The organism is Exiguobacterium sp. GL_137 (assembly GCF_057834585.1).
This window is the reverse complement of sequence record NZ_CM174406.1, coordinates 1,187,654-1,243,313: the sequence shown is the minus strand read 5'-3', so window position 1 is coordinate 1,243,313 and position 55,660 is coordinate 1,187,654. Positions and strand designations below refer to the sequence as shown.

The following is a 55,660-nucleotide window of genomic DNA, read 5'->3' as shown; positions in this document are numbered from 1 at the left end:
ACAACTGGCGTTGCACGAGACGTTGGAAATCCATGAAATTATGACGATGAAGCAATCCTGTCTTGTCAAATCTTATGCACTTAGCCCGCTCGTCAAAGATAAAAAGTTAAAAAAACTGATTGAACAGGACATCAAAGAATCAGAACGTGCACTAAAAGAGCTACAATCTTTATTCCATTGATTCCACCAGACGAACGACCGGAGGTGCTTTTTGTGACCATTCAAAAACAGATGAACCGTGCCAGCAAGAAAAGAGACGAACTGATCGCCATCGACCACCTCGTCAGTGCCAAATCACTCGTCCGCGCCTATGCCGTGGCCGTTACGGAAGCTGCTTCTCCCGATGTCAGAAAAATCCTGACGAAGCAGTTGAATCATGCCATTCAGACACATGCTGATATTGCGACTTACATGATTGAAAATGATATGTACCTGGCATACGATTTAAAAAAGCAGTTGAAGCATGATGAAGAAAAGATGAACCTGATTCAGGAATTGGTTCAGAGCAAGTAAACATTTCCCTCTCTTCGGTCGAGAAGAGAGGGTTTCGTAACTTCCGCCTATTATGGGAAGCGAAAGGGATTAAAAGACTGATCGGAGGACGCCGTTATGCTATCCGTTAAAAACATTACAGTCAAGCAACTTGGTCAAGATTTACATCTTTCGTGGCAAGCGGATTCTCCCGTTCAGCTTCTCCGTGACGGTGAGATCCTCAGTGATGGCGCGGCACACGAATTCATCGATACGACGCTTGCTCCCCTCTCTCCCGTGCAATATGAACTGCGGACCAATCACGTCCGTATCACAATCGATACAGCCGTTGTCGCCGATGAGGGAACATTGTTTTGGAATCAAAAATCCACCGTCATCATCCGTTCAGACCAGGAATTACTTTTGGTATGGGGGGCTATCCCGGATGTCGAATCCTACAGTATCTTCCGAGATGGAAAACGCTTGGGCGATACGGATGATCATACGTGGTACGAAGCATCATCGCAAGACGAGTCTGCCCGTTACGAAATCCGTGCCCTCCGACCATCGTCTCGTCAGAATGTACCACTCTCCTCCGTCATGGAGGGAGCGTTAAAACTTTTGAATCATTTAAAACACGAACCAGATCGGGAACGGGAGTTTGAATCGTTTATTCTTTATATCCTTCTCCATCCGTTTGTATCTGAGCCCCTTGCACCGAATAAAGAACCCGAAGCCGTCCGCGCACGACTGCGAATCATGACGTTTATTGCTCCACCGATTTTAAAAAATCCGAATCTGCTTTCTCCTCATATTTATTTTGAGGGCGATGACCGGACCTTTGATCCCCATGCGACGGAATACCGGACGTTGACTGAGATTGCCATGACAGGCTTACAGGATGTTCCTCATGTTCACCTTGCTAAGCAGGCCAATCCGACACGTTCTCTGACCTCGACGGGACGCCTAAGGAGTGAAGACGTAGCATCGACACGGAAGGTTTATCTGGAAGATATTGAAAAGGACCGAGACTTTCTCCAGTTTACGACCCGGCATTCAGTCGGCAATCCGTTGGTGATCGCTCCCGACATCAACTATACGGTCCATACCGCGTATGGTCACGGAAGATGGCGGTTGTGCGGAACTCATCTTCGTTCCCCTCACCATGAAATTTATCTGCAAACAGAATCCTGTGCTTTTCAGCCGATTCATCAAACACATGACCTCGGTCTCAGTTTTTTAGCTGACCCTTTACCGAGTTGCCATTGGCTGTTCATGGAGGCCAGATGATATTCATTACCTCATCAAAAAAGCCAGACGATGAACATCGTCTGGCTTTTTTGATGAAACATATGCCGAACCCGTATCAGTCATGGAATCGGGCGCGTGTTTCTTTAGAAGGAAGCATACATTGTTGCTTTTCTCCGAACCATTCATGCCGGTGTTTCGCGACAATATCATACACAAAATCTCTTCCGACACGCGGTAAGAAGCGGAAAAACGAAGCGAATGGCCATGCGCCGTTTAAGTGTCTGGTAATCCGTAGCGCTGCATCCGATTTGATATAAGGAACTCCCTGCTCGATAACCACAACACTGTTTAAATCAGATGGTAAACGATGTTTTTGAATGAGTTCCTGTCCAGTCGCGCCCTGCAATGAAGCAAAATCATAGTACCCTTGATCCCGTTTCAGGATAAACTGCACACTGGCATCACACAAATTGCATTCCCCATCAAATAAAATGATTGGCTTCACGTTTGTGTCCTCCCTCTATCAATGATTTCCTTTTTTCTAGTTTAGCTCAAATCCATAAAGCAAACCTGTATTTCGCTTCTTATTGCTATCGATGATCAATCCATACCATTTTTATACATGTTTTAGAGACGATCAATCCTGTCTCATCCATCGCGTATCTAGGCTCTGAACGAATGCTTTTAAATCATCCTGCGTCCGGATAAGAGTCTGACAGGTCACCTGCTCATTCTGAATCAATTTGATTCGAACAGGCGGTTCGTTGATCAAGCTGAACGCAAAAAGCAAGGTCGAATGTTTTTGTGTATAGACGGCAACCGCCAGCAATTCCTCATGTAGTCGTTCTCTCACTTCTTCACTTGTATGCATATGTAAGAGATGGATGGTTTCATTAAGAAGGGACGATTTCATACGTTCTGACACGTCCAAATACCGGACTTCAAGGTGAACTTCATGATTTCTTCCCCGCCGCGTCGTAAGGAAAAACGGAGGGTGAATTAATTTTTGAATAAAACGAATGATGCGTTCAATGCTTATCTCAGACATCAAAAACCTCTTTTCTAACCTCGATACCAAATGTTCGAAGATTTTTCTTTTGTTGCGCCAAGATCCAGCCAAAACATTAAACATATAAGAATATCGTATGTTTAATTCCAAAGAAACCTGATTTGCTTAGCCTTTTTTAGTTTAACATATTTCGTCTTTTCAGACCGAATCCGAAGCCATAAAAAAAACGAAAAGCGGTCCACTTTTTCTTTTGATAAAAAGAAGACCGTGCTTATTCGTTTCATCCAATCTGCACTTTTGTTAAATCTTCTAATGTGTACGCTTGCAAAGCATTTGAAAATAATAAAAAAGCATTATCAAAAGCTTGCCGCGTATTTCGAAGCGATTCTTTCTCGTGTGTTGGCAATACTTCTTTCAAATACGAAACTTCTTCAAATAAAGCCACCACTTGACCCAGCGTGATTTCATTCGGTGCTTTGGCTAACTTAAATCCCCCATTCCGTCCCTGATAAGACGTAATTAACCCGAACTTACTCAATGAATGGACAATTTTCATCAAATGATTTTTGGAAATGGCGTAATGATCCGCTACTTCTTGGATTTGAACAAGCCGGTTGGGATTCAAAGTGGCATAGAGCAGAACGCGAATTGCATAATCCGTCGACCGTGTCATTTTCATTCTTTTCACCTTCTTGAGTTCTTGCCGTTCTAATCAAACAATTACATGAGATTATGTTTATGTTGTTAGCGTGCACTTGCACATAATATAATCAAATATAAAATATTTTCTTGGATTTTACAATCGAATTGAGGGTTTCCGGTTCTACCTTTTTTATCCGAATGCATTTATGTGCTTCCTCCATCAAAAAAAGACATTGCGTTTTCGCAATGTCTTTTCGTAATAATCAGTCCCGTGCTGCCAAACGGTACAGCAGATCAAGCAACTCGATGTAGAGCCAGATGATCGTGACGATTAATCCGAACGCGGCCACCCACTCCATCGATTTCGGCGCACGGGCCTGGACTTGTTGCGAGATGAAATCAAAGTCCATCACGAGCGACAGTGAGGCGACGATGACGATGACAAACTGAATGCCGATCGCAAGCGGCGAACTGCCGGTCATGAACGGCAGATCGACACCAAACAACGCGAGCAACAAGTTGACGCCGTACAAGACGAGGATTGAAAGAATCGCTGCCGTGACAGCTGAGCGGAACCGTTGCGTGACTTTGATCATGCCGGTCGTATAGACGAACCACATCGCAAACGAGACGACGAATGTCGCGAGGACCGCCTTACCGACGAGTCCCGGGTACATACTTTCGAACATCAACGAAATCGCTCCGACGGCGACCCCTTCGACGATTGCATAGACCGGTGAGAGCACGGGTGCCGTTCGTGGTTTAAACGTGATGATCAGCGCGAGAATCAATCCGAAGACGACTCCGCCGATCAAAGCCGGTACTAAAAATTGCGGATTCGCGGCTAAGAAGAACCATGTTCCACCGGCTGCTGCCGTGACAAGGGCGAGCAACAGGAAAATCTTACTCATCGTCCCTGCCTTCGTCATCGGCCGTTCACCGGCACGCGCCGTCTCAAAACCGCGGCGTAAGGCCGGATTCACTTTAAAACGTGTTGCCATCTTGCGTTCACTCCTTCTACTTTTCTATTTCTTACTACGGTTGTTTCCCGGAAAAGTTTCAGCTTAACCAACTATTTAAGGCATTCAGCTGCAGCATGACGACCGGGATCGATGCTTTCGCTGAGACAAGGTGCGACGTCGCCTGTCCGACTTTACCTGTCGTGACGAACGGTTCGTCCATAATCCCTTCGCCAATCGGTCCAAAAGGATCACTGTCGATGATCCGGTGCTGATAACGAATGAAGATTTCTTCATCTCCTTGAAGCATCTTACATCCCGATTCCTCGAGCGGCCGGTCGACTCCGTATTCGGCGTAATGCCAGACGGTCGTCGAATCCCACGGTGAACCGAGATGCAGAATCTGTCCGTCCGCTTCGATGAACTTTTCAAGCGGTGAACCAGGACCAAATCCATTTTCAATCGTATGTCCGGCAACGAATTCCGATGCCTCGTTTCCCCACGCCGTGACTGACCACATCGGGTGGGCACTGCGTTTGACGCCCGGGAACGTCCGGAACAGTTCCGGTACCTTGCCGATACTCCGGGTTGGTGTCTTCGCCGGGTCGTATGCCGGCATTTGCTGACGGATTGTCTCCCACCAGTCTTCCGGAACGGCAGGACGGCTCCAGTTTTTCGGATCCGAATTATCCGTACTCTGTGCCGCCATCATGATCAGACCGTCCGGCGTGATGACTTCCTGCAACGCTTCGATCAGCGCTTGTGCTCCGCCGGGAATCCAGCCGATCTGTTTCATCGCGCTGTGGACGAACACTTTCATACCCGGCGTCACACCGAGTTGTTTCAAATCGGTGATCAGTTTTGATTTCGTGACCATTTGTCTTGTTTCCATTTCGCACCCCTCACTCGACGACAAGACGAATCGTCGATCCTGTTTTGCCTTGCGTCACTTCAATTTTCGCATCGACCCGTGACTTCAGTTCCTGAACGTGACTGATGATTCCGACCATCCGGCCGCTTGCCTGAATCGAAAGCAGTGTCTCGATCGCCTGCTCGAGCGATTCCGGATCAAGCGTACCGAATCCTTCATCGATGAACATCGTCTCAAGCGACACGCCGCCGCTCGCTTCCTGCACGACTTCCGACAGACCGAGTGCCAAGGCGAGTGAGGCCTTAAAGCTTTCCCCGCCGGACAACGTCTTGACGTGCCGGGTCTGCGACGTATAGGCATCAAAAACGTTTAAATCAAGACCGTATTTCTTCAAGCCTTTTCCGGCTTCCGTCTTCCGTTCGAGCAGGAAGCGTCCGGACGTCATCCCGTGCAAGTGACGGTTCGCCGCCTGCAGGATTTCGTCAAAGTAGGCGGTCTGGACATACGTTTCAAACGTCATCCGTTGCGCGTTCTCTCCGACACCGACCCGGGCCAGCTCACCGAGGATACCGTACCGTGCATCCTCCGCTTCGATTTGTTGCTGAAGACTCGACCAGGCATCGACCAGTTGTTTGATGTGCAACTGTTCTTTCTCAACGCCAATCCGGTAATCCGTCGCTGTCGCCAGTTCCGCTTCCGCTTGTCTGACGAGCGGACGAAGAGCCGTCAGATCCGGACGATCCTGTTGCTGAATCAGTTGTCGGATCCGCCCAAGACCACTTTCGACATCCTGCCGTTTTCGCCGGTCGGCTTCGAGTCGTTCCGCTAACCCTTCCATCATCTGTCGTGTCAGACGGGCCTGCTCGAATTGTTCGACTGTCTCGAAGCGTTCTTCCTGTAAACTCCGTTCAAACACGCGTTTGACTTCCGTCTGCTTGGATGTATGTGTCGCCAATTCTTCTTCGATATGCTCGAGGCGTCCACTTCGTGCCGCGACTTCTTGATCGAGCCGTTGTTTTTGATTCTGACTTGCTGTCCGTGCCGCTTCAAACTCCGCCAATCGTTTTGTCAGTGTCTGCTGTTCAGTTTCCAACTCACGACGTGACGGCTCATCCGGATTTCGGTTCAGCATGCCTTCAAGCCGAGCGAGCTCAAGCAACAGTTTCGACTGCTGATTCGTCTCCTCTTCGATTTGCCGGTCCGCCTGTTCCAATGCCGTCTCGATTGTCCGGAGCTGTTGATCCAGTTGCTGTAATCGATTTTCTTGCCCTTTCAAGTCGTTGATTTCAGAACGAATTGCGGTCACATCAGTCGGAACCGGTTGTCCGTCTGCAAGTGTCGCGAGTTCCTGTTCGAGTTGCCGTTTCCGTTCTGCGACTGTCCGGTACGTCGCCTGTAACTCCTGGTGCGCCGATTGTGCGGTTAAGTAGGCCTGATGCAACGCTTCGAGATCGAGCGCTTCCGTTTTGACAGCAAGTTGCGGATGCGTTGCACTACCGCAGACCGGACATGCTTCCCCGTCATGCAGATGTGCCGCAAGTTCCGCTGCCAGTTGACGGCGTTCATTCTGCCGGCCAGCCGTGTACGTTTTTTCAGCCTGTTCTTTCTCCGCTTTCACGCGTGTCCCCTGCTCGATCAACCGGAGCCGATCGGCTTCATTCCGTTGCCACTCTAAGTGTTTCTGTTCCATGGATTGCAGGACGAAGCGGCGTTCCTGTAAGGACAGACGGGTGCTCGAATCGTCGATCATCATCGAAATCTCTGCCTGCAGCTGTGTCCGGTCACTGCGCTGACGGGTCCGTTGTTCACGTAATGCGTCCGGATTCAGCTTAGCAACGGCACGCCGTAAGTCTTCTTGTTGACGCACCAATTGTTCTTGATCCTTCAGCCGTTGCAGCTCTTCCGTGATTTGCTCCAGGCGCCGTGACGCCTCGCGTATTTCCGGTTCCTGCATCGTCAATCGTTCGACGGTCCGGTTGACCTGGTCGAGTTGCTGTTGCAGGTGCTTGAGTTCGGACAGGACGGTTTGTTTCGTCCCGGTCAATTGCCGGACCGATTGTTCCTCCGACTGAAACATTTCGTACACCCCTTGGATGGCTGCTGCCCGGGAAGCCGCGTCATATTGTTTTTTCTGGCGTATTGTTTCCGGCAACGTCAAGGCGAGCTGTTTTTCGAGATGTAACAATTGATCGTACTCGGTAAATGTCTGCTCGAGGTGCTCCGCCTGCCGCAGCCGCTCCGTCAACTGTTCGACCGTTTGACGTCCTGTCTGTTCCACCGTTTTCGCCTGTTCAATTTTTTCATCAAGTGCTACAAGCAATGTATCTGTCTGGTGACGGATTGTCGTTTCCGTCGCTTCCGACCAGTTGAGGTCGAGCGGTAATTCTTCGAGCTTCGCAAGCTGCTTCGTTTTCGTTTCTTTGATCGCCGCAGCAAGATCCAGCGCTTTCCGGTGCAGCCGTTGCTGAAACTCCCCATAATGTTCCGTCTTGAACAACTGCTTGAGGATCTGCAGCTTATCTTTTGACTCCGCCATTAACAGTTCCCGGAACTTATTTTGCGGAAGCAATAAGATTTGCGAAAACTGTTTGTGATCGAGTTGTAACAGTTCCTGCACCTGTTGGCGGATTTCCGGGATTTTCAGCGCAAGCGGCTTCCAGGCCGTCCCGTCATGCCGGGCGAGTTCCGCCTCATGGCCGTAATCCGTCTTATTGACCGGATGCGGCTGACTCGGTTGCCGGATAATTCGGTAGCGTTCGCCTTTTAACAGAAATTCGAGTTCAACTTCCGTCTTGTCTTCCGGTTTCGCGAAATGACTGCGCAAATCGCTCATTTCCCGTTCCCCGCCTGACGTCTCGCCATATAAAGCAAACGTCAGCGCATCAAAAATCGTCGTTTTCCCGGCACCGGTATTCCCCGAGATGACGAACATCGTCCGACCGCCGAGCGCGCGAAAATCAATTGTCTGTTCGTCGGCAAACGGTCCGAAAGCACGTAAGGTTAATCGTTCTGGACGCATGCAGCTTCCTCCTCTAAGACGGCCTGCATTGCATCCGTCGGTTGTTTTTCCCGGACTGCTTCATAAAACTCCTGGAACAGATCCGTCAGCGTCGCCGCCTGGACCTGATCGCGTGATGCCTGGACCGCCCGGGTACTTTCGCGGGTGAAGCCGGTCCGCTCGAGATGGAGGATGTTCGGGTACAGTTTCTTCAGTTTCCCCATCGGATCAATCAAGGCTTCGGCATCCGTCAGGTTGATTTTAATGTAATCGTCCGTCGCTTGTGTTTCGACGAAGACCGGATCCGTCAGTTCGGCAAGACTGCCTGTCAGTTCACGCAAATCGCGCTTGGCCGTCAACGGTTCGAAGCGACGGTCAAACGTCCCGTTTTCGTTCAGTGTCAAAATATCGACGCCTTTGACATGACTGGCTTCCGAAAACGAATATTTCAATAACGAACCGCTGTACCGGATTGTCTCCGACTTGATCGCAAGTGGATTATGCAAATGTCCGAGCGCCGTATAGGTGAACGGAGCAAACGCACTGGCGCTGACCTGTCCCGCTGTCCCGACCGACAATTGGCGTTCGGAATCGGTCTCAAGCCCGCCGATGACAAAGGCATGCCCAACGAGGACACTTGGTCCATCGATGTCCAGCGTTCCGATGATTTTTCGCATCGCGTCATCATGCGTCCGGATTGTTTCATCCTGATAGACATAGCGGACGGTCGCCGGATCTGCGAACGGCACCGGATAAAAACGGACGCCGTTGATCTGAACCGGTTCGATCGCCTCCGTCAATTTACCTGCCAGGTGAAGACCCGCCCGTTGTAATAACGGTGTACCGAAACTCAGCCGTTCCGCTGAATCATGGTTGCCGCTGATCGCGACGACCGGAATCTTCCGTTCCAAAACAATGTCGGCTAACACCGTATCAAGCAGTTCGACCGCTTCCGTCGGCGGGACGGCACGGTCATACAGATCACCGGCAATGATGACCGCGTCCGGCTGTTCCCGGTCAAGCAATTGTAGAAATTCCTGGAGAACAGCCCGCTGATTGTCGAGCATCGATTCGCCATGAACGATTTTTCCTAAATGCCAATCGGCAGTATGAATCCATTTCATCTCTCATCACGCTCACTTTTCCTCTATAATATCCTTATTTTAGCATGACTTGAATGGTTCTGACGATGATCTGACCGATTCCAAACCAAGTAAAACCCATTGCTTGACCGATAGTCTCCCGGTCAAGCAATGGGTTTTATGATGCATCATGTTTTAAAGGTCAGTCCACGTTCACCAAGCAACTGTTTTAACTTCGGTATCGAAGAAGGTCCGATTCCGTGCCACTGCAGAATATCATGTTCATGATACATCGCTAACAATTCCAATGATGTCACGCCGTGTTCACTCAGGGCCCGTTGTGCCGGCTTTGCGAGAAGCTCAAAAGGATTCGCCTCAGGTTTGTCTGAATTCATTATAGCTTCCTCCTGACAATAGACAAAAACCGCCTTCCTGTTTAGCTGGAAGGCGGTTTTTCGGACGGCTTATTTGTCATCTTCAGTGGGTGTGGCGCTTTTGACGAAATCGTTTGACCGACGTGAAGATAGACACGGACCCTCCGATGATTGCCCCGACGACAATCCCGGTCGTAAATTTTCCTCCGGGATTTTTCGCAGAACCTGGTTCAATTGCTGTTATATGTTCTTCCTGCTTCTGCTCGAATAACTGTTGGAGAGGGGAGGATGTAGGCTCGACTTCGACAATCCGGTCAACTTCCTGTTGACGGTCTTCCCGGCGTTCGACGCTGCAAGGTGACAGATAGAACGGATTCAGGTTCGTCCGATACCGGTCTGGATTCCAATTCGCTTGCTGAACGGCTTCAGCTGCATGGTCTGTCCGCTTCGTCTGATCCAATGACTGGATCGATTGATCGAATTCTTGTTTCATCGTAATCACTCCTCTTCACATTCAATTTCACCAAAAATCTCCGACTTACGTCTGAAGTCTTATTTACCTCTTTTTTAAACATCTAAAACATGTATTCAAAAAAATGTTTTATTTTTTTGTGAACGTCCCTTCGAAATAGGTCTCGTAAATCTGTTTCGCTTGCACAAGATCCGCTTCGCCGTGAAGCAGGATCCGCCCATCGGCAAAGGCGGTAATCCGATGTTGTTCCGTCTCGAACATCAACAGATACGGATTGCGTAGACAGCTGATCCCACGGCCACTCATCTCCTGTTCAAGCCGGATTAAATCACGGGTCCCTTCCCCGCGGATTTGAACGGTATCCCGGCCGCATAATGTCACGAAGTGAAGTGGCTGAGCATTGAGGTACGGATAGACGGGGTTATCGCCGCAGGACGGACAAGAAGATTGTTTTAAGGACACAACATTGATTTGGCTCTGTTGATTGTTCCAGACATCAAATGACAGCACCGTCTGCCGTAATGCAGCTTCCGCTCCGGTCAAGTATTTTAATGCTTCCGTCACTTGATGCGCCGCAACCAGCTGGACGACCGGACTGATGACGCCTGACGTATCACATGTCTCCTGCTGTTTCGGCAAATGATTGAGCAAACAATGCAGACAAGGGGTCTGTCCCGGACGAATCGTATAGGTCATGCCATAACTGCCGACACATGCACCGTAAATCCAAGGAATCCGAAATTTTGCCGCAACATCATTGATCAGCATCCGGACAACGAAGTTATCGGTCCCATCCACAAGCAAATCTGCTTGTCCGACAATCCGTGTAATATTCATTGCCGTCACATCTTCGACAATCGCCTCGATCGTCACCGTCGAATTGACGGCACCGAGCCGGCGTTTCGCCGCAACCGCCTTTGGCAAATGGTTCCTGACATCCTGTTCCGTATAGAGTTGTTGCCGTTGTAAATTGCTCCACTCGACGTAATCCCGGTCGATCAGAGTCACTCGTCCGATTCCTGCCCGGACAAGCTGTTCCGCACTCGCTGTCCCGAGTGCACCGAGACCGATGATGACGACGTGCCGCTGTCCCAGTTGATCCTGCCCCTCCTGTCCGATTGGACGAAAGCGGATTTGTCGGCTATACCGGTCCATCATGGGCGACTGATCCCGGTCGTCGGACTGCTCGCCGTCGCATACCGTTTTTTCTCAATCCGTCCTGCTTCAAAGCCGAGTCGTCCCGCTTCAACCGCAAGCTTCATTGCACGTGCCATCTTGACCGGGTCTTTCGCATGCGCGACGGCTGAATTCAACAGGACACCATCAGCTCCGAGCTCCATCGCGTACGCCGCGTCAGCCGGTGAACCGATGCCGGCGTCGACGATGACCGGTACTGACATTTGTTCGATGATGAAGCTGAGCGCGAGCGGATTTAAGATGCCCTGTCCGGAACCGATTGGTGATGCTGCCGGCATAATCGCATGACAGCCGAGTTCTTCGAGCCGACGGGCAAGCAACAAATCGTCTGATGTATACGGCAAGACGATGAAGCCATCCTTGATTAATTCCTCTGCTGCTCGTAATGTTTCAATCGGATCCGGCAGCAGTGTCTTGTCACAACCGATTACCTCGACCTTGACCATATCGCACATCCCTGAGGCCCGGGCAAGGCGGGCAAGGCGGACCGCTTCCTCCGCCGTCTTCGCACCCGCAGTGTTCGGCAAGAGATCATAGCAGCTTAAGTCAAGCGCTGCGAGCGGATCGTTCTGTTCCTTTGCAAAGACGTCGAGACGCCGGACGGAAAACGTTAAAATGTTTGTTTCCGATGCTTCGACCGCTTGCTGTTGCTTCTCATTATCCGGATATTTTCCTGTCCCCAGTAACAATCGTGATGCAAATGTTTTTCCGCCAATTTCTAACATGTTATCCGCCTCCTACAAAATGAACGATTTCAATGACATCTCCGGACGTAACGTCCGTATCCGGATAGCTCGACCGGTCGATGATTTGATGATTCTGTTCGATGATGACGACCTGTCCCTGAATCTCCAGTTTTTCTAACAAGTCGTGTAACGTCTTGATTTCCTCTGTCAAAGCATAGTTTTTCCCATTCAATCGGATAGTCATCTGCTTTCCTCCTGTCGTCGGCTGTTAAAACCATCCAGTGTCACTCTTGGCGTTTGCCCCATGAGACAATCGGCTAACACATTGGCCGTCGCAGGGGCCAGTAAGATGCCATGCCGGTGATGGCCTGACGCGACGAACAACCCATCGATTCCGTCCACTGCTCCGAGATACGGCAGACCGTCCCCGGTTTGCGGTCGAACACCGGACCAAGCTTCCACGAACACGGCCTCTGTAAGCGGCGGATAGAGCTTTACTGCTGCATTCAATAACAAACGAATACTGTTCAGACTGACGGTCGTTGATTCATCACCAACCCGTTCCGTCGCCCCGATGATGATCCGTCCGTCTGCTTTCGGGACTAAATAGACCGCATCACCAAACAGCGTCCGATTGAGTTGTCCGGTCGTCAGCCGGACAGACAGACACTCGCCCTTGACCGGAAGTGTGTTAATCGTCACTCCGACCGTCTGTAACAATTCTTCCGATCCGCGACCACCGGCGACAATAATTTGTCTGCCCGCCCGTAGCCCCCGGTTCGTCTCGGCGCCGGTCACCGTTTGTCCGTCCCGTACGAGACGTGCTACGATCGTTGCCTCTTCGATTACCCCGCCCCGTCGTTCGATGGCACTGCGTAATGCTTGTGCAAGCAACCGCGGATCAACCTGTCCGACCGAATCAAACGTCCGCCAGTGATGCGCCTGTTGCATACGAAACGGTTGTTCCAGATACCCGCTTCCGAGACCGGTCTCGTCAAACAATTGTTGCACGAATTCCGGATACAGCGTCCGGCTCAGCCGGGCCAGTTCATGTAACGGTGCCAGCAATTCTTCATCTGTCGCGAGCATTCCCGCTGCTGCTTGCGTCGCTCCCTGACCGACAGTTGACTGTTCAAGCAAATGAACGGTTTTCCCGCGCTGCAGGAGCTCATAGCCGAGCGTCAAACCAATGATGCCGGCTCCAATGATTAAAACATCCGGGCGTGTCATCGTTGCATCACCGCCCGGAACCGGTTGGCTGCTTCGACCGGAGACGCCTGACCGAGAATGCCCGACAAGACGGCCCCGCCTGCGCAGCCGGTCGCCAGGATATCCGGCAGATTGTCCGGTGTAATGCCACCAATTGCAATGACAGGAATCGATGTCCAGTCGACAACTTGTTTCAAGGCGTCGAGTCCCCGGGGCGGTACACCCGGTTTTGATCCCGTCTCAAAAATATGGCCGTACAGGACGTAATCAGCACCGGCTTGTTCCGCCGCTATCGCTTCCGTTAACGAGTGAACCGATTGACCGATCACCAGTTCCGGAAAACGGTGACGGACGAGGTCGACCGGAATGCTGCGTGTTGTCAGCTGAACTCCGGTGCCGGTGACGACTGCCACGTCCAGCCGGTCATGGACAATTAATTGCTCTGTCTTTACGCCTCGTCGCACGAGTGTTTCGATGCACACGACCAGTTCCTTCGCTGACCATAACGGCTCCCGCAGATGAATCCGGTCGACGGATAGTGCGAGTTTCGGCAACAGCTGTTCGAGTATGTCCGGATGCCGCTTGCCGGTTGTCATCAGATGTAACTGGCTCATCATTTCCCCCTTTCCACACGAAAAAGGACTACCCCATGAACTGATGGAGTGGTCCTACAAAAAAGGGCGACAGTCGTCGCATCCTCTATGAATGATCGGAATCCACTTCCCTCCGCTAGTACGAACTAGATCAGGTTCAAAGGGTCCGGATACTTCCGTCTCAGTCTGCTGCGAGACTCCCCTAGTGTAGATATTGATTTGTGTGGTACGCCTGTAGTTTACCACGGGTAGTCCGATTTGTTCTACCCTTGATTAGTGTCGCATGTCCGATTCGACCGCTTTGACCTGCTCAATCAAGCGTTGGTATTCGTCGACACGTTTCGTTTGCGACAAGTCATACGTTTGTTTTAAGTGTAAGACCCGCATGACCTTCTGATCCAGATCTGCTCTCGACAATTTACCTTGTTTAATCCGTGCCATGATTTCCTTATGAACGGACGCGTACGCACCGGGTGAGGAAAACATCGCCATATCCGCACCATTTTCGAGGGCAAGACTTGCCGCCTGGGCAAGTCCGTACCGTTCTGTGATGGCTCCCATGACCAAATCGTCCGTGATGATGACACCGTCAAACTTCAGCTCATCCCGTAACATCCCGGTCATGACGGGTTTCGACAACGAAGACGGACGGGTTTTGTCGAGTGCCGGAAACAGGATATGCGCGACCATGACCATCTCGGCCCCTTCCTGAATCGCCCGTTTGAACGGGACCAGCTCCGTCTGCTCGAGTTCCGCTTTCGTCGCATCGACCCGCGGCAGACCGACATGTGAGTCGACGGTTGTATCCCCGTGACCCGGAAAATGTTTGACGACCGGAACGACGTCTTCTTCCTTCATGCCCTGCATCAATGGCACACCAAGCCGGGCGACTTGTTGCGGATCCGCACTGAGCGCCCGGTCGCCAATGATTGGATTCGTCGGATTACTGTTGACATCAAGGACCGGTGCGAAATCCATATTAAAGCCGTAAAAACGGGAAATCGACCCAAGTGTCTGTCCGACTTCCTTCATCAATGCCGGATCATTTTTATGACCAAACGACAGGCTCGGTGATAATTTGAGCTGTGCGTCCGGGACCCGGCTGACCCGTCCGCCTTCCTCGTCAAAGCCAAGGAACGCTTTTGAATCAGCGGTTTGCGCCTTGGCAATCGCTGTTGTGAAGGTTTTCAGTTGATCGGTTGAGGTGATATTGCCACCAAGCAGCAGGACACCACCGAGCGCATGGTCCTGCAATAATTGACGGTCCGCTTGTGTCAAAGCCATTCCCGTTACGCCAATGTACAGCAATTGATCGACTTTTTCCGCCGTCGACATGTTCGAAACGGTTTGCTTGAGTTGTTTCTCTGCCCGTTCAGCAGCAGAAGGTCGATCCGGCTGCGGCGGCTTTGTTTTCTTTGCCGGCTTCGGTTGCGGGTCAGCGGGTTGTACGGGCTCGTCAGCACAACCGGCAAGGAGGACGCTTGCCAACAGAACAGGGACCATCCGTTTCAAATCGGTTCCTCGTTCCGGACGCCGTTGATCGAGTAATAAACTTCAATCTCCGCGTTCAGCGATTGCGAGACCGAGCAGTATTTGTCTTTTGATAAGGCAATCGCCCGGCGGACTTTATCGTCCGGTAAATCACCTTCGAGCCGGTAATGAATCGAGATCGTCGTGAAACGCCGGGGATGATCATCCGCCCGTTCGCCTTCGATATCCATTTCAAATGACGTCAGCGTCAAGCGCATCTTTTCTAAAATCGAGACGATATCGATGCCGGTACAGCCGGCAACGGCATGAAGCAAGAGCTCCGTCGGCCGTGGTGCCTGATTGTCCCCGCCGTTTTCCGGAGCTGCATCCATCGCTAAGTGATGTCCGGATTCGGTCTCCCCGCTGAAGCCCATCTTTTGATTCCAAGTGACTGTTGCTTGCATCAAGATCACGTCCTTTTCTGATTTAGGTGATGTTTCCTACTCTGTTAGTATACCCGAATCAATGACAAGTGAAATTGACTGTCTATTCACAATAATGCTTCTTTTTCCGGGTCAGGTAAATCCGGTTTCCGCCCTTCTTAAATCATGCTATTCTGATAAACGATAGTTTTTTTGCGCACAGGCGCCAGAAGTGGGGAATTGTATATGTCATCATCATCGACTCGTTTGAGTCAAGCCGACTGGCTGTTAATCGCGACGTTATCCATGTTGACTTTTGTCCTTGGAACAAGCGAATTCGTCATCGTCGGTATTTTATCTGAAATTGCGGACGGTCTGAACATCACAATTGCAAAAGCCGGCACGCTTGTCTCCGCCTTTGCGATCGCCTTCGCCATCGGAACACCGATTACGATGTCCTTGACCGGACACCTTGAGCGGCGGAAGTTAATGCTCAGTCTGATTTTTGTCTGGATTATTCTGAATATCTGCAGCGGGATCGCACCGAATTATGAACTGTTGCTGTTGTCTCGGGTCGTGACGGCTGTTCTGACGGGTGTCCTGATTTCACTGGTGATGGTCGTCGCAAGCGATAGTGTACCGATCGCAAAACGCGGCGTCGCCGTCTCGTTCATCTTTGGCGGATTTACGATGGCAAACGTTCTCGGTGTGCCGATCGGTACATTCATCGGACAACATGCCGGTTACGCCGCCTCGTTTTGGCTGACAAGCAGTCTTGGTGTCATCGCCCTGCTTGCTGTCTTGAAAGTCGTTCCGGTCCAGCAATCGGAATCGTCCGGCTCGATCCGCGAACAGCTCAGTTTACTTGCCAATCCACGGATCATGATCGCCTTTTTCATTCCGTCGTTCGGATTTGGTGCGACATACGTCGTCTATACGTATCTCGTCCCCGTGCTTGAGTTGGAACTGAAATTGCCGTCGGCCTGGATCAGTCCGATTTTACTCGCCTACGGTGTCGTCTCAATCTTCAGTAATATACTGGCCGGAAAAATCGCCAGCCGGAATCCGATCGGGCGTCTCCGGTTCGTCTTCATCGTCCAGGCAATCGTACTCGCTGCCCTGTACGTGACGACAGCGTCCGTTTCGCTTGGACTGATCAATATTGCTTTGATGTCATTGATGTCGATTTTATTGACGACTTCTACACAAATTTATCTGATCGATTTAGCGGAAAAGTTTAATCCGGAAGCGAAAGGACTTGCCGCTTCCCTGATGCCGGTCGCAAGCAACGTCGGGATTGCCTTCGGTTCAGCACTCGGCGGACTCGTGTATGCGAACGGTCCGATCATGAACATCGCCCTTGTCGGTGGTGCCGTCGCTATACTCGCAGCTGCGTTGACGGCTGTCAGTCATCGCCTCGATCAGCGGGCGTAACAGTTAAAAGACTTCTGTTCCAATAATGCCTTTAACTGAGGTAAACGGAACGGAAGTCTTTTTATGTGGAATCTGGAACTTAGAGCCGATGTTTGCTCAGACTGAACCTTACAAGACTGTTAGGTGAACGTATCCAATTTGTTGCTTAATCTGTCAATCGGCATGGTACGGTAAAGATAGTTTTTCATCCCACTTACGAAAAAGGAGATTTTACTATGAAATCGTATTATGCCCTTCCATTAACAGCCCTCTTACTGACAGCGACGGTCAGTCCGGTCACAACATTTGCTGCAACACCTACTAAAGTCGAGACAGCGAAACCATTATCAGAAAAAGCACTTGCAAAAAAGAAAGCGGCTATTACGAAACTCGCGACGTCTTTGATCGGAACACCATATAAAGAAGGCGGGACGACAACAAAAGGCTTTGACGCATCCGGCTTCACACAATACGTTTATCAAAAAAGCGGTCTGACACTCGAGCGGACAATTGCGAAACAAGCCGCTATGCCGCTCAAAACCGTCATACTCAAAAAAGCCGTTCCGGGTGATTTGTTGTTCGTCCAGGCGAAAAAGGCGAAAGCACCGAACTTCGTCGGAATCTACACCGGGAAAAACAAGTTCGTTGCCGTGACGACGAAAAAGATTGAATCGCAGGACCTGACATGGAGTTACTACACGAAACAGGACATCATCATCAAATCGTATCAATGAAACACAAAAACGCAATTTGGAACTCCTTGAGAGTTTCAGATTGCGTTTTTGCTATAGAACGTAAGAGGCCATCAATCAATTCAAGACAAGTGTATTTAATGACGTTTCTTTACGTTTTAATTTGTCTTTGATGTTTCCTTCATACAAGACACGGTTTGATACCGCATCGACGACAAGAACATTGATAACGCCGTTACCGGTTCGATTCGCTGTGTAAATCAAATCATCTTTCAGCTCGGTATACTCACCTAACCCAGACTCGTCTGTCACTAATGGGATACCTATCTCATATTTTTTCAATTTCTTCGATGCTAAATCATAAATTGTCCATTTTAATTTTTTTGGTTCACGTTCAAGCATGATCAGTTTCGTTCCATCCGTACTTAGTTCAGTTTCTCCCTTACCGAACGATTTTAACCCCTTTAAACGCTGAGATTTTTTACCGTCGTTAAGGTATAATATCTCCTTTTCCCCGTCTGTTCCTTCGACGATTTCTGTCGTATAATACAAAATTGTCTCATTGTGGATACCTAAAATACTTATCTCACCTTTAGAAGTAACAGGTAAATTGATTTTTTGAATCGTATCGCTTTTTAAGTCAATTTTGTATAACAACGTTTCCGAATAGTTTTGAATGTCTTGTGCACGGACGTATAAACTGTTTCCAATCCGTTTTTCTGGATTGAGTTGGGTTTCACCTAACTTCCGAGCTTCAGCAGGTGCCGGAAAGATTTTTTTGACAACACGCTGTTTGCCTTTCTCCCAATACTGCAATTCCCATTTATTATTGTCTGGCGTACCCATCGCATATATGGTTCCTTCCTGTTCGAACGTAAGGACGTAATCAGAACGGATGAAACGTCGGAAGTCTGCCGGTGCACCATTCTCATTATACGGACTTTCAAACAAGCCGCTGAGCAGATTATCCTTCGTTTTTTCGACATGACCGTCCAGTCCAACGTTGTAATCCACCTTTTTTAACCCTTCATCATAAAGTTCCGCTTGAACAGACTGGACAGCTGGTTGTTTCGGATCGCCTTTGACCGTCTCAACGGTAAAGTCGGATTCATCGATCGATTGAATAAATATGGTGTAGACTCCTATCGTCAGGAAACTGACAACCGCCAGTATAAGTACAAAGTTAAATTTTCGCATGACGTCCTCCTCAGACCGAAATTTTCCATTTTAATAGGCGTAAACTTTTCCAAATCATATAGACAAAGTAGAGAACAAAGATTGCCATCATAATTGCTGATATTTCTTGCGATAAAAAGATATCCAGCTTTTCAATCACATACATGCTGCCTACCGTAACCAGGAGAAGAAAAGCGACTTCAAGAATGATAAAAATCAATCCTTTCGCTTTTCGGTAAGACCGTTCCAGTAGAACGAGCATGAATAAGAAACTGACAACAAATAGTGATACAAGTACAATGAACAATAAATCTACTACGTTCATCGTATACAGCTGTTTTAATGCCATCGGGATATCAAAAGATGATGCACGGTAAGCGTCTTTGATCAGCCAGTTGAAAATGACATAACTGAGCTGGATGACCACCCATTGTAATCCGATGAAACTGATGATGACGAGAGCCAGTGATGTCCATTTGGCAAAAAAGATTTTGGCACGACCGCCCGGTAACAATAGTAAGCGGTATATGTACTTGGATTCACCGAACCAATCCCGGTACCAAATTTGTATGGCATACAAAATGACGAGAACGATTCCAATCATAATGATATAGCCGAAATAAGCACTGGCCTGTTCAAACGATAACTTTCCAATTGAACGCAGGGCTTCCGATTCTGTCACTTTCGCGTATCTCATGTATTCCTGCACCTGGTTTTCTTTGTAGATGACCCGTCCGACGACGGTCAGGATTTCGATACTCGCCATCGCGAGGATGGCGGAGACAATGATTTTCCAACTTCGTTTTAATTCTTCGTTCGTTAACATCAAGTACTGTTTCATCGCTGATAAACCTCCCGCATCCGGTCCTGGACCGATTTTCCGTATACTTCGCGCATCTCTTCCGTATCATGTTCATCAATGATCCGGCCGTCCTGTAAAAAGACGACCCGGTCAATCAAATGTTCGATTTCAATGATTTCGTGTGTCGTCATCAGGATGCCGCGTCCTTCCATGTAATGACTCGAAAAGATCCAGGCAATCTGTTCTTTCGTAAATAAATCAATTCCGGCGAACGGTTCGTCAAGCAACAGGTACGGACGGTCGAGTGCAAAACCAAGCACTAAACTGAACTTCGCCTGATTGCCTTTTGACAATTCTAAAATCTTGTCGGTCGTCAATAGCTTGAACAAGCCCATCAATTCTTCCGCGACCTTCGGATTCCAGTCCGGATAATAGTCACTCATATAAAGCAGGGCATCACCAATCGTCATATAACCGGGCATCGTCTGCATGTCCGGCACGAAGGCAATTTTTTCGCGCGAGACTTCGCCGTCAACGAGAATGGTACCGGCATCGACCGGGACAAGACCCATGATGGCTTTTAAAATTGTTGATTTCCCCTCGCCATTTAATCCAATCAGGCAGGTGATGCTGTCAGGACGCACTGAAAAGGACACGCCTTCTAGAATCGGTTTCTTCCGACCATATCGTTTTTTTAAGCCATGGACTTCAAGCATCGATCTTCCTCCGTTCCGTTGATTGATAGACCGTTTCGACTTTCGTGACGACTTCGCCGAGCGGTATCTGAATCGCCTGGACGGCCTCAATGAATTGAGCGACCGCTTCATCAAGCATCTCCGTTCGGACTTTTTTGACTATTTCCTGATCCATCGTGATTTTACTTGGGACGTTCCGTTCTGTCGTGATCAAGTGTTGTTCCTCCATTTCCTTATATGCTTTTTGTGCTGTATTTGGATTGATTCCAAGCTGCGCAGCGATTTCACGGCGTGATGGAATTTCCTGCCCACACTTCAATTCTTCCGTAGCGATTTGTTCCTTGAACCAACGGACGACTTGAAGATATACCGGACTTCTTTGGTCAAATTGCATCAGGTCCTTGACCTCCCTTTCCCGTTCATTGTATTAAAACAGTAATACACTATCTTTCTGTATCATACGCGTAGTACAGTTGACTGTCAATCCATTTCCAAAAAATACTTTCCCCCTAATTCATAGGGATAGAATTAGATGGCAGATATAGTGCCTGTAACTTTTTTTGCTGCTTCATTTACTTAAAACATTTGCATTTTGAAAATATTTTAAGTCCACGATTAAATTTCTCATATCAATACTCTTTTGAAGGTTGCGCAAACAGAAAGAGAGAAAGTGCGCTTTGATCGGCACCTTCTCTCTTTTTCTATCCTCACACCATTTCATTCAGTATATTTTTCAAATAATCCATGTTTCAACGACACTAACGTCTTCTTTAAAACGGTTAATGGTATGATTTAAAAAATTTTTATTCGCACTTGTTGGGCATCCTGAACAAACGTTTAATATACTGTTGAGTTTTTTAGAATTTCCACCAATGAAGTAGTGAGACATGTATTTTTTATCTTCTGAAGCAATGATCACCACTGTTGCAAAATCTAATACATCTTCCACATTTTTATCTATTATTAGTTTGTCCGAGGAACATGCTGTTTCAAATTCATAACTGCTAAACGATGCTATGCTGCCGTTTAATACATCTAATACCGATTTTCTGTAGATGCAATACACACCGAAAATCGTATCATAAGAAGGTATGAACGGATCCTCCATCACCCTCGCAATTTTTTTGTCGCTTTTATCGACAGAAATGGCATGAAAACGACTTACCATCATTTTGTCTATAAACTCTATTCTTTTCGGAACAAATTCTTGTAGAGAATATTTATCCAAAGCTGTTTTCATCCTTTCTTGTGGTTTATAAAATCAACACATAGACCCTGAACCTAGAAAATCATAATAAAATACCGCACTCCGAAGGGAGGCGGCATGACAAATCTCATTTTTGGAATTCTAAAATGGTTTGTTGAACTGGAATACCTGACATCGGAACAGTTCGCTCAACGAACAGATAGCGTTTCCCGTTGACTAAAAAGCGGCGATTTCCCAGGTATTCAACAAGCTTCCCGTCCTGTTTCAACTTCGCTTCGATCGCGTGAACGTGGTCTTCAAGTGCATAAAACCGGTCGTCGAATGTCATCGTGATGTTTTTGGTGCGAAATCCGAGTAAGTAACTGAAGAAAAACCAAAACCCTGCCCCTACCGCTACCAGTGCTAAAAGAAATTGCATGTTCCTTCCCCCCTTTTCCGTATACTTTTTATACGTGTAACATTATGTAAGGGTTCCCATTAAAATGCATATTTTTACTTTTCCAACAAAAAAAACTGATTCCGGTCTATTTCCGGAATCAGTGGAATCGGTTCAGTAAGGGTTCGGATCTTCTTGCGGCGTATCCGGAATTTCCGTCGGTTCCGGGAATGTGTCCGGTTCCGGTTGACGAATCGGGTCTTCCTGCGGTGTCTCCGGTATTTCTGACGGAGGTGTTGTCGGAATCTCATCCGGCTGTTGATTCGGTTCGTGTTCCGGCACTTCGTTCGGATTTTTCTTCATGATGATTTCCTCCTTAAGATGTAATGTAATCGCCACCATTGATATGAATCGTTTGCCCGGTGACATAACTCGAGTCACGTGATGCCAGATACACATAGGCCGGTGCATTTTCAGACGGTTGTCCGCGGCGTTTCATGAGCGTATCTTCCCCGTGTGATTCGACTTTTTCTTTTGAGAACGTCGCCGGAATGAGCGGCGTCCAGATTGGCCCCGGTGCGACAGCATTGACACGAATTCCTTTTTCAATCAGGTTCGATGCCAGCGAACGAGTTAATGACGTAATTGCTCCCTTCGTCGCCGAGTAATCGATCAATGATGGTGCGCCACGGTATGCCGTGACAGAAGACGTATTGATGATGGAGTCTTCCTTGTTCAAGTGTGGTAAGGCGGCTTGCGTCAAATAAAACATCGAGAAGAGATTCGTCTCGAACGTTTCTTTTAGTTGTTCCGGTGTGATTGCCAAGAAATCGTCCTGCGGGAACTGTTTCCCGGCATTGTTGACGAGGATGTTCAACTGGCCAAACGTTTCGATGACTTTATCGATGATTGGTTGAGCATTCTCCGGCTGACTGACGTCTTTCGCAAACGCCAATGCTTTGACACCATACCCTTCAATCAATTGTTTCGTTTTTTCCGCATCCTGTCCTTCATTTAAGTACACGATAGCGACATTTGCGCCCTCTTTGGCGTAGGCAATCGCGACGGCACGCCCAATGCCGCTGTCTCCGCCTGTCACCAACGCCACTTTACCTTTCAACTTACCGGATCCGACATATTCCGGATCATCGTACACCGGTTCCGGATTCATCTCGGATTCAATCCCCGGTTGCTGATCCTGAGTTTGTCCCCGTGCCTGTTGATGCATCTGCTCCAACTCTTCTTCACGCATATAACCCAACCCCTTTTTCAATAAATGACTACCTTCATTAATATTCCCTTGCCATGTATCAATAAACGTCTAACGAAAAAAAACGATGAAAATCATCGTTTTTTTAAATTCGTTTCTTCTATATAGGAATGCACCAAAACCACCCATTACACGTCGTTTGAAAATAAGGGTGCCCACTCACCGGACTGAATCATCATCGTCAGTTTTTCAGGATACAATTTTACGCTTTGCAATTGATCAATCGGAACGTAACGATAGACTAACTCTTATCCCTCTACTCCGAAAAAATCTTCCGAAGTGACCGTCATGTCATCTGATACGTTCACTTCATAATAAAAACCGACTTCATGGAATGATACTTCATCATATGTAAAAAAGTTTTCCTGGACGGCTAAAAACCTCGTAGCCTCAGCTTTTAGCCCCAACTCTTCTTTGATTTCGCGGATGACCGCCTCTGCTCCTGATTCCATCAAACGTATCCGTCCGCCCGGCAATGCCCAAAAATCATCCCGGACATTTCTGTGAATCAACAGATGACCTTCTTTGACGATCACTGCTGCGGCCCGGTGATTAAACCGTTGCTGTCCCACGGTAAATTTAATATCCATCTTGTGATCTTCCTCCTTTTTGTTATCGACCCATACTTTTTCACAGTTTCCCACAATCAGAATTATGTCAAAAAACCGATAACCTGTAATAAAATTTTCGCTGGTATGACAGCATTTCAGAATTATTTAAAACGATATATTACAATACATATTAATTTCCTATATTTAAGCAATCAAACTGAAATGTTATTTTCAAAACGACCGATGCTATACTCGGTTTATCAAATTTACTACTTCGACGCAGTATTCATATACAGCCTTATACTTTAAGCAAGACAGCAACGATCTGTCACCAATCATCGACCGTCAATTGTTTTCACATCAGGAGGAACTACTACATGAAACGTATTTTAACAACCGTCACGATGAGCGCACTCGTCGTTTCAGGATTTGCCAGCACGGGTACAGGAAAAGTTGAAGCTGCAAGCTCTTCTTCTTATAAAGTCAAAGTCACGGCCGATGGATTACGTGTCCGGACCGGTCCTTCCACGAAATATAAAATCGTCGCTGGCGTCAATGCCGGACAAACCTTTAAATACTATGGTAAAAAAGGCAACTGGACGAAAATTTCGTACGGCGGTAAAAAACGCTACGTCTATTCCAGTTATGTAAAACGATATAGCACAGGCAAACAGGCTACAGCTAAAAAAGCTTCCTTCTCAACAGGTTTCCTCCGTCCGACAAGCGGACGCGTCTCGCAAGGATACGGAAGTGCAAGCGGCCGCTACGGATACACGTTCCATAACGGCATCGACATCGCAGCAGCAACAGGGACAACGGTCCGTGCGACTGCTTCCGGTAAGGTCATCAAATCCGGCTACCAAGGTGCATACGGCAACTATGTCATGATGACACATAAAGTGAATGGTTTGACCTACACAAGTGTCTATGCCCACTTGAGCAGCCGTTCGGTCTATTCAGGTCAGTCAATCGCCAAAGGAACGAAAATCGGTAACGTCGGCAGTACCGGGAACTCAACCGGTTCACACCTTCACTTCGAACTTCACCGCGGCGGTTACATCTACAGCGGATCATCAGCAGCCAACACGATCAATCCGCTCAGTGTTTTATGATTACTTCGGACACCCTCTTACGGGTGTCCGTTTTTTTTAAACCTTTTTAAAAATAAGTCCCCTGAAATAAATTCATTCTAATTATTGGAAAAACCATCATAACATACTGATTGTTCTGATTTCCGAATAATTTCAAAAAAGTCCCGTTCAATCAATTCAAATCAATGAATTGGGCAAAGACAGTTCGAAAATAAATACCCTAAAATAAGGCAAAAAATATTTTCTACTCTCTATAATATAAAATAACGAAACATTATAGAAATAATATTGTAATATTTAAACATTTTTACTAATGGTACACTCATCTAAGAATTCCATAGAACAACATTACATATTACATCACCCACATGCACGGACAAGGTCCGACAGATTCAAAGGAGGATTTACTGATTTGAAAAAATTATTTACTACGCTGACGGTGTCTGCTATTGCCATCGCCGGTTTCTCGACATATGCCGTTCCAAAAGCTGATGCGGCAACGTTTTATAAGGTTAAAGTCATGAACGACGGATTGCGTGCCCGCACCGGTCCCGCGACGACATACGGCATCATCACAGGTCTTGATAAAGGCGATACATACAAATACTTGGGCCGGACCGGAAATTGGACAAAAATCCTTTACGGATCACGTAAAGTCTACGTCTCTTCTACATATGTCAAAAAATATTCTGTCACGACATCATATAAAATCAAAATCATGGTCGATAATCTCCGCGTCAGAAGCAGTTCGTCCACAAGCAGTTCCCAGGTCGGGACCGTCAACAGCGGACAAACCTTCCGTTACCTCGGTCGGACGGGAGACTGGATTAAATTCTTATATAACGGTAACAAACGATTTGTCCATGCCGATTACGTCAAAAAATATACGGTTACGAGCTTAACCAATTCGGGTGGGGCAACAAAAGCCTCAAACGATTTCATCACGCCGACCAGTGGACCGATTACGCAAGGATATGGTCAAGCAAGCGGTGTCTACGGCTATACGTTCCATAACGGAATCGATTACGGTGCCCCGAAAGGCACACCGGTTTATGCGACGGCAGCCGGGAAAGTCATCACTTCTCAATTAAAAGGTGCGTATGGCAATTATGTCATGGTCAAGCATTCGATCGACGGCGCTTCCTTCACGAGTCTCTATGCCCACATGAACAGCCGATCGGTCTCAGTCGGACAATCGGTCTCAAAAGGACAGCTTCTCGGTACGGTCGGTCAAACAGGAAATGCATTCGGAACGCATCTTCATTTTGAACTGCATCGCGGAACATACGTCTACAGTGCGACATCGGCGGCAAGCAGCGTCAATCCGTTGAACTACCTGTAACAACTCGAACATCCCCTTATTTCTCATGAAGTAAGGGGATGTTTTGTTTTTTCAGATGTCTCATACAACCGTATAACGTCCAATGATCGCGTTTCATTCTCTTCTATCAGTGGGAAATGAAGCATACATCGATTGACCATAGACGTTTCGCATTCTATAATTCAAATAGACATTTGAATGTATCAGGAGGTATCATTATGCCGCATAATCATAATCATGAGCATCATCACACCGACAATAAAAAAGTATTACTTCTGTCCTTCATGATCATCACGCTGTTTATGATCGTCGAGGTGATCGGCGGATTTTGGACGAACAGTCTGGCTTTGTTATCGGACGCAGGACATATGCTGAGTGACTCGATTTCGCTTGCGATTGCGCTCGCCGCCTTTCACTTTTCGACCCAGAAACCGGATGCGAATAAGACGTTCGGATCAAAGCGGTTCGAAATTCTCGCGGCGATTTTCAACGGCGTCGCACTGATCGGTATTTCGCTTTATATTTTCGTCGAAGCCGTACAACGCTTTGTTAATCCACCGGCTGTCGCAACGACCGGGATGTTGATCATCAGTATACTCGGACTTCTTGTGAATCTGCTTGTAGCTTGGATCATGACGCGCGGCGGTGGCCATGAAGACAATCTGAACATGCGTGGTGCCTACTTGCATGTCTTAAGTGACATGCTCGGCTCGATCGGTGCCATCGTTGCCGCCCTGTTGATCATGTTCTTCGGCTGGGGCTGGGCAGATCCGCTCGCAAGTATCATCGTCGCCATCCTCGTTCTGCGCAGCGGCTATTACGTAACGAAAGCCGCCGTCCACGTCCTGATGGAAGGAACACCGAGCGATGTCGACATCGATCAAGTAGTTTCGACGATTCAGACAAATGAAGCGATCCTCGGTCTGCATGATCTTCATATTTGGTCGATTACGAGCGGTTACAATGCGTTATCCTGCCACGTCGTCGTCAAAGACGATATGACCGTCCGCGAATCGGAGTCAATCCGTGAACAACTCGATCACGACCTAAAACATGCCGGTATCACCCATGCGACGATTCAAGTCGAGACCGCGCAACATGACCATGAAGATCAACTATACTGTCACGGTGAACAAAAGCCGCACGTTCACTAAGGTTGGCTGTTCTTCTAAATTAAAAGAGTAAAAGACGATGCTTCCCTTTAATGGGGCATCGTCTTTTTTACTTACTGTCCATACAACGTATCGTCAGTTCTTTAACTTTGCCTGATACGCTTTCGAATAGCGGTCCGCTGCAATGATTGCATCCGCCACTTCATCGGCCGTGACATCAAAACCGCTGTGAATCGTCTCCCCTTCTGCTGTTGCCGCCTGTCCGACTTTTAATATGTCTTCCCGTGAGGCATCTTTCAGTTTAACGTCTTCCAGTGTGACCGGCAGACCAAGGTCCATATAAAAAGCGATATATCGTTCGATTTCTTCCTGCGGATGTTCTTCCAGCGCCAGTTGCACGAGCGTCCCGAACGCAACTTTCTCTCCATGCGTCAAATGGTGAATGTCCCCATTGAGTGCCGTGAAACCGTTATGAATGGCGTGTGCTGCCGCAAGACCACCGCTCTCAAAACCAAGACCACTGAGCAAGGTGTTCGCTTCGACGACGGCTTCGAGGGCCGGCGTAACGACCTTTGCCTGGACCGACTCATAGGCGAGGCGTCCGTGCTCAAACAGGACTTCCTCGCAGCGTTTCGCGATCGCTTCCGCCGCAATCGTCGGCCGTCCGCCGGCCATCGTCGATCCGCCGAAGGCAATGACACTCCGTACTTCGACCCAAGTTGCCAGTGCGTCGGCGATACCTGAGGCAAAGAAGCGGGCCGGTGCTTCCGAGATCAACTTCGTGTCGACCAGGACGAGATCCGGATTTTTGTTGTAAAAACGGTAACTCTCAAAAATCCCGTCTTCAGAATAGATGACCGACAGCGCGCTCGTCGGTGCGTCGGTCGAAGCGATGGTCGGCACGATGACAACCGGCAGATGCAGTTCGTCGGAGACGGCTTTGGCTGTATCCAGCGTTTTCCCGCCGCCTACACCCATGACGAACTTGACACCGGCGTCTTTCGCTTGCGTCGCAATCCGTTCGACCTCATGTTTTGAGGCTTCTCCGCTGAAATCCGCTTTTTCGATTTTGATTCCTTCAGTTGAAAATGAAGCTTGGACACGTTCCTCGACAATCCCCCAAACGACATCATCCGCGATGACGAGGGCCACATCACCAATCGGGCTCACGTATGTACCAAGCCGATCAATGACATTTTTTCCTTGGACGTACTTTGCCGGACTAATGAAAACACGTTCTGACATGTTCAACATCCTTTCTTTTTCAATGAGACCATCAACAATGACTTACATTATATTGCTTTCCTTTTCGCCCCGTGCTCTAAACACATCGAGCCGTGAACATTAGGTGAATTGCAGAACCTGTCGTGCCAAACTCTGACGTACCAATCGTCCGTCTGTCACCAAGCGGTCATCCGGGTTCTCCCCGAACCATTCGAGACTCGCTGTTTTTGTCGTTAACGCCAGCCTGAGTTCTTCAAAGAACCTGTCGTAGTCGACGATTCCATCAAACAACGGCACCATACCGTCCCGTGAGCCGCTTGCTGCATACACATTCGCCGGTTCAAAAACGCTAAATTGATCCGCTCGCGCCACCGTTTTTAGATGAAGATGTTCAACGACGGGCTCAATCCGGCGATAGGCTGCGACCGGATCGGCACCGGATTCAGCGACATGGAGAACATCGAAATTCACACGGCAGGCCGGATGGTTGACCTCGTGCAATAACCGCTCCGTCGATTCGATTGTATCCGCCGCCGTATTCGGATGAATTTCAAGCAACACCAACTGTTTTGCCTGATCCAAGACTTTACAGACGCCGCTCAATTGATAGACAAGTCGCGCCCGTTCCGCCTCCGTTAGTTGATGACTCGCCTTGTGGCCGGCAAAAATCCGGATCCGCCGGGTTCCGAGCCGCTGGGCGAGACGAGACAAGGCTTTCGTTTGTTCAAGCAAGACCGACAGCGGAGCGTCAAACGACAGGTAATGGCTGAGCATACTGACATGAACTCCGCTGTTTTGCAACAAGGCAAGGTCTGCTTCCTCCAGATGCTTCGCATGAACACCCCAGACATCCATCGCCTCAAACTCGTTTGCTGCGGCAAACCTCACCAATTCATCGAATGACCGTAGATGATGCCGGTAGCTGATCGTACAAAGTGCGAGTTGCATCCGTTTCCCCTTCTTTCTGTTGAAATCGGCTGAACAAATCAACAAGCTGCCGTTTGATGTCATCTTCCAGCGTCGTTTGTGCGACGAGCCATTGTTGGATATCCAGTAAATCTGTCCGGTCGCGGGTCATGCTGTATTTAATCGCCCGGTGTTGAATGATGGTATATTGATTGACCAATCGCTCGATTTTGTCACACCAGTCGTCAAAATCGGACGCCACTAAATCAATTCCCAAGCGTTCATAAAAATAGGCAAAGGCGTGCTCATAGGCGTATTTGCGGATGGCGATGACAGGCAGTTGCTTTAACGCATCCGGCAACCTTTCCGGGCTCGACGCATGGTGTAAGATGACCTGTTCGACCGCTTCCGTCAACGGATGGTGCCGCTTGAGACCACTCATGAAATAAGCGGAGACGGTTTCCGTGTCCGGCAGTTTGACCTGACTCCCGTCAAACCAAAACCCACCGGCGACGGTCGGCTGATCGACGGCCTGGAGAATCCGTGTCCGATCAAATTCGCCTTCATACCGGAAGTCCGGATCGAGCATCCGCCATCTGTCTTCATCATCCGTTGGTTCGAGCATCACGTAATGCGGAAAGACCTCGTGATGAAACTTGTTTTCCCGCTCCGGTAACCGGGCGAGGTCGAGCATGACGATGACAGACTGTTCCGGCCGTTTTATTTTCATGAACTGTTCCAGATTCACAAGGTTCGCCGCTTTAGTGCGGGACGGATCATACCAGGACTGAACGGTGATTCCATACAGCAAGCGGTACCAATCGAGCATTGCTTCATGACTGATATGCGCCGCATGGTGGGACAGGACAAACTCAGACGTCAACGCAAAGTCAGCGTCCCAGATACCAAAGTAGTACGGACGATGGTCGGCGTCCGATCGTTTGATTACTTCACACACACAACTGACGAGACAGTGAACTTTAATCATCAGACGACCTCCTTTCGTGCCAACGATTGCAGCAACTGATCGACCGTCATCTGCGGCAGTTGAGCAAGCTGCTCATCAGCGAGGACATACCCGTGTTCGAGTTCCAGATGAACGAGCAATTGCAACAGCCGCATCGAATCCAGCTGCAAGTCGTCCCGAAGCCGTTCGCCTCCCATCACTGCTTGTCGCAAGGTGACCTCCAGCTGTTCCTCGACAATCTGACGAAATGACGTGTAATCAAGGAGCAGATTCATGACGTCACCCCCAGACGTACGCGACTGACTTTCCCGTTCGGCAGCTTTTCAATGGCCGGTACAAACGTCCAATCCGACGGACATTGATGGGGCGCAAGCTGTTCCCGACAATAGGTCCGCAATGCGGCTTCCTTCGCCGAGCTGACGACTTGGACACAGACGCGTTCACCCTGCAGACGGTCCGTCCGTTTGAAGACGACGGCCTCTTCGACATCATCGTGACGGAGCAACACATCCTCGACATCCGCCGGATAAACCGACAGTCCGGACACATTGATCATTTCGTCGAGACGGCTGAAGAACAGCAATTCGCCGGTACTCGTCTGCCCCATTAAATCTTTGGTTCCGATCCACTGGTCTCCTGCCTTCACTTTCAACTCAGCCGGCTCGTCGATGGTACCGGTCTGGATTGTCAGATGTGGCAACGGATAGCCGATCGCTTGAGCTGATTTCGGAGCAGGATGTAAGGCGATGCAGCCGATTTCCGAACAGCCGTACTGTTGCAAAAGATGATCCGTTACGTCCCGAATCGCTTCAAACCAGACGGTCGGCACGGTCATCCCGGAAATCATCACCGCAAACAGCCGTTGCTTAAATTGGCTGAGTAAATAGACGAGTCCCGGTCCGGCATACAAAATGGCAGTCGGACGTGCCTGACAGACGTGTAAAATATGCTTCGGTGACAGGTTTTCCAAGATAATCGGTGTCGCTCCGCGCTCAAGTGTCGCCAAGACCCCGCAAATCAATCCGAATGAATGCGACGTCGGGCAGGCAACGATGGTGCCGGTCGTCACTGTTAACGGAAAACGTTGACCATAGGCTGCCAGTTCCTCGTCAATCGAGGCCCACGTCCGATGAATGACTTTCGCGTCGCCGGTCGTGCCGGAGCTGAACTGAATCAATCCTCCCGGTCGAACCGTTGACGCTGCCAAACGGATCGGCTGTTGAAAATCGGCATACACCAAATAATCACATCCCGCTTGTTCCGCCAGACGTCTTGCCCCGGCTTCCGGCAAATCCGGATGGAGCGGTACGACCGTCCCGTGCATCTGTTTCATATAGAGACAAAACGCGATCCATGCCGCTGTGTCCTTGACGCAGACGGCAACGACGGTCTGTGCGGGATCCGTGAGCCAATTGAGTCGACAGACCGGATGATCGGTCAGCATCTGTTTCGTATAAAACGTGTCTTCAATGTATAACATGCATTTCGCTTCCTTTCGGTGTTTGGGATTGCAGAGGATTACGGACCAGATGCCGGCACTGCGTCGTGTTGAATTTCCGTGCAACGAGCGACTCCGTATAGATTGTCGGCGTATCGAGTTGTAACGTTGCCAAACGAGCCGGCGTCAGATTCAGTCCAGCGAGTATGTCGGCGGTCCAGTTAAAAAAGGTGGTCTCGTCGAGCTGATGTATCTCTTTCAGCTGATGCGACAACTCCGTCAAATGAAAGACAAACACCGTATCGACGACGAGCTCGCGTAACGCTTCGACCTGGCCCATCTCGTAGTACAGATTAGTCGTTGAGCGAAATGCCGGATGCAGCGTATCGAACGTCGGAATCTTTTCCGGACGTTCGACAAACGAGCGGACAAATTCAACGCTGTCATGAAAATCCCGCAACATCAGCCGCGTCGGCCAACCGTTCTTCAAGACCAACAAAGCATTTTGGGCATGCGCCTCTACTGCGATTCCTTCTTCAACAAGCAGCCGGAAAACCGGTTCCAGATAGACGGTCAGAAACTGTTTGAGCCAGCGCTCGCGTTCGTAGGTCTTGAACCACGGTTCCAGAAACAGAGTCTCGTTCCCTTCACGGAGAGCGAGTGCCGTCAACGGGATGACCGTTTCGTCCGGTGACACGGCCGCCAAGACATTGTCCCGGTACAAACAGCCGATTCGTCCCGACAGGTCTCCGTCTGTCGTCTCGACGACTTGACTGGCGAATTCCCGGAGTATAGTCACCGGCAGTTCTTGCGTCCGGTCGATCAACCAGTCGGACAAAACAGGTGCTGCGACAATGTTCGGAACGGTGAACGTCCGTCGCGAGGAAGTCTGCATCAAATCGAGCGGGAGCTTGATGTGCGGAACCGTCGGCGCATCCGGTTGAAAAATGGTCCGGATCGATTGGGTCGCTTGAAACAGAGGTCCGGCTTCCCCCAGATCAATGCCGCCGGACGCGCGGACATCCGCTTCGACGTGTTGCCATTGCCACGGGTGGACCGGCAGAACGTGATAACCGGTCGGATCGTCGACCGCAGAGGCCAGCTTTTCCTGCAACCGGAGATACGTCTTGCGACCAAACGTCTGCTCCATCACACCTTCCATGCGTTGTTGATGAACGATTGATACCGGGAGGGCAACAAAGTGTAACCGGAAACGTTGTCCTGCTTCCGGTCCATAGCGCGAGTGGTCGTCACGCGAAAAGCCAATCCGGGACTTAAAACACGGATGGTACGGATGCCCTTCGACCAATGCTTGTTCCAGTTGTTCGTAGGACAGATGCGTCCGCAGCTCGGGATATGTCGGACACACGTCGGCAAACTGAACCGTCTGCCTCAGTTCCAACCGCAGCGGCTCCGCGAGTTGAAAACAGTCCATGATGTGCTCAAGCGTCGGCGATTGCTCGTGATTTCTCCGCGTCAAGACGACCGTCTCGATGTCGAGCCAAACGCGGTCAAACGCTCCCCGTCTGCCGTCGACTGTCAGTTCATACGGCGGACGGACAAAACGAAACGTTGTCTGTCCCTGTCGCCGGTGTTCGATGAACGGTTCGATCCGTTCAAACAGGATGGCTTCAAGAAGTTGTTTGCAGACACGTCGTTCGTTCGTCGTTCGCATGGCGGACCTCCCGGTGTAATGGATTGTCGATTTCGATGAAGATCACCCGCTCGCCGCTGACTTCGAGTTCGTCGAGCGCATGGAGCCGTGTCAACAAGTTCGCTTTATACGGTAACGTCGGCCGTGAACGGACATATTCGAGCCAATCCTTGCCACGTCCCGATAAGATCTGAATTTTTTGATCGCACCACGTTCCGACCCACTCGAGCATCGTTGATTCCGCAAGCAAGCCGTCGCGGTCAAACCGATTGATCAGACCGGCCAAGTGATTCCAGATCATGTAATACGTCAACCGCTCCTTGATCGTCGTTTCGTCGTAGAACAATTCCGGTGCGTCTGCCAGTGAGGCTTCGAGGTGGATTAGCTGGTTTTTGTTCGAACGGGCGAGATAATACCCCTGATTATCGCGAAACTGGTAGCTGACAGGACGTCCGTGTTCAAACCGGATCAGACTGTTTTGCTGGTGCGCTTCGAGCGCAATCCCGTAGTGTTCATACAACTCGACCAAGGTCCCGAGTGTCAGTTCGATATACGTCTCGAACCAGTCCCGGGCCGCTTGAGGCAGCGATTGATCCGCTCGCTTTGACTTCAAGACGAGCGATGCCAGGACGGACTGTTCTTGATCGAGCGGTTCCTGAACGAGTGCCGCGACGTTGATTGCATCTCCTTGGGCTTCGCGGTAGATGACTTCAAAACCGGACTCGTCTGCACCGGTCTGAACCGTTGCGTATGCCGGATCATGGGTAATCGAAAAGCCGTCCGGAAACGAAATTTGTTCGGCGAGACGCCGCATGACGAGTCCCGCAGTCAGTTCATGCCGTTTATTGACGCGACGCGAATTGGTGACCTGGACCGGAATCGAAAACTTCAGCATATGCGACCGATCCGCTTGCAGGACCGTCCGGATTGAAGATGTCGCGAAGTACGTCGGACCCAGTCGGCCGAGATGGCGGAGTTCGTTCGTCGCGATCAACTGTTGCACAGTCGGTTGCAACAAAAGATGTTGCGCCTGCAAAGGATGCGCGGGTAACAGGCGTTCTGACGCTGACAGTGCTACTGCTGACCCGAGTTGCTTCCACATCTGTTCGCTGATCCGTTGATTCGTCGCACTGGCTTCCGTCAGCAGGGATTCATCAACCGCAAAATAATCGAGTTGGAACCCGTTCCTGAATTCCGGTGCATACGCGACTTGCTCCCAGTCATGCATTCCGACCCGACTTTTCGGTGTCGGGTGGAACCAATGTCCGAACCGGACCGTCTGCTCGTGTTCAAGAAACGTCTCAGGGCAAATCGGCTCATTCAGCTCATGCGCGATGACGTGACACATACACCGGTGACTGTCGAGGACCCGGTACAATAAATCTGTTACGCCGGGAGCATGCCGTTGCAGATGTTGGCAACAGGCAATGATGAAGGTCAATGGTGCTTCCTCCGTCCATCCGCAGCTCGTTTGCCGGTAAATCCGTCCGATTTCGTGACGCCCGATCCTTGAACGGCGTCGGATTTCTAGGACATAGATGACCCCGACGTCGATCCGGCAGGCCGTCTCACCGAACCAGATGTTCTCCTCATCTGTTGGAATGAACCACTCGATCATGTCGACTTCACGGAGGTAGCTGTTGCCGAAAGCTTGGAGCGTTGCATGGGTTGCAATCTCTTCGGTTCGTTCTGTACGTGTCGTCATGACTGTCACACTCCTTCTAACAATTGATAATCATTCTCACTGTCAAAAAAGAGAAAAACGGGTTTCCCCGTTCTTTCTCCTGCTCTTCATCTGGTCATTTCAATAAGACGTCTTCAAGTTCTGTTAATCCTTTTTGGCGTTCGATTGGATCCCAGAAGCCCCACGTCGTCGACAATTGGTGGACTTGATTTTTTTTGACTGCTGTCAGCCCTTTCCAGACCTTTCCGTTCGTCACTTCATCGTAGTACGGTCCACTGTTGAAGTACGACAGATCAATGATGTGGTCGGGATTATATTTCGCCAGTCCTTCGATCGAAATGTTTTCCCCGAAGTCTTTTGGGAGACCTTTCGTCGGTGTCAGCCCGATATCATCAAACAACAGCGAGTTCGTCGCGTGGTTCGTCAGACCGTAGACCCGAATATCTTTTTTGTTGACCGAGACCGCCATGAAGGTCTCGTCCTTGACGTTTTCCTTGATCTGTTGACCGATGTCTTTTGCTTCTTTCGCCAAGTCATCGATGACTGCTTGTCCTTCTTCTTTCTTGTTGACCGCTTCCGCGACTTTCAGGTGATCTTCTTTCCAGTCACCACCCACCTCGACGGCGACTGTCGGGATCGTTTTCGCCAGTTTGTCATACAGCGGTTTGTACCGGTCACTGATGATCAACAAGTCCGGATCCAGTTTGACGATTTCTTCCGGATTGATTTCGTCCGCGTACGGCAATGCCTTTGTCCCTTTGAGTTCTTTCGTCAAGTGTGGTGGAAACTCATTATCGTATGCCATCACCGCATACGGTTTGACGCCGACGGAGACGAGCGATCCTTCCCACGAGACGTGCGACAGGACAACCACTTTTTTCGGATCATTCGGAACTTCTGTCTTTCCAAAAATATGTTCAACAGTGTGGACGGCAGCTGCTTTTTTTGTCGGTTGTTCGCTGGCCTCGCCTCCACAGGCGGCTAATACAACACACGTCGCGAGGACGGATGTGACACTGATGATTTTTTTCATGTGGTTCTTTTCCCCTCTCACTCTCGTTCTTCATTAGTAATGATAATCATTATCACTAAAGAGCAACATGGACGAACCAATCAACTTTCATGGACAAATCAAGCGTGGTTCATTTTCAATATAGTCTAACAATTGCTTCAGCATGTGGGTGCGTCCGAGTGGTCCCCAAGGATCCCAATCAACGCTGTCCGGATAATAGACTTGATGGCGCCTGACCGCCTGCAAGGTCTGCCATGTCGATTCTTGCTGAATCCGCTCGACATCAACCGGTTGACTCCATAAGATCAACAGGTTTTCGGGATCAACTCGTTGTAACGTCTCCAGCGTGACAATCTCATAAATGGCTTCAGGTAATCCCGGTGCCGGTTTCAGACCCAAATCATGAAATAAAAAATCAAGCATCGTATGTTGCTTCATCCCGTATAAACGCACCTCGTCCGGTCGAATCCAGACGACAGCCCATGTTCCGGTCTTGTTCCACGCCAAACGTTCCTTGACCGTTTGTTCGAGCGCTGTAATCTGCGCGACGATCGGCTCGAGCCGGTCTTCCCGATTCGTCGCTACGGCAATCAGTCGGAGATATTCACTCCAGCAGGTTTGATGCGGCAGTTCAAGGACATGGTCAGCCGGCAACCAGCTGATATCCTGTCCCTTCTCTAAACTCGGTGTCTTGATAATCAAATCCAGTGCCGTCGTCTCGAACCATTCCCGCTGAAGCGGTTGATTCGCGTCGTATAACCGGGTTCCGTCCAGTCCGGTCAAAAACACGGGTAATCCGCTTGCTCCGTATTCCGTCGGATAACTCGGTGCCAAAATCGGTTGCAGACCAAGTGCCAACAGATGATCCTGCAACAAGAGGCGGCTGGCAATGCCGATCCGGGGCGTAATCCGTTGTAAAAAATGGGTCGGCGACAGACCGGTCCGTTTTTTGAAGAGGCGGCTGAAGTAAAATTCGTCCTGCAGCCCCACTTTTTGTGCGATTTGCGCCAACGTCATCTCGTGTGAAGCGAGCATCCACTCTTTTGCCGTGCGAATCCGCAGTTGCGTCACATATTCTTTTGGTGTGGCGTGATACCGCTCTTTGAACAGCCGGTTAAATGTCGGTACCGACATTCCGAGATCAAGCGCCAGCTCATGGACGGACCTTTTCATCGACAAGTCCTTCAGCCACGAAGCGACCACTTCCTCAAACACATGATTTTCCTGTTCGCTGTTCAATGTCTCAAGCAGTTGATACAGAATTCGTAGTTGAGTCAACCCTTCCTGTTCCGAAGTCGGGCTGACATGCAGTTGCCGTAACCAGTCATGCAGGATGTCTGCATCTTGCCGATACAGAGCACACCGGTGTCCCGTCAACGTCAGGTGGTAGAACAAACAAGTCTCTTTTGTAGCCGGCAATACTTCGTCGATTTGTTCGATCCAGACGGCATCGCCCGGGTATAACCGGTGCCGGTTGCTGTATAAAAATCCGCTCCCTGCAACAACGATGACCAGTCCCGGCTTGACTGATCGCCTATCGCCTTCAAGCAACCAGTGCTTCTTGATTGGTAACGGTTTAATCTGTAACTCCATCCTGCCCACTCCCTAAAAAAACATTTGACAAAAAATTGGTCTTCGATGTACGTTTAATCGCGTTGATAATGAATCTGATTCTCAATTAAAAAGGAGAGACGTCTATGACTACATCCGTTCGACCACGCTCAATCCTGACGATTGTTGCTCTCACGGTTGGACTGCTCACGCTACTAAGTACACTGTCCTTGTTTTACGGTGCCGTGCCGATTTCCCGGACGACCGTCCTTGCCTCGTTTCATTCCTTTGACGCCGGTAATCTGCAGCATCAACTCGTTCAAGAAGTCCGGCTTCCGCGTCTGATTTGCGCCGGGCTTGTCGGTATTGCTTTGGCGCTGTCGGGGACGATGATGCAAGGGTTGACCCGGAATGCGCTGGCTGACCCCTCCCTGCTTGGCATCACCCACGGAGCAGGACTTGGAGTCGCCTTGTCGCTGGCCTTTGTCTCGGAGCATTCATTTGTGACTTCGCTTGCCTTTTCGTTTGGCGGCGCCGCACTTGGGACAGCTGTCATTTTGCTGATCACAGTATTTGCCCGCGGACGCTTTTCACCGGTCACGTTGACCGTAGCCGGTGCGGCACTGAGTGCTTTATTCAGCGCTCTGTCGACCGGCATCACCCTGTTTCACCAAGTCGCCCAAGATCTCAGCTTTTGGTATGCCGGCGGGTTATCCGGGGCAAAATGGGCGCACGTGTTGGTCTTGCTTCCGGTCGTCCTGCTTGGACTCCTCATTTCCTTACATATCGCCCGCAGCATGACCGTCCTCTCGCTCGGAGAAGAAGTTGCGACCGGGCTGGGGTCCTCGTTGACGAAAGTCCGGCTGCTTGGATTTTGCAGCATCGTCCTGCTTGCCGGTGTTGCCGTGTCGGTCGCCGGTGTCATCGGCTTTGTCGGCTTGATCATTCCCCATATCAGTCGCTTTTTAGTCGGGACGAACTATTACCTGTTGCTGCCGGTCAGCGCCCTGCTCGGCATGACGTTGTTGATTGCTTCCGACCTGCTGGCACGAATGATCAATCCGCCGTTCGAAACTCCGCTTGGAGCTGTCACCGCCCTGGTCGGAGTACCCTACTTCCTTTATCTCGCCCGCCGAAAGGAGTTGTCCGTCTGATGGATGTCTGGCATGCGGTAAAACAGGCGCGATTGACGCTGTTTTGTTTATGTAGTCTGCTCATTTTGACATTTTTGTACAGTCTGTCGACCGGGATTCTTCCCGTTTCGTTTAGCGCGATCGGCCGAACGTTGATCGGACAAGGAACGGAATCTGAACGGCTGATTCTCATCGATCTCCGGTTACCGCGGATGTTACTCGCATTGTTGATCGGTGCCGGACTAGCAGTGTCCGGGACACTACTTCAAGGGATGTCACGCAATGCCCTCGCCGATCCCGGCATTCTCGGAATCAATGCCGGTGCCGGATTGTTCGTTGTCTTGACACTGTTTTTCTTTCGCTCCGCTACACATCAACTTCCGGTTCTGCCGTTCGTCGCTTTTGTCGGTGCGACGCTTGTCGCCTGGACGATTTACCGATTAGCGGGAAAAGCAGTCCAACCGGGACGTCTGTTGTTGGTCGGCGTCGGAATCAACGCCCTGTGCGGCGCCCTCCTGATCATTTTTCAGTTGAAGATGGATCCGCGCGATTTTCAGCAGGCGACGGTCTGGTTGACCGGAAGCATCTGGCAGGCGGATTGGTCATCCGTTTTGACGCTTGCACCCTGGATCGTCTGTTTGGTGCCGCTTGCCTTTTTACACAGCCGGCCGTTGAATCTGTTGCAACTGAGCGGCTCGCTCCCGCAAACGTTAGGACTCCGAGTCGAACAGACACGGAAACGGATCTTATTGATCGCTGCCGCACTTGCCGGTTCCTGCGTCGCTGCCGGTGGCGGAATTTCCTTTATCGGTCTGCTCGCCCCGCACATTGCCCGGCGTCTTGTCGGACCGAACCATTACAGTCTGATTCCGGTCGCTGCCCTGCTCGGCAGCCTGCTGGTGTTGCTCGCAGACTTGATCGGGAAAAACCTGCTTGCTCCGGCCGACATTCCGGTCGGGATTGTCATCGCAATCCTTGGCGCACCTTATTTCATCGTGTTATTGTTCCGAAAATAAAGGCAGACCGATTCGCCGCAAGTGGACGGATCGGTCTTTTTCTCAGCGTTTGCCTTTTTGACCCAGAACATCGTAATACTGCTGGTCACTTCCTAAAATGAACGACGGCACCGGTTGACCACGACGTGCACGGTGACCTGCAAGATGGACGTCACTCGTCTCCCACGCTTTCCAGTCCTGTTCCGACTCCCAGCGAATCAGTACGATGACTTCTTCCTCGCCCCGCGTCCGCTTTTTTTGCAGGACACTGAGATCGATGAAGCCGGGTTGTTGTTCGATGATGCCTTCGCCTGCGAATCGTTCAATCATCGACTCCGCATGACCGGTTTCCACCCGGATTGTTTTAAGTTGGATGAACAGAAAAACCACTCCCTTTTAATTGATAATGAATCTCATTTGCAACAATACTATATCATCGTTCCTCCTCCTTTTGTCAATACCATTCCAATTTGTTTCCATCGATGATGATGTGACAGACAGCAAAAAAGCTGCTTCGATTCAAGATCGAAACAGCTTAACATCCATAGGATTAATATCTTTGCTCAAGCAACGCGTGACTGTTCCGGCCGGTAGGCTTTTTTCCGCCCGAATAATCCGCCTAAGATGGCTCCGATGATGGCCGGAACGACCCAACCGAGTCCGACGGAGAAGAACGGCAACACGTTTTCAAAAACGCGCAAGACCGGTCCGACCGGTGCTTCTGCCACTTTCAGTCCATCAAACAGACTGACGGCAAACGTCATCCACATCGCTCCCTGGTAGACCGCCGGTTTTCCTTTAAAAACGGAATGCAGGAACGTCAGGAAAATCAGACAGATTGCCAGTGGATAAAGCGTCAGCAGAACCGGTTTTGAAATCGCGATCAACTGGGTCAGACCGATGTTGGCAACGAGCGCGCTGAAGATCGACAGTCCAATCGTCCACTTGACGTACGAAATCTTTGGTAACAATAGCGCGAAGAACGAGGCGCAGGCCGTAATCAGACCGACACTCGTCGTCAGACATGCGACCGTAATCATCAGACCGAGTAAAACCGAACCGTATGCGCCGAAGTAATAGTCGGACACCGCTGACAGGATTTCCGCTCCGTTCGTCAGCGGACCAATTTTGGAGACACTGGAAGCCCCCATGAAGGCAAGGGCCGAATAGGTGACGGCCAGCAAACTTGCCGCAATCAGGGCTGCTTTCGAACAAATAATGAGCAATTGTTTTTTCGACGTGACCCCTTTTTCCTTGATCGCCGAGATGATGATAATACCAAATACAAACGCTCCGAGGGCATCCAGTGTCAAATAGCCTTCCTGGAAACCATTAAAAAAAGCGTTGTGCTGATACGTCGTCAAAGGATTCTGAAAACTTCCGATTGGCTTAATGACGGCAACGAGAATCAACAGCCCGATGAATGTAATCTTGATCGGTGTCAAAATTTTCCCGACGACATCCACGATTTTTGTCGGATTCAGCGACAACAGGCAGGCAAGCGTATAAAACAGAATCGAAAAAATCAGCAACGGTGTCGACGATGCGCCTTCCCCGAAAAATGGTTTGATCCCGATTTCATAGGAAACGGTTCCAGCGCGCGGAATCGCAAAAAATGGACCAATCGCTAAGTACAAGATGATGGCAAAGACAAGACCGAAGACCGGGTGGACCCGCGACGCCATCGCCCGTAAATCCGCTTCTCCGGAATAAGCAAACGCTAAGATCGCAAGCAGCGGTAAGCCGACGCCTGTAACCAGGAACCCGGCATTGGCAATCCAGACATTTTCTCCCGCCATTTGTCCGAGCATCGGTGGAAAAATCAGATTGCCTGCTCCGAAAAACAAGGCAAACAGCATCATACCGATGACGACGATAAAGGATGTTGGAACTGTTTTAGACATAAGAAACCCCCACGATTTAATTACGACCTGATTCATGTTTTATCAACGAATCAGGTACTTCGTTCGAAAGGATAACACAGGTCTGTGACCTCGTGCCAGGAGTTTATCTGGTGAATATTCTGACATTTCTCAAAAAACCCTGCTGTTTCACTCTTTTCTTAAAAAATGACTGCTGATGCGCTTGAACGATGTAATCGGTAACATAAGTTCATCTGACTAAGTTCAGAAAAGAGGAACCTTTTGTCTCTGATTCCCGTATGGATAATTGTGGTATATTTGGTTGATAGGAGGGGTTTTATGAAACGATTGTTGATTGGCATGACGTTAGCAAGTCTGCTCGCCGGCTGTTCCAACACACCGGAAGCCGAAAAAGCAAAACCACCGGGACTGACATTCAAGCAGGATGAACAGACGATAAAAATCATTCCGCTTTACGATGCATATCAGTCATATGTCGATGCAACGCTAAAAGAGCCGACCGAGAACGGTGCCCTGTTTGAAAAACACGTTTTAGACGTGAAAGATAAGTGGATTGAGAAGGAAAAACTGACACCTACCTATCAGGACAGACGCATTTTAGAAATTCCTACCGACAATGCAGAAGAACTGAACAAAACGATTGCCTATTTAAAAAAACACCAGGATTCCATTCATCAACAGATTAAAAAAAGCCTTCAGACCTCAATCAAAGCACTGCCAAGAACAGATAAGCTGACAGTCTTCGTCGCGCCTTATGAGATTCATAATGCGGCTGATATTCAACGTCACGGCGGTGCTACCGGTTTTGCCTCCGGGACAAACATGTTCACCCTTTACTTAGCAAAAGATTTTTCAAAAGACACACTGGCGAATACCATCGCCCACGAATACCACCATACCGTCGCTTTTGAAAGCAACACGCATGACTCGGTGTTCAACGGTATCCTTTTGGAAGGTGAAGCGGACATGTTTGCTGCGCAGGTCTATCCAAAAGGGAAATCGGAAGCGACCGAACCGTTTCTCGATCATACGCTGGAAAATCTGTTGACACAGATCAACAACCATAACGTGGATGCGTACGATTTACGATACGGCAACTATGACAAAGACATTCCGCCGCTTGCTCAATATACGCTCGGCTATATGATCATGACGGACTTCATCCAGAAAAATCCTGATGTTCCCGTTGCCAAGTGGACCAAGATGCCGACAACTGATATTTTGGAGAAAACCGGCTATGCGAAGAAGTTGACGATCCGTTAGGCAAAATTCCGATAAACTGATGCTAAAAAAACCACGGATCGCGTGTCTTTGAAACAGACATACGAACCGTGGTTTTTGATATTATCATCCGAACACTTATTTAAAGGCAGGAATCGCCGTTTCGTCATAATTGTCCTCGAGGAACTTTTTGACTTTCGGACTTGTCATTGCTTTCGCAAGTTTTTGAATCGCTTCTGAATCCTGATTGTCCTTCCGGGCAACAAGCGTGATCGCAAAGTCATTTTCGACGCCTTCCGTCACAAGGGCATCTTTCTTCGGAGTCAGACCGAGCGGTGAAGCATAGGCCGGCGTCATGATGACCGCATCCGCATCATCATAAAGGCGGGCGAGCATCAGCAAATCGACTTCCTTGAACTTAAAGTTACGTTTGTTTTCCGTGATGTCTTTCATCGTGTAGTACGGACCGGTTTTCTTTTTCAACTTGATCGCATCATGCTGTGCAAGCAGAGCGAGCGACCGGTCGATGTTCGAGACGTCATTTGCGACGGCAATAACAGCGCCTTTCGGCAATTGGTCCATCTTTTTATACTCTTTTGAGTACAAACCGTAGTTCGCAAAGTAAATCGGTTGAATCGGAACAAGATTGGCTTTGTTGTTGCGGTTGAACTCTTCCATGTACGGGACGTGTTGGAAGAAGTTCGCATCGACTTCTTTTGCTGCGAGGGCACTGTTCGGCTGCACGTTGTCACTGAGGACAACGACTTCCAGATTAACGCCCTCTTTTTTCAGTTCCGGTTTAACGAGATCGAGAATTTCCGTCATCGGTTTGATCAGTGACGCAACTTTTAACGTCTCCGTTTTTTCCGCAGAATCCTGTTCGTCATTCTTGTCCGCGTTCCCGCATCCGGCCAGTTCCAGAATAACAACGCTGAGTAATACCATGATTTTTTTCATCTTGAATTCCTACTTTCGGTTAACGTTTATCGAGCAAGCGTGCTACGGTCGTCCCGGTAAATTGAATCAATTGCACCAGGATGACCATAATCAAAATCATATAGAGCATCAATTCCGTCTGAAACTGTTGGTAACCGTATCGGACAGCAAAGTCGCCGATTCCTCCGCCCCCGACAACCCCCATGATCGTCGAATACGAAATGAAGCTGACGATCGACGTCGTCAGTCCAAGCACAAGACCGGACCGGGCTTCAACGAATAAAAACTTCAGGACGACTTCACGTGTCGAAGCCCCCATCGAGACGGCGGCCTCGACGACACCTTTCGGCACTTCAAGCAGCGACTGTTCGACGAGCCGCGAATAATGGGCGATCGCAATGACAGCAAGCGGGACGGTCGCTGCTGCCGTTCCGATCGCCGTTCCGATGATGATCCGTGTAAACGGAATCAAAAAGACGACAAGCAGTAAAAACGGAAACGAACGGATCGTGTTGACAAGTAAGTTCAAACTTGAAAAGACGAACCGGTTCGACAGCAACTGCCCTTTACGTGACAGATAGAGCCAGGTTCCGAGCGGTAAACCAACGAGAACTGCCGCGAGAATCGAAATTCCGACCATCACGAACGTTTGTCCGATCGCCAGTCTGATTTCCGCCGCATATTCGAGCACGATATCAGGCATGTGAATCCCTCCGCTCCGTCAATTGGGTCAGGAACCAACCGGCATCACTCGTAATTTCCGTGATTCCCGCCGGTTCGGTCGCGATCGTCGTTTCAATCCGCCCGTCTGCCATGATCGTGACCCGGTTGCAAATGCTTTGAATCACCTGCATCTCATGACTGACAAGTACGATCGTCACCCCGAGTGTCTGATTGATATCCTGCAACACGCGTAAGATTTCCGACGTCGTACTCGGATCGAGCGAAGACGTCGGTTCGTCACACAGCAAAACGCGCGGGCGGTTGGCGAGCGCCCGGGCAATCGCCACACGCTGCTTCTGCCCTCCGCTCAGTTCGGACGGATACTTCCGGGCAAAGGATTCCAGTCCGACAAACCGGAGACACTCCTGAATCCGGTCCGCCCGCTCTCGTTTTTTGACACGGGCGAGTTCAAGTGAAACACCAATGTTTTGTTCGACCGTCTTGTTTCCGATCAGATTAAAGTCTTGAAAAATCATCCCGATATTTTGCCGGGTCTGCCGCAGCTGTCGGTTCGACAGGTTTGTTAAATTCATCCCGTCAAATTCGACCCGCCCGGTATCCGGCCGTTCGAGCAGGTTCATCAGCCGGAGTAACGTCGATTTCCCGGCACCGCTCGCACCGATGATGCCATGCATCTCGCCCTGTTCAATCGAGAGGGCGACGGACTGGATGACCGGTTGTCCGGAAAAACTTTTACTGACATTCTGTAATGAAATCATCTGACACCCTCCCTTGCAACGTGTTTCATTTTACCGTAAGCTATCTGTTTTTGTCATGTCGTGTGCTTTTTTTCTTTCCCGCGTCACTTCTCTAATTAAGTAAATCATTCAGAAAATAAAACAGAAAAACCCTGAACGTAAAGTCCAGGGTCGTATTTCCAGCATTCAATAGCTTTGATTATCCTTCATACTTCTTGACGATCGTCGCAATTCCTTGGCCGCCCCCGATGCAAAGTGTCGCTAGACCATGGCTTTCTCCGGTCCGTAACATCTCGTGGATCAACGTCACCATGATCCGTGTTCCACTGGTGCCGATCGGGTGACCGAGCGCAATCGCCCCGCCGTTTCGGTTCAACTTTGCCGGATCAAACTGGAGTTCTGCGTCAACTGCAAGCGATTGGGCAGCAAACGCTTCGTTCACCTCGATGACGTCGATGGCATCCAGTTCGAGACCCGCTTTTCGTAACGCCTGTCCGACGGCCTTGACGGGACCGATTCCCATAATGCTCGGGTCAACACCGGACGTACCGTTCGCAACGATTTCGACAAGTGGTGTCAGACCGAGTTCTTTCGCCTTCCGGGCCGACATGACGACGACTGCTGCCGCTCCGTCATTGATACCCGATGCATTGCCGGCTGTCACTGTACCGCCTTTTTTGAAGGCCGGACGCAAGCGGGCAAGTGATTCCGCTGTCGTTCCGGCACGCGGGAATTCGTCTTGTGCAAACACGACCGGTTCGCCTTTGCGCTGCGGAATCTCGACCGGTGTAATTTCCGCTTGGAACCGGTCCGCTTCGATGGCCTGTCCCGCTTTTTGTTGACTTGACGCTGCGAACTGATCCTGTGCTTCACGGGAAATCGTATATTGCTCGGCTAAGTTTTCCGCCGTGATTCCCATATGATAGTCATTGAAGGCACATTCGAGTCCGTCTTTGATGATCGTATCGACAAGCGGCTGGTCTCCCATCCGTAAGCCGGTCCGGGCACCGCTTAACACGTACGGTGCCTGACTCATGTTTTCCATCCCACCGGCGACGATGATGTCGGCCTCGCCGGACTTGATAGCTTGGAACGCGAGGTGAATCGCCTTCAGCCCGGAGCCGCAGACTTTATTGATCGTCATGGCCGGAACCGTTTCCGGAAGACCTGCGAGGAGACTCGCTTGACGGGCCGGATTTTGTCCAAGTCCCGCCTGAAGAACATTGCCCATGATGACCTCCTCGACGAGGTCCGGTGCGACATTCGCTTGTTCGAGCGCCGCTTGGATGACCGTTGCGCCGAGCTTCGTTGCCGGGACATCCTTTAAACTGCCGTTAAAACTGCCGATTGCCGTTCGTGTCGCGCTGACGATGACAACTTGCTCGCTCATGCTGATTTCCCCCTTATTGAATCGTATAACCGCCGTCTAAGACATTGGCCTGTCCCGTAATCCCTTTTGCTTTGCGGCTTGCGAGGAATAACGCATAATCGGCGATTTCCTCGACGGCAAGCAATCGTTTTTGCGGAACGAGCGGATAGATGACGTCTTCGAGGACTTTTTCCAATTCGACCTGTCGTGTTTTCGCGAGATCCGCCATCTGATTGCGAACGAGCGGTGTATCGACGTACCCCGGGCATAAGGCGTTGACTGTGATGCCGTGTTCCGCCCCTTCCAGTGCCGCGACTTTCGTCAGACCGAGCAGACCGTGTTTTGCCGAGTTATAGGCCGCTTTTCCGGCAAAGCCGATCAAGCCGTTGATCGATGCCATGTTGATGATCCGGCCGTATCCTTGCTCCTTCATGAGCGGAAACGCATGTTTAATCGCAATGAACGGAGCCGTCAGCATGATTTTAATCATCAGTTCGAACTTCTCTGTCGGGAAGTCTTCGATTGGTGAGACGTGCTGTAAACCGGCATTATTGATCAGGACATCAAGTCGGCCGTACCGCTTGATTGTCTCGGCAAAAACTGACTGAACTTGCGCTTCATCCGTCACGTTCAACGTCAGTCCGATGACAACATGTCCCGCTCCCTGTAACGACTTCGCTGCTTTTTCAGCTGCTTCCGTATTGACGTCCGTAATGACGACCTTCGCGCCTGCCTCTGCGAAGGCTGTCGAGATTTCAAGCCCGATCCCGCTTCCTGCTCCCGTCACAAGGACGATATCTCCATTGACCATTCGACTCACTCCCCTATGCTGATGCGTTCAAGTTCCGGACTGACAGTGAAGTCCGCTTCCGTCACGTTGCGGATGTCTTCGACTGTGAGTCCGTCCAATGTCTCAATCAAGACCATCCCGGCTTCCGTGAAATCAAAGACCGCTTTATCCGTGATCAACCGGTTGACGACTTGACTGCCGGTCAACGGTAACGTACAACGTATCTTGACCTTCGACTCGCCGTACTTATTGACGTGTTCCATGATGATGACAACCCGTTTCGCGCCGTTGACGAGATCCATTGCCCCGCCCATTCCCTTGACCATCTTGCCGGGAATCATCCAGTTCGCGAGGTCACCGTTTTCGGCGACCTCCATCCCGCCTAGAATCGCAAGATCAATGTGACCACCGCGGATCATCGCAAACGATTCGGCACTGTCGAAATAGGACGCGCCTTTTTGTGCCGTAACCGTCTCTTTGCCGGCATTGATTTCGTCGGCGTCGACTTCATGTTCGAGCGGATACGGTCCGATGCCGAGCAACCCGTTTTCCGATTGCAGCATGACGTGGACATCATCCGGAATCGCATTGGCGATTAGTGTCGGAATCCCGATTCCGAGATTGACGTACATGCCGTCCTCGATTTCCTGCAGCGCGCGGTTGATAATGATTTCTCTTGACGTTGCCATAGTATCTCCCCCTTATGCTTCCCGGACTGTCCGGCGTTCGATGCGTTTTTCGTAGTCCGTCCCGACGATGATCCGCTGGACGTAAACGGCCGGTGTATGGATTTCATTTGGATCGAGTTCACCGACTTCAACCAGTTCTTCGACTTCGACGATCGTCACTTTGCCGGCTGTCGCGACGAGCGGATTGAAGTTCCGCGATGTTTTCCGGAAAACGAGATTACCGATTTTGTCCGCTTTCCAGGCTTTGACGAGCGCAAAATCACCGACGATCCCTTCTTCGAGCAGATAGGTTTTCCCGTCGAACTCTTTTTGTTCCTTGCCTTCCGCAATCGGTGTCCCGACGCCAGTTGGTGTATAAAAGCCGGGAATGCCCGCTCCGCCGGCCCGGATCCGTTCTGCCAGTGTCCCCTGCGGCACGAGATCGACCTCAATCTCTCCGCTTAAGTACTGTTGCTCAAACGTCTTGTTTTCCCCGACGTAGGACGAGACCATCTTTTTGATTTGACGTGATTGTAATAAGATGCCGAGTCCGAAGTCATCGACGCCACAGTTGTTGCTGACGACCGTCAAGTCCTTGACCCCTTTTTCCTGCAAGGCAGCAATCGATTTCTCCGGAATCCCGCATAAACCGAATCCCCCGACGACGAGTGTCGCCCCGTCAAAAATATCAGCTGTCGCTTCTGTAAATGAATCGTAGATTTTCCCCTGTTGCATCGTTCATTTCCCCCTTTTTTAAACCCAAATGCTTAATAAAGACCTGTCAGATTGTAAAGTCCGATCATCAGGAAGACCGTCACTGTCTTTAAAATCGTAATCATAAAGATGTCACGGTACGACTGACGGTGCGTCAAGCCGGTGACGGCAAGCAACGTGATGACGGCTCCGTTGTGCGGTAACGTATCCATGCCGCCGGACGCCATCGAGATGACCCGGTGCATGACTTCCGGCGGGACGCCACCTGACGTGATCGCTTGTGTATATTTATCCGACATCGCACTGAGTGCGATGCCCATTCCGCCGGACGCAGAACCGGTTACCCCGGCAAGTGCCGTCGTCGTGACCGCTCCGTTGACGAGCGGATCGGTGAACGTCGATGAAATCCCGTTCGAGACCGTCTTGAAGCCCGGTAAAGCGGCGATGACACCGCCGAATCCGTACTCGGCTCCGGTATTCATGACAGCAAGTAAGGCACCACCGATACTGAGGTTCAATCCGGCCTGGAAGTTCGTCCGGACTTTTTTGAAGTCATACAGCATCGCGGAGATAATCCCGATGATCAAGGCCATTTGGACGGACCAGATGGCAAGAACGGCCGGCGTCTCGATTTTCCCGAATGCTTCAAGACCGATCGCGGCGAAATCAAAACCTTCCGGATACCATGCCGGAATCGCGAGCGTAAAGTATTTGTTCATGACAGCGACTAAAATCAACGGCACAAATGCCAGGACTTGGCGGTAAACCGGTTGTTGTGCCGTCTCGAGCGTCAGTTCCGGTTCATTTTTCAATTCCATCTGCGGAGCCGTACTGGCTGCCGTCGCTTCAAATCCGGCATACCCTTCCCCAGCTTGATGAGCTTTACGTTTACGGGATTCAAGATAGAACATCCCGACCGTCAGGATGATCAAGCCGCCGATTGATCCCATGATTGGTGCCGCATAGATATCCGTTTTAAAGAACGTCGTCGGAATGACGTTCTGGATTTGCGGTGTCCCCGGCAAGGCATCCATCGTAAACGTAAACGCACCAAGGGCAATCGTTCCCGGAATCAAGCGTTTCGGGATATTCGCTTCGCGGAACAAGTTCGCTGCGAACGGATAGACGGCAAAGACGACGACGAACAGGCTGACACCGCTATACGTCAAAATCGCGCCAAGCAACACGATGGCAAGAATCGCCCGTTTCGCTCCGATCATCCGAATGATCGACTTCGCGATCGATTCAGCGATTCCTGACATTTCGACGACTTTCCCGAAAATCGCTCCGAGCAGGAATACCGGGAAGTAAGCTTTAATGAATCCCACCATTTTTTCCATGAAGATGTTGGAGAAGAACGGCAAGACCCAATCCGGGTTCGTCAGTAAGACAGCGAACAGAGCACAGATAGGAGCAAATAAGATGACTGAAAAGCCACGGTACGCTACGAACATTAATAAAGATAAGGCAAGAAGAATGATAATCAGTTCCATGGTGGATCTCCTTTAAAATTTAGTAAGCGCTTTCAATTGCTTCTTCATCATTTAACAATTGAATCACCGAATGGTCAATCAAAAACCATAAACCTATAAGTACAGCTTATAGGTTCTATAACTTCACATTATAGACACATTTATTTTTTGATGTCTTTTTCGGAAATCTTTTGACCAGATGGAGGACTATTTGACGTCAATAGCGTATTCTAAACGGTAGAACGATTTGTCAAACGAAAGCAAGGTGCCTGAATTTGAAAACCATTTTGTATGATCTTCTCCATAACCTGACCCTATTGATGAGCGGTTTTTACCTGCTCGGAAAGCTGTCACCGCATCCGATTACCGTCGATTCCAAACGCTCAGTCCGCATTTTGTACGGAATCAGCCTGAGTATCTTATCTTGGTTGCTGATGCAACTGACGATTGAGCCCGTTCCCGGTGTTTTAGTCGACTTGCGGCACATTCCTGTCATCGTTGCCGCTTATTTTGCCGGTCCGTTGCCGACGATGATTGTGACAAGTGTCATCATTCTTTACCGGTTCAGCATTAATTTGAACAGCTCAGCGTATGCGGCAGCACTGTTCATCATCCTGATTGCTGTCGGGACGTCGCTTCTCGTCAAGTGGTTGCCGATCTATTCCAAGCGGACCTTTACGATGGTCACTGTCTATGCGACTGTCCTGCATGGAATCGTTTTGATATATGTCTTAGCTGACACGGGTCTCCTCTTCGATATCCTCAGTGTCGTCCTGCCCGCTTCCTTCATCAGCAGTTGGCTTGCACTCGTCATCATCCGTGACATCCGTTTGACGAAACAGTCGATGCGGACATGGCAACAAACGGCACAACGTGATTTTTTGACCGGCTTACATAATTTCCGTGCGTTTACGGATCATTTTGATGATTTAAAGCAACAAACGATTTTACAGCAACATGAAGTAGCATTGATTACGATCGATATCGATCATTTCAAACATGTCAATGATACGTTCGGTCACGAAGCCGGTGACGAGGTCCTGCGTCAATTCGCCTCCCGTTTGCGGGACGGTGTGACGGATGCCGGATTCATCTCCCGTAACGGGGGTGAGGAATTTTCCATTCTCGTCGAACAGTTGACGGATGCAAAAGTCCTGGCGCTGGCTGAACAGTTGCGGGAACGGATTGCGACGTCTCCGTTTCAATTGTCGAATGGGACGCAACTGCCGTTGACAGCTTCGTTCGGAGTCGCACTTTTCCCGAAATCAACATCAGAGATTCAGCAACTTGTGACGGATGCGGACGTCGCACTTTATCATTCCAAACAAAACGGACGCAACCGGGTGACACTTTTTACACGCGAACTCGAAGTAGCTGTGACTCATTCTGTCGATTAGGGATGGACGAATCCGGAAAAATCGGCTACGTTTGATGATGAGGAAGGTGATTCATCATGAAATTAACAAAAGGACCTTACATTATCATTGGTCTGCTGCTCGGACTGCTCTTCGGCTTCATCGGGGATAATTTTTACCTGTATGTCTCCGCCGGGATTTTAGTCGGAGCGATGCTCGAAGGGTACGTTGCCTGGCAACAACGAAAAGAACGAAACAAATCCAATCATTCCTAAGGAGGAATTAAGATGGGCTTCAGTGAACTGTTCGTCTCGACACTTGCGTATATCGGAGTGGCTACACTTTTACTTGCTATCGGCGTCGTCCTGTTTGAAGTGACGACCAAATCAAAAGAGATGGAGCTGATCCGTCAAGGAAAAAAAGCGGCCGTTTATGCATTCGGCGGACGAATCCTTGGTCTTGCGATCGTTCTCTACTCCAGTATCACGAACTCGGTCAGCATCCTCGATATGGTCTTATGGGGAGCTTTAGCAATCGTCTTCCAAATCGTCCTGTTCTATTTGGCAGACTTGATCATTCCGCGGATCAGTATGACGAAAGAAATCGATGCCAATAATGAAGCCGTTGGTTTATTATTGCTGTTTCTTTCAATTTCGATTGGTTTGATCATCGCCGGTTCCCTTACATACTAAAAAAAGCGCCAACAATCCGCTCGTGGATTGTCGGCGCTTTTCATTTTTCCAAATCTTCGAGTTCTTTTTGCGAACGGGGATAGCCGTTCGCCTGCCACTCCGCCCGGTAAATCGAATCGAGTTTCGTCAATCCGACTTCATCCGGATCTTTGTCGGCATCTGGACTTGAATCCTGATCGAGATGCGTTAAATACTCTTTTAGCGGATCCGTATTTTTTTGCTCTTTGTTCTTCAATAAAAGAAGACCCGCCCCCGCCAATACACTTGCTCCGAACACATACCGTTTTCGTAACCGCATCGGTTTCCCTTCTTTCTCTCAAAACGCCAGTTAGACAAGTCCACCTCCATCCCGTAAATCAGGATGAGCCAGCTGTCTGACTTGTCCTTGCTCGACCGTCAGGACGTGATCCGGTTGCCGCTCAAAATAGCCGGTTTCGAGCACTCCCGTCAAACTTTTCAGTTCCCGGGCAAAGTGAGGGACATCCTGGACCCGCTTGAGATCGACATCCAAAATCAGATGCCCCCCGTTCGTCACGAATGGTTCTCCATCCTGCTCCCGTAGCGTCACATCGACATGCTTATCCTGCAAAAAACGTTCGACATACGGTCTCGCAAACGCATCGATTTCAACTGGTAGCGGACCGTTCAGGTGATGGACGAACTTCGAGGCGTCCGCTAAGTAGAGCACTTCCCGGCTCATCAAAGCAACGACTTTTTCACGGAACAGCGCTCCACCACCGCCCTTGAGCACACGGAACTGCATATCGATCTGATCGATGCCGTCGATGACAAGATCGATATGCGTCGCTTCCTCGAGTGACAGCAACGGAATGTTTAATCGTTTGGCTTGTTCCGCTGTCTCGGCTGATGTCGCCACTCCCTGCACCTGACCGCCTGCTTCGACCCACTTACCAAGGACATCGATGAAACTCCGGGTCGTCGAACCTGTCCCAAGACCAAGAATCATTCCGTTCTTAACATGCTTGATGGCGGCTTCCGCCAACACCCTTTTATCCTGTTCGTACATCCGCACCCCTCCTTCGTTAGTTATCTATTCCCGATTGCTGGCGACTTCAATCGATGAGTCCAGCCGTCTCTTGTAAGTACATTTCAATCGCCGACAGGAGGGGTTCAAGTGCCTGTTGCCAAAAAGTAATTGAGTCCGGTTCGCCGTCTACATACTGCTCAATCAGCTCCTCGATTGTCGCCTGTCCCGATGCGCGTAACAACGGTTCGAATTGTCCGGTGAACGCCTCATTTGATTGCTTGACCTCCGGATATAAGTGATTGCTCAGTAAGTAACCGACCGTGTAGGGAATATTGTAGAACGGCTTTTCTGTATCATAGAAATGACCGACAAAAATCCATTTGTACGAATCCGGTTCCGTCAGTACATCGCCGTAAAAGCGGGCATCTTCCTCCCGCATCAGTTCAGCAATCCGGTCGCTTGAAACCGGCCCCTGCCGTCGCTCCGAATAAAAACGTTGTTCAAACCGGAACATGTTCGGAATGGTTCCGACGTATTTTAAGCCTTCGCTGATTTTGATTTCAAGCATCGCCAGTTTTTCTTCGCTCGCCGATTGTTCGATCACGGCGTCAAGGACCAGGTTTTCCATGAATGTCGAAGCCGTCTCGGCACTGCTCGTCCCTTTAATCTGATCAAGGAACGGCAAATCGTGCAACAGCAAATTATGGTACGCGTGACCCAGTTCATGGGCAAGCGTAACGACATCCGGATACGCTTCACGGTACGTCATGAAGATCCGGCTTTCTTTAGCGACCGGGAACGAGGCACAGAAACCGCCTTCTGCTTTAGACGGCCGGTTTTCCGCATCAATCCAGCCTTTTTCAAACACGGTTTTCGTAAAGTTTGCCAACCGCGGATGGAGCCGGTCAAATTGATGCTGAATGATCGATTGCGCCTCAATATAGGAAACATAACCGCGCGAGGTGAAGGTATTCGCCTCTAAATCATGCCATTCCGGTTCTGTGACATGTGCCAGACGCAATTTTCGTTTGTAATAAGACTGGAACAGCGGACGATTTTGATCAATCGCCGCAAGCATCGCTTTAATTGTCGTCCGTTGCATCCGGTTTTGTTCACACAGTTCCGTTAACGGGTCCTCCCATCCGCGTTTTGAGTAAACTTGCAACCGAAAACCGGCAATCCGGTTCAAAATCATCGCAAAGTCGTCTCGTTCAGCAGCACACGTCTTTGCGAAAGCTGTCGCCGCCGCTTGCCGGTCGTTGCGTGTTGCCCCATGAAAAGCCTGATGCAGGGCGTGTCCGATTGTGACTTCTTCTTCTTCAAGCGGAATCCGTAAACCGGTCAAACGCTGTTCATACAACTGTTCCCATCCGGAAAAACCGTCGATTGCCAGTGCCTGAATCAATTGTTCCTGTTCAGCCGACAGACGCCGTTCCATGATGGCGCGGCGTTCCGTCAGATAATAAGACGGCGAGTCAGATTGCAGCGTTATCCATTCTGCTTCGGACAGTTTCCGCAATCGTTCCTCGAAGACCGTTTCAGTCATCCGGAGACGTGCTTGCAATATCTCGGTCTGCTCAAGCAGCCGGCCCACTTCATGACGTGAAACATCTTCCGCGTACAGACAATACACAAAATCAGCCAGTTCTTCGACGTGGCATTTGATTCGCTCAAGATGCGTCAAATAAGAAGACACCGGAGGTTGGTCGGTTTGAAGCTGATCCAGTTCCTTTCGTAACCTGTTAATCGTCTGTCCCACGTTTCCAATCGAATACAGTTTTTCGAGCTGCCAACGGGATGTCGTGATCGCCATTGTTTTTCCCCCTTTAATCCTGTCCTTTCATTTCCTTCGGCTTCCCTTCCCGCGAGACCTGCCAGTCCACTCCTTTACCGGCAAAAAACATCCTTCCGCGAGCGGAAGGATGTGTGAACCGAAACATTTAGATGACGAAGAAATAGACACAAAGGAAATGCGCTAAGCTGCCGAGCAGGACGAATACATGGAAAATCTCGTGAAAACCGAGGTGTTTGAACGAAAGCACACGCGGTTTTAAGCCGTAGATAATGCCACCGATCGTGTAAAAAATCCCGCCGAGGAACAGTAAACCGATTCCGACCGGCGACAGGACTTCTGCGAGCGGTGTGATCGCAAAGACCATGATCCAGCCCATTCCG

At 49.8% G+C, this 55,660-nt stretch carries 62 protein-coding genes and 1 riboswitch (2 of these 63 cut by a window edge); of the genes, 14 read left to right on the top strand and 48 right to left on the bottom strand.

Going from position 1 to position 55,660, the window contains the following annotated elements:
* The 3 genes from AC3IRK_RS06400 to AC3IRK_RS06390 form a co-directional block, all read left to right on the top strand.
* Window positions 1-181, top strand: partial view of a spore coat protein gene (locus AC3IRK_RS06400; RefSeq protein WP_131973017.1) — the 3' portion only. The gene continues 8 nt to the left of window position 1, outside the view; the window shows 181 of its 189 coding nt (coding positions 9-189); the start codon falls outside the window, past its left edge; its stop codon occupies window positions 179-181.
* Window positions 182-213: 32 nt separating this feature from the next.
* A complete protein-coding gene (locus tag AC3IRK_RS06395; RefSeq protein ID WP_255508434.1) occupies window positions 214-513 on the top strand; it encodes a spore coat protein in 300 nt (99 codons plus the stop codon).
* 96 nt (window positions 514-609) lie between these two features.
* Complete coding sequence (locus tag AC3IRK_RS06390) at window positions 610-1,761, top strand: DUF3238 domain-containing protein (RefSeq protein ID WP_131973018.1); 1,152 nt, start codon at window positions 610-612, stop codon at window positions 1,759-1,761.
* A gap of 76 nt (window positions 1,762-1,837) precedes the next feature.
* Here AC3IRK_RS06390 and AC3IRK_RS06385 read toward each other — a convergent pair whose 3' ends face one another.
* The 16 genes from AC3IRK_RS06385 to AC3IRK_RS06310 all read right to left on the bottom strand — a co-directional run bounded on the left by AC3IRK_RS06385 (window position 1,838) and on the right by AC3IRK_RS06310 (window position 15,748).
* Entirely contained in the window at window positions 1,838-2,227 is a 390-nt protein-coding gene (locus AC3IRK_RS06385; RefSeq protein ID WP_131973019.1) for a thiol-disulfide oxidoreductase DCC family protein, read from the bottom strand.
* 132 nt (window positions 2,228-2,359) lie between these two features.
* Entirely contained in the window at window positions 2,360-2,770 is a 411-nt protein-coding gene (locus AC3IRK_RS06380) for a hypothetical protein (RefSeq protein ID WP_426355085.1), read from the bottom strand.
* A gap of 241 nt (window positions 2,771-3,011) precedes the next feature.
* Window positions 3,012-3,410 carry an RrF2 family transcriptional regulator gene (locus AC3IRK_RS06375; RefSeq protein WP_214765029.1) on the bottom strand — a complete coding sequence of 133 codons (399 nt, stop codon included), beginning with the start codon at window positions 3,408-3,410 and terminating at the stop codon, window positions 3,012-3,014.
* A 226-nt stretch (window positions 3,411-3,636) separates the two neighbouring features.
* Entirely contained in the window at window positions 3,637-4,374 is a 738-nt protein-coding gene (locus AC3IRK_RS06370; protein ID WP_489170533.1) for a Bax inhibitor-1/YccA family protein, read from the bottom strand.
* Window positions 4,375-4,432: 58 nt separating this feature from the next.
* Window positions 4,433-5,224: an AAC(3) family N-acetyltransferase gene (locus AC3IRK_RS06365; RefSeq protein WP_214765030.1), complete on the bottom strand. Its 792-nt coding sequence runs from the start codon at window positions 5,222-5,224 to the stop codon at window positions 4,433-4,435.
* 10 nt (window positions 5,225-5,234) lie between these two features.
* Window positions 5,235-8,222 (bottom strand): AAA family ATPase, encoded by a 2,988-nt coding sequence (locus tag AC3IRK_RS06360; protein WP_489170532.1) that lies wholly within the window; start codon window positions 8,220-8,222, stop codon window positions 5,235-5,237.
* Window positions 8,204-9,325 (bottom strand): metallophosphoesterase family protein, encoded by a 1,122-nt coding sequence (locus AC3IRK_RS06355; RefSeq protein WP_131502884.1) that lies wholly within the window; start codon window positions 9,323-9,325, stop codon window positions 8,204-8,206. The genes AC3IRK_RS06360 and AC3IRK_RS06355 overlap by 19 nt, the downstream gene beginning before the upstream one ends.
* A gap of 146 nt (window positions 9,326-9,471) precedes the next feature.
* A complete protein-coding gene (locus AC3IRK_RS06350) occupies window positions 9,472-9,678 on the bottom strand; it encodes a helix-hairpin-helix domain-containing protein (protein WP_131973025.1) in 207 nt (68 codons plus the stop codon).
* Between the two features lie 82 nt (window positions 9,679-9,760).
* Window positions 9,761-10,150 carry a hypothetical protein gene (locus AC3IRK_RS06345; RefSeq protein WP_131502886.1) on the bottom strand — a complete coding sequence of 130 codons (390 nt, stop codon included), beginning with the start codon at window positions 10,148-10,150 and terminating at the stop codon, window positions 9,761-9,763.
* A 108-nt stretch (window positions 10,151-10,258) separates the two neighbouring features.
* On the bottom strand, window positions 10,259-11,287 hold the full coding sequence (locus AC3IRK_RS06340) for a ThiF family adenylyltransferase (protein ID WP_489170531.1): 1,029 nt from the start codon (window positions 11,285-11,287) through the stop codon (window positions 10,259-10,261).
* The gene (locus AC3IRK_RS06335; protein WP_489170530.1) at window positions 11,284-12,051 is read right to left on the bottom strand and encodes a thiazole synthase; all 768 of its coding nucleotides are present in this window, start codon (window positions 12,049-12,051) and stop codon (window positions 11,284-11,286) included. Before AC3IRK_RS06335 ends, AC3IRK_RS06340 begins: the two co-directional genes overlap by 4 nt.
* A 1-nt stretch (window position 12,052) precedes the next feature.
* Window positions 12,053-12,256, bottom strand: coding sequence for a sulfur carrier protein ThiS (gene thiS / locus AC3IRK_RS06330; protein WP_131973029.1), 204 nt, complete (start codon window positions 12,254-12,256; stop codon window positions 12,053-12,055).
* Entirely contained in the window at window positions 12,253-13,242 is a 990-nt protein-coding gene (locus AC3IRK_RS06325) for an NAD(P)/FAD-dependent oxidoreductase (RefSeq protein WP_489170529.1), read from the bottom strand. The genes thiS and AC3IRK_RS06325 overlap by 4 nt, the downstream gene beginning before the upstream one ends.
* Window positions 13,239-13,835 (bottom strand): thiamine phosphate synthase, encoded by a 597-nt coding sequence (locus AC3IRK_RS06320; protein WP_131973031.1) that lies wholly within the window; start codon window positions 13,833-13,835, stop codon window positions 13,239-13,241. The genes AC3IRK_RS06325 and AC3IRK_RS06320 overlap by 4 nt, the downstream gene beginning before the upstream one ends.
* Before the next feature lie 90 nt (window positions 13,836-13,925).
* Window positions 13,926-14,028, bottom strand: a riboswitch (TPP riboswitch).
* Window positions 14,029-14,087: 59 nt separating this feature from the next.
* Entirely contained in the window at window positions 14,088-15,317 is a 1,230-nt protein-coding gene (nagZ, locus tag AC3IRK_RS06315; protein WP_489170725.1) for a beta-N-acetylhexosaminidase, read from the bottom strand.
* Window positions 15,318-15,322: 5 nt separating this feature from the next.
* Window positions 15,323-15,748: an OsmC family protein gene (locus AC3IRK_RS06310; protein WP_131973033.1), complete on the bottom strand. Its 426-nt coding sequence runs from the start codon at window positions 15,746-15,748 to the stop codon at window positions 15,323-15,325.
* 204 nt (window positions 15,749-15,952) lie between these two features.
* On the opposite strand from AC3IRK_RS06310, the gene AC3IRK_RS06305 reads away from it, so the two are divergent.
* Complete coding sequence (locus tag AC3IRK_RS06305; RefSeq protein ID WP_489170528.1) at window positions 15,953-17,140, top strand: MFS transporter; 1,188 nt, start codon at window positions 15,953-15,955, stop codon at window positions 17,138-17,140.
* A 215-nt stretch (window positions 17,141-17,355) separates the two neighbouring features.
* A complete protein-coding gene (locus AC3IRK_RS06300) occupies window positions 17,356-17,853 on the top strand; it encodes a C40 family peptidase (protein WP_489170527.1) in 498 nt (165 codons plus the stop codon).
* Window positions 17,854-17,928: 75 nt separating this feature from the next.
* Here the strand turns inward: AC3IRK_RS06300 and AC3IRK_RS06295 are convergent, their stop codons facing one another.
* From AC3IRK_RS06295 to AC3IRK_RS06255, 9 genes are all read right to left on the bottom strand, one after another.
* Complete coding sequence (locus tag AC3IRK_RS06295; protein WP_489170526.1) at window positions 17,929-19,008, bottom strand: hypothetical protein; 1,080 nt, start codon at window positions 19,006-19,008, stop codon at window positions 17,929-17,931.
* A gap of 10 nt (window positions 19,009-19,018) precedes the next feature.
* Complete coding sequence (locus tag AC3IRK_RS06290) at window positions 19,019-19,828, bottom strand: hypothetical protein (protein WP_489170525.1); 810 nt, start codon at window positions 19,826-19,828, stop codon at window positions 19,019-19,021.
* Window positions 19,825-20,505, bottom strand: coding sequence for an ABC transporter ATP-binding protein (locus AC3IRK_RS06285; RefSeq protein WP_131973038.1), 681 nt, complete (start codon window positions 20,503-20,505; stop codon window positions 19,825-19,827). The genes AC3IRK_RS06290 and AC3IRK_RS06285 overlap by 4 nt, the downstream gene beginning before the upstream one ends.
* On the bottom strand, window positions 20,498-20,878 hold the full coding sequence (locus tag AC3IRK_RS06280) for a GntR family transcriptional regulator (RefSeq protein ID WP_489170524.1): 381 nt from the start codon (window positions 20,876-20,878) through the stop codon (window positions 20,498-20,500). Before AC3IRK_RS06280 ends, AC3IRK_RS06285 begins: the two co-directional genes overlap by 8 nt.
* Before the next feature lie 339 nt (window positions 20,879-21,217).
* Complete coding sequence (locus AC3IRK_RS06275; protein WP_489170523.1) at window positions 21,218-21,712, bottom strand: hypothetical protein; 495 nt, start codon at window positions 21,710-21,712, stop codon at window positions 21,218-21,220.
* A gap of 106 nt (window positions 21,713-21,818) precedes the next feature.
* Window positions 21,819-22,109, bottom strand: a complete 291-nt coding sequence (locus AC3IRK_RS06270) for a hypothetical protein (protein WP_489170522.1) — start codon at window positions 22,107-22,109, stop codon at window positions 21,819-21,821.
* Window positions 22,110-22,241: 132 nt separating this feature from the next.
* A complete protein-coding gene (locus AC3IRK_RS06265; protein ID WP_131502899.1) occupies window positions 22,242-22,430 on the bottom strand; it encodes a hypothetical protein in 189 nt (62 codons plus the stop codon).
* A 13-nt stretch (window positions 22,431-22,443) separates the two neighbouring features.
* Window positions 22,444-23,319 (bottom strand): SDR family oxidoreductase, encoded by an 876-nt coding sequence (locus AC3IRK_RS06260; RefSeq protein ID WP_489170521.1) that lies wholly within the window; start codon window positions 23,317-23,319, stop codon window positions 22,444-22,446.
* A gap of 266 nt (window positions 23,320-23,585) precedes the next feature.
* The gene (locus AC3IRK_RS06255) at window positions 23,586-23,927 is read right to left on the bottom strand and encodes an NUDIX hydrolase (protein WP_489170520.1); all 342 of its coding nucleotides are present in this window, start codon (window positions 23,925-23,927) and stop codon (window positions 23,586-23,588) included.
* Between the two features lie 338 nt (window positions 23,928-24,265).
* Here AC3IRK_RS06255 and AC3IRK_RS06250 point away from each other — a divergent pair, with 338 nt between their 5' ends.
* The 3 genes from AC3IRK_RS06250 (at window position 24,266) to AC3IRK_RS06240 (ending at window position 27,454) form a co-directional block, all read left to right on the top strand.
* Window positions 24,266-25,000 carry a peptidoglycan DD-metalloendopeptidase family protein gene (locus AC3IRK_RS06250; protein WP_131973042.1) on the top strand — a complete coding sequence of 245 codons (735 nt, stop codon included), beginning with the start codon at window positions 24,266-24,268 and terminating at the stop codon, window positions 24,998-25,000.
* Between the two features lie 391 nt (window positions 25,001-25,391).
* Window positions 25,392-26,321, top strand: coding sequence for a peptidoglycan DD-metalloendopeptidase family protein (locus AC3IRK_RS06245; protein WP_188005363.1), 930 nt, complete (start codon window positions 25,392-25,394; stop codon window positions 26,319-26,321).
* A gap of 197 nt (window positions 26,322-26,518) precedes the next feature.
* A complete protein-coding gene (locus tag AC3IRK_RS06240) occupies window positions 26,519-27,454 on the top strand; it encodes a cation diffusion facilitator family transporter (protein ID WP_489170519.1) in 936 nt (311 codons plus the stop codon).
* A 93-nt stretch (window positions 27,455-27,547) separates the two neighbouring features.
* Here the strand turns inward: AC3IRK_RS06240 and AC3IRK_RS06235 are convergent, their stop codons facing one another.
* The 9 genes from AC3IRK_RS06235 to AC3IRK_RS06195 form a co-directional block, all read right to left on the bottom strand.
* Window positions 27,548-28,657 (bottom strand): glycerol dehydrogenase, encoded by a 1,110-nt coding sequence (locus AC3IRK_RS06235; protein ID WP_131502904.1) that lies wholly within the window; start codon window positions 28,655-28,657, stop codon window positions 27,548-27,550.
* A gap of 99 nt (window positions 28,658-28,756) precedes the next feature.
* Window positions 28,757-29,584 carry a sugar phosphate isomerase/epimerase family protein gene (locus AC3IRK_RS06230; protein WP_165871657.1) on the bottom strand — a complete coding sequence of 276 codons (828 nt, stop codon included), beginning with the start codon at window positions 29,582-29,584 and terminating at the stop codon, window positions 28,757-28,759.
* The gene (locus AC3IRK_RS06225) at window positions 29,529-30,530 is read right to left on the bottom strand and encodes a DUF6005 family protein (protein WP_214853723.1); all 1,002 of its coding nucleotides are present in this window, start codon (window positions 30,528-30,530) and stop codon (window positions 29,529-29,531) included. The genes AC3IRK_RS06230 and AC3IRK_RS06225 overlap by 56 nt, the downstream gene beginning before the upstream one ends.
* The gene (locus AC3IRK_RS06220; RefSeq protein ID WP_131502906.1) at window positions 30,530-30,784 is read right to left on the bottom strand and encodes a phosphopantetheine-binding protein; all 255 of its coding nucleotides are present in this window, start codon (window positions 30,782-30,784) and stop codon (window positions 30,530-30,532) included. The genes AC3IRK_RS06225 and AC3IRK_RS06220 overlap by 1 nt, the downstream gene beginning before the upstream one ends.
* The gene (locus tag AC3IRK_RS06215) at window positions 30,781-31,989 is read right to left on the bottom strand and encodes an AMP-binding protein (RefSeq protein WP_131502907.1); all 1,209 of its coding nucleotides are present in this window, start codon (window positions 31,987-31,989) and stop codon (window positions 30,781-30,783) included. The genes AC3IRK_RS06220 and AC3IRK_RS06215 overlap by 4 nt, the downstream gene beginning before the upstream one ends.
* A complete protein-coding gene (locus AC3IRK_RS06210; protein ID WP_489170518.1) occupies window positions 31,976-33,622 on the bottom strand; it encodes an IucA/IucC family protein in 1,647 nt (548 codons plus the stop codon). The genes AC3IRK_RS06215 and AC3IRK_RS06210 overlap by 14 nt, the downstream gene beginning before the upstream one ends.
* A complete protein-coding gene (locus tag AC3IRK_RS06205) occupies window positions 33,579-35,306 on the bottom strand; it encodes an IucA/IucC family protein (protein WP_489170517.1) in 1,728 nt (575 codons plus the stop codon). The genes AC3IRK_RS06210 and AC3IRK_RS06205 overlap by 44 nt, the downstream gene beginning before the upstream one ends.
* Before the next feature lie 94 nt (window positions 35,307-35,400).
* On the bottom strand, window positions 35,401-36,318 hold the full coding sequence (locus AC3IRK_RS06200) for an ABC transporter substrate-binding protein (RefSeq protein ID WP_131973051.1): 918 nt from the start codon (window positions 36,316-36,318) through the stop codon (window positions 35,401-35,403).
* A gap of 87 nt (window positions 36,319-36,405) precedes the next feature.
* A complete protein-coding gene (locus tag AC3IRK_RS06195; RefSeq protein ID WP_489170516.1) occupies window positions 36,406-37,890 on the bottom strand; it encodes a helix-turn-helix domain-containing protein in 1,485 nt (494 codons plus the stop codon).
* A gap of 104 nt (window positions 37,891-37,994) precedes the next feature.
* Between AC3IRK_RS06195 and AC3IRK_RS06190 the strand changes: the two genes are divergently transcribed.
* A complete protein-coding gene (locus AC3IRK_RS06190; protein WP_489170515.1) occupies window positions 37,995-39,002 on the top strand; it encodes a FecCD family ABC transporter permease in 1,008 nt (335 codons plus the stop codon).
* Entirely contained in the window at window positions 39,002-39,997 is a 996-nt protein-coding gene (locus AC3IRK_RS06185) for a FecCD family ABC transporter permease (RefSeq protein WP_489170514.1), read from the top strand. Before AC3IRK_RS06190 ends, AC3IRK_RS06185 begins: the two co-directional genes overlap by 1 nt.
* A 42-nt stretch (window positions 39,998-40,039) precedes the next feature.
* On the opposite strand, the gene AC3IRK_RS06180 is transcribed toward AC3IRK_RS06185, so the two are convergent.
* Together AC3IRK_RS06180 and brnQ are read right to left on the bottom strand one after the other, a co-directional pair.
* Window positions 40,040-40,357 (bottom strand): antibiotic biosynthesis monooxygenase, encoded by a 318-nt coding sequence (locus AC3IRK_RS06180; protein WP_131503178.1) that lies wholly within the window; start codon window positions 40,355-40,357, stop codon window positions 40,040-40,042.
* 182 nt (window positions 40,358-40,539) lie between these two features.
* On the bottom strand, window positions 40,540-41,880 hold the full coding sequence (gene brnQ / locus AC3IRK_RS06175) for a branched-chain amino acid transport system II carrier protein (protein ID WP_131502914.1): 1,341 nt from the start codon (window positions 41,878-41,880) through the stop codon (window positions 40,540-40,542).
* Between the two features lie 297 nt (window positions 41,881-42,177).
* Between brnQ and AC3IRK_RS06170 the strand changes: the two genes are divergently transcribed.
* Window positions 42,178-43,122 carry a DUF2268 domain-containing putative Zn-dependent protease gene (locus AC3IRK_RS06170; RefSeq protein WP_131502915.1) on the top strand — a complete coding sequence of 315 codons (945 nt, stop codon included), beginning with the start codon at window positions 42,178-42,180 and terminating at the stop codon, window positions 43,120-43,122.
* Between the two features lie 96 nt (window positions 43,123-43,218).
* Here the strand turns inward: AC3IRK_RS06170 and AC3IRK_RS06165 are convergent, their stop codons facing one another.
* The 8 genes from AC3IRK_RS06165 to AC3IRK_RS06130 all read right to left on the bottom strand — a co-directional run bounded on the left by AC3IRK_RS06165 (window position 43,219) and on the right by AC3IRK_RS06130 (window position 50,471).
* Entirely contained in the window at window positions 43,219-44,037 is an 819-nt protein-coding gene (locus tag AC3IRK_RS06165; RefSeq protein WP_489170513.1) for a MetQ/NlpA family ABC transporter substrate-binding protein, read from the bottom strand.
* A 19-nt stretch (window positions 44,038-44,056) separates the two neighbouring features.
* Complete coding sequence (locus AC3IRK_RS06160; RefSeq protein ID WP_131502917.1) at window positions 44,057-44,719, bottom strand: methionine ABC transporter permease; 663 nt, start codon at window positions 44,717-44,719, stop codon at window positions 44,057-44,059.
* A complete protein-coding gene (locus AC3IRK_RS06155) occupies window positions 44,712-45,458 on the bottom strand; it encodes an ATP-binding cassette domain-containing protein (RefSeq protein ID WP_131973056.1) in 747 nt (248 codons plus the stop codon). The genes AC3IRK_RS06160 and AC3IRK_RS06155 overlap by 8 nt, the downstream gene beginning before the upstream one ends.
* A gap of 178 nt (window positions 45,459-45,636) precedes the next feature.
* Complete coding sequence (locus AC3IRK_RS06150; protein ID WP_489170512.1) at window positions 45,637-46,827, bottom strand: acetyl-CoA C-acetyltransferase; 1,191 nt, start codon at window positions 46,825-46,827, stop codon at window positions 45,637-45,639.
* A gap of 13 nt (window positions 46,828-46,840) precedes the next feature.
* Window positions 46,841-47,617, bottom strand: coding sequence for a 3-hydroxybutyrate dehydrogenase (locus AC3IRK_RS06145; RefSeq protein WP_489170511.1), 777 nt, complete (start codon window positions 47,615-47,617; stop codon window positions 46,841-46,843).
* A 5-nt stretch (window positions 47,618-47,622) separates the two neighbouring features.
* On the bottom strand, window positions 47,623-48,285 hold the full coding sequence (locus tag AC3IRK_RS06140) for a 3-oxoacid CoA-transferase subunit B (RefSeq protein WP_489170510.1): 663 nt from the start codon (window positions 48,283-48,285) through the stop codon (window positions 47,623-47,625).
* Between the two features lie 12 nt (window positions 48,286-48,297).
* Window positions 48,298-48,999 (bottom strand): 3-oxoacid CoA-transferase subunit A, encoded by a 702-nt coding sequence (locus AC3IRK_RS06135; RefSeq protein WP_131502922.1) that lies wholly within the window; start codon window positions 48,997-48,999, stop codon window positions 48,298-48,300.
* Between the two features lie 32 nt (window positions 49,000-49,031).
* Window positions 49,032-50,471 carry a GntP family permease gene (locus AC3IRK_RS06130; RefSeq protein ID WP_131502923.1) on the bottom strand — a complete coding sequence of 480 codons (1,440 nt, stop codon included), beginning with the start codon at window positions 50,469-50,471 and terminating at the stop codon, window positions 49,032-49,034.
* Window positions 50,472-50,725: 254 nt separating this feature from the next.
* Here AC3IRK_RS06130 and AC3IRK_RS06125 point away from each other — a divergent pair, with 254 nt between their 5' ends.
* The 3 genes from AC3IRK_RS06125 to AC3IRK_RS06115 are packed head-to-tail and all read left to right on the top strand — an operon-like array spanning window position 50,726 to window position 52,497.
* Window positions 50,726-51,847: a diguanylate cyclase gene (locus AC3IRK_RS06125; RefSeq protein WP_131973060.1), complete on the top strand. Its 1,122-nt coding sequence runs from the start codon at window positions 50,726-50,728 to the stop codon at window positions 51,845-51,847.
* Window positions 51,848-51,903: 56 nt separating this feature from the next.
* The gene (locus AC3IRK_RS06120) at window positions 51,904-52,080 is read left to right on the top strand and encodes a hypothetical protein (RefSeq protein ID WP_165871658.1); all 177 of its coding nucleotides are present in this window, start codon (window positions 51,904-51,906) and stop codon (window positions 52,078-52,080) included.
* A 12-nt stretch (window positions 52,081-52,092) separates the two neighbouring features.
* The gene (locus tag AC3IRK_RS06115) at window positions 52,093-52,497 is read left to right on the top strand and encodes a DUF350 domain-containing protein (protein WP_026828679.1); all 405 of its coding nucleotides are present in this window, start codon (window positions 52,093-52,095) and stop codon (window positions 52,495-52,497) included.
* A 40-nt stretch (window positions 52,498-52,537) separates the two neighbouring features.
* Here AC3IRK_RS06115 and AC3IRK_RS06110 read toward each other — a convergent pair whose 3' ends face one another.
* From AC3IRK_RS06110 to trhA, 4 genes are all read right to left on the bottom strand, one after another.
* On the bottom strand, window positions 52,538-52,795 hold the full coding sequence (locus tag AC3IRK_RS06110) for a hypothetical protein (RefSeq protein ID WP_026828680.1): 258 nt from the start codon (window positions 52,793-52,795) through the stop codon (window positions 52,538-52,540).
* A gap of 30 nt (window positions 52,796-52,825) precedes the next feature.
* On the bottom strand, window positions 52,826-53,524 hold the full coding sequence (rpiA, locus tag AC3IRK_RS06105; protein WP_489170509.1) for a ribose-5-phosphate isomerase RpiA: 699 nt from the start codon (window positions 53,522-53,524) through the stop codon (window positions 52,826-52,828).
* Window positions 53,525-53,570: 46 nt separating this feature from the next.
* Window positions 53,571-55,298, bottom strand: a complete 1,728-nt coding sequence (locus AC3IRK_RS06100; protein WP_489170507.1) for a M3 family oligoendopeptidase — start codon at window positions 55,296-55,298, stop codon at window positions 53,571-53,573.
* A gap of 127 nt (window positions 55,299-55,425) precedes the next feature.
* Window positions 55,426-55,660: the 3' portion of a PAQR family membrane homeostasis protein TrhA gene (gene trhA / locus AC3IRK_RS06095; protein WP_114596138.1), read on the bottom strand. The gene runs 413 nt beyond the window's last position; the window shows 235 of its 648 coding nt (coding positions 414-648); the start codon falls outside the window, past its right edge; its stop codon occupies window positions 55,426-55,428.

Excerpts from the sequence above, each read along its gene's own strand:
- AC3IRK_RS06280 (WP_489170524.1), bottom strand. The coding sequence starts at position 20,878 with ATGCAATTTGACCAAAGAAGTCCGGTATATCTTCAAGTCGTCCGTTGG.
- AC3IRK_RS06190 (WP_489170515.1), top strand. The coding sequence starts at position 37,995 with ATGACTACATCCGTTCGACCACGCTCAATCCTGACGATTGTTGCTCTC.
- AC3IRK_RS06120 (WP_165871658.1), top strand. The coding sequence starts at position 51,904 with ATGAAATTAACAAAAGGACCTTACATTATCATTGGTCTGCTGCTCGGA.
- AC3IRK_RS06225 (WP_214853723.1), bottom strand. The coding sequence starts at position 30,530 with ATGATTAAAGTTCACTGTCTCGTCAGTTGTGTGTGTGAAGTAATCAAA.
- AC3IRK_RS06100 (WP_489170507.1), bottom strand. The coding sequence starts at position 55,298 with ATGGCGATCACGACATCCCGTTGGCAGCTCGAAAAACTGTATTCGATT.
- AC3IRK_RS06305 (WP_489170528.1), top strand. The coding sequence starts at position 15,953 with ATGTCATCATCATCGACTCGTTTGAGTCAAGCCGACTGGCTGTTAATC.
- AC3IRK_RS06170 (WP_131502915.1), top strand. The coding sequence starts at position 42,178 with ATGAAACGATTGTTGATTGGCATGACGTTAGCAAGTCTGCTCGCCGGC.
- AC3IRK_RS06345 (WP_131502886.1), bottom strand. The coding sequence starts at position 10,150 with ATGAAACAAGAATTCGATCAATCGATCCAGTCATTGGATCAGACGAAG.
- AC3IRK_RS06320 (WP_131973031.1), bottom strand. The coding sequence starts at position 13,835 with ATGAGCCAGTTACATCTGATGACAACCGGCAAGCGGCATCCGGACATA.
- AC3IRK_RS06295 (WP_489170526.1), bottom strand. The coding sequence starts at position 19,008 with ATGCGAAAATTTAACTTTGTACTTATACTGGCGGTTGTCAGTTTCCTG.
- AC3IRK_RS06195 (WP_489170516.1), bottom strand. The coding sequence starts at position 37,890 with ATGGAGTTACAGATTAAACCGTTACCAATCAAGAAGCACTGGTTGCTT.
- AC3IRK_RS06285 (WP_131973038.1), bottom strand. The coding sequence starts at position 20,505 with ATGCTTGAAGTCCATGGCTTAAAAAAACGATATGGTCGGAAGAAACCG.
- AC3IRK_RS06110 (WP_026828680.1), bottom strand. The coding sequence starts at position 52,795 with ATGCGGTTACGAAAACGGTATGTGTTCGGAGCAAGTGTATTGGCGGGG.
- AC3IRK_RS06160 (WP_131502917.1), bottom strand. The coding sequence starts at position 44,719 with ATGCCTGATATCGTGCTCGAATATGCGGCGGAAATCAGACTGGCGATC.
- AC3IRK_RS06360 (WP_489170532.1), bottom strand. The coding sequence starts at position 8,222 with ATGCGTCCAGAACGATTAACCTTACGTGCTTTCGGACCGTTTGCCGAC.
- AC3IRK_RS06210 (WP_489170518.1), bottom strand. The coding sequence starts at position 33,622 with ATGCGAACGACGAACGAACGACGTGTCTGCAAACAACTTCTTGAAGCC.
- AC3IRK_RS06135 (WP_131502922.1), bottom strand. The coding sequence starts at position 48,999 with ATGCAACAGGGGAAAATCTACGATTCATTTACAGAAGCGACAGCTGAT.
- AC3IRK_RS06350 (WP_131973025.1), bottom strand. The coding sequence starts at position 9,678 with ATGAATTCAGACAAACCTGAGGCGAATCCTTTTGAGCTTCTCGCAAAG.
- AC3IRK_RS06370 (WP_489170533.1), bottom strand. The coding sequence starts at position 4,374 with ATGGCAACACGTTTTAAAGTGAATCCGGCCTTACGCCGCGGTTTTGAG.
- AC3IRK_RS06255 (WP_489170520.1), bottom strand. The coding sequence starts at position 23,927 with ATGGATATTAAATTTACCGTGGGACAGCAACGGTTTAATCACCGGGCC.
- AC3IRK_RS06130 (WP_131502923.1), bottom strand. The coding sequence starts at position 50,471 with ATGGAACTGATTATCATTCTTCTTGCCTTATCTTTATTAATGTTCGTA.
- AC3IRK_RS06220 (WP_131502906.1), bottom strand. The coding sequence starts at position 30,784 with ATGAATCTGCTCCTTGATTACACGTCATTTCGTCAGATTGTCGAGGAA.
- thiS (WP_131973029.1), bottom strand. The coding sequence starts at position 12,256 with ATGACTATCCGATTGAATGGGAAAAACTATGCTTTGACAGAGGAAATC.
- AC3IRK_RS06205 (WP_489170517.1), bottom strand. The coding sequence starts at position 35,306 with ATGACGACACGTACAGAACGAACCGAAGAGATTGCAACCCATGCAACG.
- AC3IRK_RS06310 (WP_131973033.1), bottom strand. The coding sequence starts at position 15,748 with ATGCAAGCAACAGTCACTTGGAATCAAAAGATGGGCTTCAGCGGGGAG.
- AC3IRK_RS06115 (WP_026828679.1), top strand. The coding sequence starts at position 52,093 with ATGGGCTTCAGTGAACTGTTCGTCTCGACACTTGCGTATATCGGAGTG.
- AC3IRK_RS06215 (WP_131502907.1), bottom strand. The coding sequence starts at position 31,989 with ATGTTATACATTGAAGACACGTTTTATACGAAACAGATGCTGACCGAT.
- AC3IRK_RS06390 (WP_131973018.1), top strand. The coding sequence starts at position 610 with ATGCTATCCGTTAAAAACATTACAGTCAAGCAACTTGGTCAAGATTTA.
- AC3IRK_RS06340 (WP_489170531.1), bottom strand. The coding sequence starts at position 11,287 with ATGATGGACCGGTATAGCCGACAAATCCGCTTTCGTCCAATCGGACAG.
- AC3IRK_RS06165 (WP_489170513.1), bottom strand. The coding sequence starts at position 44,037 with ATGAAAAAAATCATGGTATTACTCAGCGTTGTTATTCTGGAACTGGCC.
- AC3IRK_RS06185 (WP_489170514.1), top strand. The coding sequence starts at position 39,002 with ATGGATGTCTGGCATGCGGTAAAACAGGCGCGATTGACGCTGTTTTGT.
- AC3IRK_RS06260 (WP_489170521.1), bottom strand. The coding sequence starts at position 23,319 with ATGCGTGAAGAAGAGTTGGAGCAGATGCATCAACAGGCACGGGGACAA.
- AC3IRK_RS06250 (WP_131973042.1), top strand. The coding sequence starts at position 24,266 with ATGAAACGTATTTTAACAACCGTCACGATGAGCGCACTCGTCGTTTCA.
- AC3IRK_RS06240 (WP_489170519.1), top strand. The coding sequence starts at position 26,519 with ATGCCGCATAATCATAATCATGAGCATCATCACACCGACAATAAAAAA.
- AC3IRK_RS06335 (WP_489170530.1), bottom strand. The coding sequence starts at position 12,051 with ATGTTAGAAATTGGCGGAAAAACATTTGCATCACGATTGTTACTGGGG.
- AC3IRK_RS06230 (WP_165871657.1), bottom strand. The coding sequence starts at position 29,584 with ATGCAACTCGCACTTTGTACGATCAGCTACCGGCATCATCTACGGTCA.
- AC3IRK_RS06235 (WP_131502904.1), bottom strand. The coding sequence starts at position 28,657 with ATGTCAGAACGTGTTTTCATTAGTCCGGCAAAGTACGTCCAAGGAAAA.
- AC3IRK_RS06365 (WP_214765030.1), bottom strand. The coding sequence starts at position 5,224 with ATGGAAACAAGACAAATGGTCACGAAATCAAAACTGATCACCGATTTG.
- rpiA (WP_489170509.1), bottom strand. The coding sequence starts at position 53,524 with ATGTACGAACAGGATAAAAGGGTGTTGGCGGAAGCCGCCATCAAGCAT.
- AC3IRK_RS06140 (WP_489170510.1), bottom strand. The coding sequence starts at position 48,285 with ATGGCAACGTCAAGAGAAATCATTATCAACCGCGCGCTGCAGGAAATC.
- brnQ (WP_131502914.1), bottom strand. The coding sequence starts at position 41,880 with ATGTCTAAAACAGTTCCAACATCCTTTATCGTCGTCATCGGTATGATG.
- AC3IRK_RS06200 (WP_131973051.1), bottom strand. The coding sequence starts at position 36,318 with ATGAAAAAAATCATCAGTGTCACATCCGTCCTCGCGACGTGTGTTGTA.
- AC3IRK_RS06375 (WP_214765029.1), bottom strand. The coding sequence starts at position 3,410 with ATGAAAATGACACGGTCGACGGATTATGCAATTCGCGTTCTGCTCTAT.
- AC3IRK_RS06155 (WP_131973056.1), bottom strand. The coding sequence starts at position 45,458 with ATGATTTCATTACAGAATGTCAGTAAAAGTTTTTCCGGACAACCGGTC.
- AC3IRK_RS06270 (WP_489170522.1), bottom strand. The coding sequence starts at position 22,109 with ATGCAATTTCTTTTAGCACTGGTAGCGGTAGGGGCAGGGTTTTGGTTT.
- AC3IRK_RS06265 (WP_131502899.1), bottom strand. The coding sequence starts at position 22,430 with ATGAAGAAAAATCCGAACGAAGTGCCGGAACACGAACCGAATCAACAG.
- AC3IRK_RS06290 (WP_489170525.1), bottom strand. The coding sequence starts at position 19,828 with ATGAAACAGTACTTGATGTTAACGAACGAAGAATTAAAACGAAGTTGG.
- AC3IRK_RS06300 (WP_489170527.1), top strand. The coding sequence starts at position 17,356 with ATGAAATCGTATTATGCCCTTCCATTAACAGCCCTCTTACTGACAGCG.
- AC3IRK_RS06145 (WP_489170511.1), bottom strand. The coding sequence starts at position 47,617 with ATGGTCAATGGAGATATCGTCCTTGTGACGGGAGCAGGAAGCGGGATC.
- AC3IRK_RS06380 (WP_426355085.1), bottom strand. The coding sequence starts at position 2,770 with ATGTCTGAGATAAGCATTGAACGCATCATTCGTTTTATTCAAAAATTA.
- AC3IRK_RS06355 (WP_131502884.1), bottom strand. The coding sequence starts at position 9,325 with ATGAAATGGATTCATACTGCCGATTGGCATTTAGGAAAAATCGTTCAT.
- AC3IRK_RS06325 (WP_489170529.1), bottom strand. The coding sequence starts at position 13,242 with ATGACACGCCCGGATGTTTTAATCATTGGAGCCGGCATCATTGGTTTG.
- nagZ (WP_489170725.1), bottom strand. The coding sequence starts at position 15,317 with ATGGTCCCTGTTCTGTTGGCAAGCGTCCTCCTTGCCGGTTGTGCTGAC.
- AC3IRK_RS06150 (WP_489170512.1), bottom strand. The coding sequence starts at position 46,827 with ATGAGCGAGCAAGTTGTCATCGTCAGCGCGACACGAACGGCAATCGGC.